This window comes from Flavobacterium quisquiliarum (assembly GCF_019308285.1).
GTDB classification, from domain to species: Bacteria; Bacteroidota; Bacteroidia; order Flavobacteriales; family Flavobacteriaceae; genus Flavobacterium; species Flavobacterium quisquiliarum.
Genome location: NZ_WWEM01000002.1, coordinates 57672 through 101521, shown reverse-complemented (window position 1 = coordinate 101521; position 43850 = coordinate 57672). Strand labels below are relative to the sequence as shown.

35 protein-coding genes are annotated in these 43850 nt (G+C 33.8%); 16 read left to right on the top strand and 19 right to left on the bottom strand.

Annotated elements, in window-relative coordinates; translation table 11 throughout:
• Window positions 1-144: 144 nt before the first annotated feature.
• A complete protein-coding gene (gene rseP / locus GSY47_RS00435) occupies window positions 145-1488 on the bottom strand; it encodes an RIP metalloprotease RseP (protein ID WP_179000752.1) in 1344 nt (447 codons plus the stop codon).
• A 200-nt stretch (window positions 1489-1688) separates the two neighbouring features.
• On the opposite strand from rseP, the gene namA reads away from it, so the two are divergent.
• The 7 genes from namA (at window position 1689) to hflX (ending at window position 10371) form a co-directional block, all read left to right on the top strand.
• Window positions 1689-2759, top strand: a complete 1071-nt coding sequence (gene namA, locus GSY47_RS00430; RefSeq protein WP_219071026.1) for an NADPH dehydrogenase NamA — start codon at window positions 1689-1691, stop codon at window positions 2757-2759.
• An 85-nt stretch (window positions 2760-2844) separates the two neighbouring features.
• A complete protein-coding gene (locus GSY47_RS00425; protein WP_179000748.1) occupies window positions 2845-3888 on the top strand; it encodes a Gfo/Idh/MocA family oxidoreductase in 1044 nt (347 codons plus the stop codon).
• 392 nt (window positions 3889-4280) lie between these two features.
• Complete coding sequence (locus GSY47_RS00420) at window positions 4281-5501, top strand: MFS transporter (RefSeq protein WP_179000746.1); 1221 nt, start codon at window positions 4281-4283, stop codon at window positions 5499-5501.
• 230 nt (window positions 5502-5731) lie between these two features.
• The gene (locus GSY47_RS00415) at window positions 5732-6895 is read left to right on the top strand and encodes an IS3 family transposase (RefSeq protein WP_179000744.1); all 1164 of its coding nucleotides are present in this window, start codon (window positions 5732-5734) and stop codon (window positions 6893-6895) included.
• 129 nt (window positions 6896-7024) lie between these two features.
• Window positions 7025-7621: a transposase gene (locus GSY47_RS00410; protein ID WP_179000742.1), complete on the top strand. Its 597-nt coding sequence runs from the start codon at window positions 7025-7027 to the stop codon at window positions 7619-7621.
• A gap of 498 nt (window positions 7622-8119) precedes the next feature.
• Window positions 8120-8977 (top strand): hypothetical protein, encoded by an 858-nt coding sequence (locus GSY47_RS00405; protein ID WP_179000740.1) that lies wholly within the window; start codon window positions 8120-8122, stop codon window positions 8975-8977.
• A gap of 164 nt (window positions 8978-9141) precedes the next feature.
• Window positions 9142-10371 (top strand): GTPase HflX, encoded by a 1230-nt coding sequence (gene hflX / locus GSY47_RS00400; RefSeq protein WP_179000738.1) that lies wholly within the window; start codon window positions 9142-9144, stop codon window positions 10369-10371.
• A 179-nt stretch (window positions 10372-10550) separates the two neighbouring features.
• Here hflX and GSY47_RS00395 read toward each other — a convergent pair whose 3' ends face one another.
• The 6 genes from GSY47_RS00395 to GSY47_RS00370 form a co-directional block, all read right to left on the bottom strand.
• A complete protein-coding gene (locus GSY47_RS00395; RefSeq protein WP_179000736.1) occupies window positions 10551-11501 on the bottom strand; it encodes a DUF3078 domain-containing protein in 951 nt (316 codons plus the stop codon).
• 77 nt (window positions 11502-11578) lie between these two features.
• Entirely contained in the window at window positions 11579-12088 is a 510-nt protein-coding gene (locus GSY47_RS00390) for a DUF2480 family protein (protein WP_179000734.1), read from the bottom strand.
• Window positions 12089-12167: 79 nt separating this feature from the next.
• Complete coding sequence (locus GSY47_RS00385) at window positions 12168-12491, bottom strand: DUF59 domain-containing protein (protein ID WP_179000732.1); 324 nt, start codon at window positions 12489-12491, stop codon at window positions 12168-12170.
• A 77-nt stretch (window positions 12492-12568) separates the two neighbouring features.
• Window positions 12569-12994 (bottom strand): SufE family protein, encoded by a 426-nt coding sequence (locus tag GSY47_RS00380; RefSeq protein ID WP_012023259.1) that lies wholly within the window; start codon window positions 12992-12994, stop codon window positions 12569-12571.
• 2 nt (window positions 12995-12996) lie between these two features.
• Window positions 12997-13422 (bottom strand): hypothetical protein, encoded by a 426-nt coding sequence (locus GSY47_RS00375; protein ID WP_179000730.1) that lies wholly within the window; start codon window positions 13420-13422, stop codon window positions 12997-12999.
• 10 nt (window positions 13423-13432) lie between these two features.
• The gene (locus GSY47_RS00370; protein ID WP_179000728.1) at window positions 13433-14647 is read right to left on the bottom strand and encodes an aminotransferase class V-fold PLP-dependent enzyme; all 1215 of its coding nucleotides are present in this window, start codon (window positions 14645-14647) and stop codon (window positions 13433-13435) included.
• A 219-nt stretch (window positions 14648-14866) separates the two neighbouring features.
• Here GSY47_RS00370 and GSY47_RS00365 point away from each other — a divergent pair, with 219 nt between their 5' ends.
• On the top strand, window positions 14867-16216 hold the full coding sequence (locus tag GSY47_RS00365) for a serine hydrolase domain-containing protein (protein ID WP_179000726.1): 1350 nt from the start codon (window positions 14867-14869) through the stop codon (window positions 16214-16216).
• A gap of 156 nt (window positions 16217-16372) precedes the next feature.
• Here the strand turns inward: GSY47_RS00365 and sufD are convergent, their stop codons facing one another.
• The 6 genes from sufD to GSY47_RS00335 all read right to left on the bottom strand — a co-directional run bounded on the left by sufD (window position 16373) and on the right by GSY47_RS00335 (window position 20907).
• On the bottom strand, window positions 16373-17689 hold the full coding sequence (sufD, locus tag GSY47_RS00360; RefSeq protein WP_179000724.1) for a Fe-S cluster assembly protein SufD: 1317 nt from the start codon (window positions 17687-17689) through the stop codon (window positions 16373-16375).
• Window positions 17690-17755: 66 nt separating this feature from the next.
• Entirely contained in the window at window positions 17756-18502 is a 747-nt protein-coding gene (gene sufC / locus GSY47_RS00355; protein WP_179000722.1) for a Fe-S cluster assembly ATPase SufC, read from the bottom strand.
• Between the two features lie 67 nt (window positions 18503-18569).
• Complete coding sequence (locus GSY47_RS00350) at window positions 18570-18842, bottom strand: Txe/YoeB family addiction module toxin (RefSeq protein WP_135221552.1); 273 nt, start codon at window positions 18840-18842, stop codon at window positions 18570-18572.
• Window positions 18833-19030, bottom strand: a complete 198-nt coding sequence (locus GSY47_RS00345) for a DUF2683 family protein (RefSeq protein ID WP_179000720.1) — start codon at window positions 19028-19030, stop codon at window positions 18833-18835. The genes GSY47_RS00350 and GSY47_RS00345 overlap by 10 nt, the downstream gene beginning before the upstream one ends.
• 16 nt (window positions 19031-19046) lie before the next feature.
• Window positions 19047-20495, bottom strand: a complete 1449-nt coding sequence (gene sufB, locus GSY47_RS00340; protein WP_179000718.1) for a Fe-S cluster assembly protein SufB — start codon at window positions 20493-20495, stop codon at window positions 19047-19049.
• 82 nt (window positions 20496-20577) lie between these two features.
• Complete coding sequence (locus GSY47_RS00335; RefSeq protein WP_012023267.1) at window positions 20578-20907, bottom strand: HesB/IscA family protein; 330 nt, start codon at window positions 20905-20907, stop codon at window positions 20578-20580.
• A gap of 333 nt (window positions 20908-21240) precedes the next feature.
• Here GSY47_RS00335 and GSY47_RS00330 point away from each other — a divergent pair, with 333 nt between their 5' ends.
• The 4 genes from GSY47_RS00330 (at window position 21241) to GSY47_RS00315 (ending at window position 26925) form a co-directional block, all read left to right on the top strand.
• Complete coding sequence (locus GSY47_RS00330) at window positions 21241-22167, top strand: hypothetical protein (protein ID WP_179000716.1); 927 nt, start codon at window positions 21241-21243, stop codon at window positions 22165-22167.
• Window positions 22168-22238: 71 nt separating this feature from the next.
• Window positions 22239-23096, top strand: a complete 858-nt coding sequence (locus GSY47_RS00325) for an MBL fold metallo-hydrolase (protein WP_179000714.1) — start codon at window positions 22239-22241, stop codon at window positions 23094-23096.
• A gap of 247 nt (window positions 23097-23343) precedes the next feature.
• Window positions 23344-24981 (top strand): S8 family peptidase, encoded by a 1638-nt coding sequence (locus GSY47_RS00320; protein ID WP_179000712.1) that lies wholly within the window; start codon window positions 23344-23346, stop codon window positions 24979-24981.
• A gap of 63 nt (window positions 24982-25044) precedes the next feature.
• Complete coding sequence (locus GSY47_RS00315; RefSeq protein WP_179000710.1) at window positions 25045-26925, top strand: M1 family metallopeptidase; 1881 nt, start codon at window positions 25045-25047, stop codon at window positions 26923-26925.
• 391 nt (window positions 26926-27316) lie between these two features.
• Here the strand turns inward: GSY47_RS00315 and GSY47_RS00310 are convergent, their stop codons facing one another.
• Entirely contained in the window at window positions 27317-28255 is a 939-nt protein-coding gene (locus GSY47_RS00310) for an L-threonine 3-dehydrogenase (protein WP_179000708.1), read from the bottom strand.
• 309 nt (window positions 28256-28564) lie between these two features.
• Between GSY47_RS00310 and GSY47_RS00305 the strand changes: the two genes are divergently transcribed.
• The 4 genes from GSY47_RS00305 to GSY47_RS00290 all read left to right on the top strand — a co-directional run bounded on the left by GSY47_RS00305 (window position 28565) and on the right by GSY47_RS00290 (window position 34160).
• Window positions 28565-29191: a hypothetical protein gene (locus GSY47_RS00305; protein ID WP_179000706.1), complete on the top strand. Its 627-nt coding sequence runs from the start codon at window positions 28565-28567 to the stop codon at window positions 29189-29191.
• Window positions 29184-32549 (top strand): transcription-repair coupling factor, encoded by a 3366-nt coding sequence (gene mfd / locus GSY47_RS00300; RefSeq protein ID WP_179000704.1) that lies wholly within the window; start codon window positions 29184-29186, stop codon window positions 32547-32549. Before GSY47_RS00305 ends, mfd begins: the two co-directional genes overlap by 8 nt.
• Before the next feature lie 16 nt (window positions 32550-32565).
• Window positions 32566-33444: a hypothetical protein gene (locus GSY47_RS00295; protein WP_179000702.1), complete on the top strand. Its 879-nt coding sequence runs from the start codon at window positions 32566-32568 to the stop codon at window positions 33442-33444.
• Window positions 33445-33605: 161 nt separating this feature from the next.
• Entirely contained in the window at window positions 33606-34160 is a 555-nt protein-coding gene (locus GSY47_RS00290) for a DUF5683 domain-containing protein (RefSeq protein ID WP_179000700.1), read from the top strand.
• Between the two features lie 65 nt (window positions 34161-34225).
• Here the strand turns inward: GSY47_RS00290 and GSY47_RS00285 are convergent, their stop codons facing one another.
• The 5 genes from GSY47_RS00285 to GSY47_RS00265 form a co-directional block, all read right to left on the bottom strand.
• A complete protein-coding gene (locus GSY47_RS00285; protein ID WP_246611231.1) occupies window positions 34226-36406 on the bottom strand; it encodes a glycoside hydrolase family 97 protein in 2181 nt (726 codons plus the stop codon).
• A 50-nt stretch (window positions 36407-36456) separates the two neighbouring features.
• Window positions 36457-37839, bottom strand: a complete 1383-nt coding sequence (locus GSY47_RS00280; RefSeq protein ID WP_179000698.1) for an alpha-amylase family glycosyl hydrolase — start codon at window positions 37837-37839, stop codon at window positions 36457-36459.
• 104 nt (window positions 37840-37943) lie between these two features.
• Window positions 37944-39026: a SusE domain-containing protein gene (locus tag GSY47_RS00275; protein ID WP_179000696.1), complete on the bottom strand. Its 1083-nt coding sequence runs from the start codon at window positions 39024-39026 to the stop codon at window positions 37944-37946.
• Window positions 39027-39040: 14 nt separating this feature from the next.
• Window positions 39041-40549: a RagB/SusD family nutrient uptake outer membrane protein gene (locus tag GSY47_RS00270; protein WP_179000694.1), complete on the bottom strand. Its 1509-nt coding sequence runs from the start codon at window positions 40547-40549 to the stop codon at window positions 39041-39043.
• Between the two features lie 8 nt (window positions 40550-40557).
• Window positions 40558-43770 carry a TonB-dependent receptor gene (locus GSY47_RS00265; protein WP_246611230.1) on the bottom strand — a complete coding sequence of 1071 codons (3213 nt, stop codon included), beginning with the start codon at window positions 43768-43770 and terminating at the stop codon, window positions 40558-40560.
• Window positions 43771-43850 lie beyond the last annotated feature (80 nt).

Below are 43850 nucleotides of genomic sequence, written 5' to 3'. Positions count from 1 at the left end.
GCTCGAACCAAGGACCCTCTGATTAACAGTCAGATGCTCTAACCAACTGAGCTAAGGAGGAAAGTATTGCTCTTTTTAGCGAGTGCAAATATAAAACTATTTTTAGTTTCTCAAAAACATTTTCACTCTTTTTTTGACTTTTTTTTACTTGCCAACAATGGCTTTGTAAATGTCGTTACCGTTAGCAAATAGTAGTAGTGAAATAAGTAAAACAAAACCAACCATTTGCGCGTTCTCTAGGAATTTATCGCTCGGTTTTTTACCGCTTACGATTTCATACAATAAAAACATCACGTGACCACCATCAAGAGCAGGAATTGGCAATAAATTCATAACTCCTAACATAATTGACAATAAAGCAGTGATGGACCAGAAAACTTCCCAGCTCCAAGAACTTGGAAAAATGTTGTAAATAGCCGCAAAACCACCTACTTGTTTGTACGCTTTAGTTTCTGGATTAAAAATCATTTTCAATTGTTTTCCGTAACCTACCAACTGATCTTTTCCTTTTTGAAGGCCAACCGGAATAGATTCGAAGAAACCATATTCTTTTTTACTGATTTTATAGTACCCCAATTTTTCTAATGATTTCATATCTAAACCGCCAGAAACAACTCCTAATTTACCATCATTGGTAACTTTTAAAGTAATTGGAGTTTCTTTTAAATCACGCAAAACAACCGCCGTAATTTGCTTTCCTTTGTTTATATCTAAAACAGCTTTAGCTTCATCAAAATATTTAATTTTTTCGCCGTTAAGAGAAAGAATCAAATCTTTTGGTTTTAAATTTTGATTTGGAGAATCTTCAGCAACCTGACTAATAGCAAAAGGTCTACGAATTCCAACAAGAAGACCTTTTTCTGTTTTAGAAAGCTGATCAATGAAATCGGTAGGCATTGTAAGAGTTTGTTGTTTCCCATTTCTTTCAATTAAAACATGTTTTGCCATAATGATATTTATGTTCATGTCTTTGTCAAAATTCTCTACATTTTTTCCATCAATCGAAATAATTTTGTCGCCTGTTTTAAAACCAGCTTTAAGCATCACTGGATTTTCAATCAGAACACCATCTTTTAAATCAGCATTAGCAATATAAGTATCGCCATAAGCGAAAGCCATTCCGATATAGATAATAAAAGCCAGAATAAAGTTTACAGTAACACCGCCAAGCATAATAATTAAACGCTGCCAAGCTGGTTTAGTACGAAATTCCCAAGGTTGTGGCTCTTGAGCCATCTGCTCTTTGTCCATACTTTCGTCAATCATTCCAGAAATCTTTACATAACCTCCTAACGGAAGCCATCCAATACCATATTCTGTTTCTCCGATTTTCTTTTTGAAAAGTGAATATTTAACATCAAAAAACAAATAAAATTTTTCGACTCTTGTTTTAAATAATTTAGCAGGGATAAAATGCCCTAATTCATGAAGAATAATAAGTAAAGATAAACTCAATAGAAATTGAGAGAGTTTGATAACTATATCCATTTTTTATTTTTAGTTCGTATTTAACGCACAAAAGTAGCGTTTTATAATTTAATTTAAGACCGCAAGATAATGTTTAAGGTTTTAAATGTTTGTTAATTAATAAACATTTAAATATCTCGTTTTAACAAGATGCCGTAACTTTACTTTTTTGAACATTACCTTATTTAATAGGTAGTATAAAACCATTAAAAGTTACAAGTATGGCTTCACAATTATTTTCTCCTTTAACTATAAAAAACATTACCCTAAAAAATAGAATTGCTATTTCGCCCATGTGTCAATATTCTGCCGAAGACGGCTTTGCAAACAATTGGCATTTGGTGCATTTAGGAAGTCGTGCCAGTGGCGGTGCAGGTTTAATTATTCAGGAAACAACAGCTGTTTCTCCTGAAGCCAGAATTTCGCCTTCTGATCTTGGAATATGGAAAGACGAGCATATCGAAAAACTAAAAGAAATCAATCAGTTTATTGTATCTCAGAATTCGATTCCCGGAATTCAATTGGCGCATGCTGGACGAAAAGCCAGTGTTTCGGCTCCTTGGCTGGGCAATAAAAAATTAGATTTCGCTCAAGGCGGATGGCAGACGGTTGCGCCAAGTGCGATTCCGTATCACGACAACGAACCGTTTCTTCCGGAAGCTTTAGATAAAAACGGAATTCAAAAAGTCATTTCAGATTTTAAATCGGCAACAAAAAGAGTAGTCGAAGCAGGCTATCAGGTTTTGGAAATTCATGCCGCGCACGGTTATTTATTACACCAATTTTTATCGCCTTTAACGAATGTAAGAACAGACGAATACGGCGGAAGTTTTGAAAACCGAATTCGTTTTACACTGGAAATTGTAGAAGCAGTTCAAACGGAATGGCCTTCAAATCTTCCATTATTGGTTAGAATCTCAGCAACAGATTGGGCAGAAGGCGGATGGAATCCAGAAGAATCGGTACAGCTTTCTAAAATATTAAAAGAAAAAGGAGTAGATTTAATCGATGTTTCGTCAGGCGGATTGGTTTCTCATCAAAAAATTACTCTTGGGCCAGGATACCAAGTTCCTTTTGCTGAAAAAGTAAAGAAAGAAGCAAATATCGCAACAGGAGCAGTTGGTTTAATTACTGAAGCCCAACAAGCCGAAGATATTTTAAATAACGGTCAGGCCGATTTGATTTTATTCGCCAGAGAATCATTAAGAAATCCGAATTTACCTTTGGATTTTGCCAAAGAACTAAACGCCGATATTCAATGGCCAAAACAATACGAAAGAGCTAAACTTTAATATTTTTTCCGCCACGAATTCACGAATTAAAGGTTTTATTAAAAAAAATAAATTCGTGAATTCGTGGCTAAAAAACCATAACAACATGCAGAAAATAAAAACAGCATTATTATCATACGGAATGTCGGGGAAAGTTTTTCACGCTCCGTTTTTAGATATTCATCAGGGATTTGAATTATTAGGTTCTTGGGAAAGAAGTAAAAAACTAATTCAGGAAGATTATCCATACGTGAAAAGTTATGCCACTCTGGACGAACTTTTGGCAGATGATGTAGATTTGGTAATTGTGAATACGCCAGTCGGAACGCATTACGAATATGCTAAAAAAGTACTTTTAGCAGGAAAACATGCGGTTGTTGAAAAAGCGTTCACTACAACTGCTGCGGAAGCAAAAGAACTCGCAAAGATTGCAAAAGATAAAGGAGTGAAATTAGCCGTTTTTCAAAACAGAAGATGGGACAGTGATTTCAAAACCGTTAAAAAAATTATAGATGACGGCGTTTTAGGAGATTTAGTCGAAGCTGAATTTCATTTTGACAGATACAATCCGTTATTGAGTCCAAAAGCGCATAAAGAAACGGCAAATGATGGTGCGGGAGTTCTGAAAGATTTAGGGCCACATATTATCGATCAGGCAGTGAGTTTATTTGGCTGTCCAAAATCAGTATTTGGAGATATCCGTGTAACGAGAGAAAACTCTGTAGTTGATGATTGGATTGATTTGACTTTGTTTTATGCTAATTTCAGAGTGAGAATAAAAGCAGGATTTTTTGTTAGAGAAGCCAATCCAGCGTATACGCTTCACGGAAAAAAAGGTTCGTTTTTAAAACCTCGCGGAGACGTACAAGAAGACGATTTAAAAGTAGGAAAAAAACCAAACTTAGATTCCTGGGGAACAGAAGATGAAAATTTACAAGGACTTTTGCATACTGAAATAGATGGTAAAATTGTGAGAGAAAAAGTACCAACGCTTCAAGGAAATTATTTCAGTTTTTTTGATGGTGTTTACGATTCTATTGCAAACCATAAACCAGAACCTGTTACCGCAGATGAAGGTGTAAAAGTAATGCAGATTATAGAAGCTGCCATTGCAAGCAATGCCCAACAAAAGGTAATCAGTATATCGTAAAGATTTTAATTATTTATAGATAACGTTATCATTCCGTAAGAATGTTTCATCGGTAGAAAAAAATAATGTCCAGTGGATTTCGTTTCATAGGGACGTTTGATATGTTGGAATGTAGAAAATGATGTCAAAATCAAATGTTTCTGCGGAACGATCAATAACATAAAAAAGAGGCTGTATCAATTTTGATGCAGCTTCTTTTTTTGTTTCAAATTAAAAAATGAAACAAATTATAATTCGACTAAACCCGAAAAATTGTAATTTTAATAAGAAGATTTCAATTAATAACCTTCGAATTTATAAACAATAACGTTGTAAATTGTGCATAACCCTAGGCTCTGTGCACTTTGCTAAGCGTTTTTAGTATTTTTGACAATATTCAATAAAAATTCAATATGCTGATAAACTTTAATCCATTAGCGCTTTTTCAAACCAAAGGGAAAATCAAGAAAGTATTTAGAGAAGCAAAAGCCTCTTATTTAAACCGAGTTCGATTTGCCGTTGGAATGTTTTATTTCGGAATGGGATTAAGTTTTGCAACTTGGGCGAGCCGAATTCCAGACATTAAAACAGCCTTGCATTTAACAGAAGGTGATTTAGGTTCTATACTTTTTGCGCTTCCAGTTGGTCAATTGGCAATTATGCCGTTTTCAGGAAAAATGGTAACAAAATTTGGAAGCCATCGTATTTTGATTTTCTCTCTTATCATGTATGTTTTCTGTCTTATTAATTTAGGATTGGCAACAACGGCATTGCAATTATCCCTTGGATTATTTCTGTTCGGTTTGTTTGGAAATCTTGCCAATATTGCCGTAAATACACAAGGCGTTTATACTGAAGTTTTATTCAAAAAAACAATCATGTCCTCATTTCACGGAATGTGGAGTTTTGCAGGATTCACAGGCGCATTGGTTGGATTGGGGATGTTGACTTTAAAATTAAATCCGTTGCATCATTTTATAATTGTTGGATTCATTGTTTTATTGATGGTGGCATTTAATTTTAAATTTTTGGTTAGAGCCAAAGAGAAGTCAAAAGCCAAAGAAGAGAAAAAAAAGCTATTTGTAAAACCAGATTCGGCTTTGCTTTGGCTGGGTGTTATCGGATTTTGCAGTATGGCGAGCGAAGGGGTTATGTTTGACTGGAGTGGTGTTTACTTTAAAGACATTGTAAAAGCGCCGGGACCGTTGGTTGTTCTAGGATATACTTCTTTTATGATTATGATGGCCAGCGGCAGATTCCTTGGCGATGGTCTAATCAATAAATTCGGTCGCGAGCGTGTTATGCAGATTAGCGGCGTTATGATTTCGGCTGGACTTTTTACGGCTGTTTTTCTTCCTTATATCGTTCCTTGCACCATTGCCTTTATGTTTGTTGGTTTGGGAGTTGCAACGATTGTTCCTACTGTTTATAGCATTGCAGGTAAAAATCCAACAGTTCCAGCAGGAGAAGCTTTAACAATTGTTTCGAGTGTGAGCTTCCTTGGCTTCTTAATGGGGCCGCCAGTAATTGGGCATATTGCGCAAAGTTTTGGACTTCAGTTTTCTTTTGCTTTTATTGGAATTTTTGGAGTGCTGATTGCTTTTATGGTTTCTAAAATTAGAACGACAGTTTAAGATTTAAAGCTTAAAAAACGACAGTTTATTATTGATTTTTTACGAAATTGATTTTATATGTAGATATTTTTTATATCGTTTCATTTGAGTAAAGGGAACTTATCGCAATCTAATTTGTAAAACTCATGATTAAAAGAATGTTTTAATCAAAAAATGATTTATAGAGAATATTAAACATTTTAAATAAAATGTATTAACTTAGTTATCAGTATTTTAATTGATTAAATCTGATGTTAAGGAAGCAAAGAATAATATATTCTCCTCTTTTTAAAGAACAAGCGGTACATTTAAGTTATAAAAGAGCCACTCTTAAAGAGCTGGCCATTGAACTTGAAATAAACCCAGCAAGATTAACTGAATGGCGTCAGATATATCAACAATTTGGTAAAGGAAGTTTTCCTGGAACGGGTAAGAAAAGGATAAATCCGGATAAAAAAGAAATTTTCGAACTTGAGCAAAAACTCAAAGAATCTGAACAAAAATTTGATATTTTGATAAATGGTTCGAAGTATCTATCAATGGGAAAATCTTTTGTTTTTTCGTTCATTAGTGAAAATGAAAAAATATATCCTATAAATAAAATGTGTCAGATTTTAGGAGTATCTGAAAGCACTTTTCGTGTATGGAAAAAGCAAGTTATTTCAGAAAGTCAAAAACGAATATTGCTACTTAGAACAAAAATCATTTCAATTTATTATGAGTTTAATAAACAATACGGATCTGTTAAAATCACCAGAGAACTTAATAACAGAGGAACCAAAATATCAATAGCACAAGTAGCATTTCACATGAAAGAAATGGGCTTGTATAGGAAGCTTAAACGTAGATTTAAAGTAACTACAGATTCAAAACACAATTTATTTACTTCTCCAAATGTATTAAACAGAAATTTTTCTGTAAATGCACCTTCAAAAGTATGGGTTTCAGATATAACCTATATACAAATAGATAAAAGATTTATGTATTTGACTATAATTATGGATTTATATGATAGAAAAATAATTGGTTGGAACTTAGGGACTAGTTTGTCTGTTAAAAGTACCGTTTTACCTGCCTGGGAAATGGCAATAAGTAATCGAGAAATTAAAGACTTTTTAATATTTCACTCTGATAGAGGGGTACAATATGCAAGTAGAGCTTTTGTACATAAATTAGATTCTTATCAATGTGTAACAAGAAGTATGAACCGTAAAGGGAATCATCTTGATAATGCCGTAGCTGAGAGCTTTTTCAATACGCTAAAAAGAGAATTAATACATAGGCAAACTAAATTCCTATCTAAAAAAGAAATGAGAGAAAAAATATTTGATTTTATAGAAAATTGGTACAATAAAAAAAGAATACATTCAGCTTTGAATTTTAAAAACATAGAAGAGTTTAACCAAGATAATTAACTTTGAGATTTAGCTTTTTTTAATTATCAATTTAAAACTTAAAAGTAGTTTGCTAATGATATGAATTTATTTATCAAAAACCATTTTCTAATTTAATATTTAAGGCACGTAAATAAAATTTTTGCAAAAATGAAAAAGAAACCAATGGTTTATAGCTTTGATTTCAAGGTAGAGGCTGTCAAATTAAGTTATGAAAGAGGCAATATTGCAGAAGTTGAAAAAGAACTTAATATAACTTCTTCATTACTTACCAGATGGAGACAGGATTATCAAAAATATGGAACTGGAAGTTTTCCGGGTACAGGTACTTTGAGATTAAGTCCAGATGATAAAAAAAAATATGAACTTAAAAAAAAAATTAAAGATTTAGATTTGAAGTTTGAAATTTTTAAGAAAGCAGGAGATTGTATGTATCAAGGAAAATTTGAAATTTTTCAATTTATACGAAATCATGAAAAAAATTACTCTATAAGAAAGATGTGCAAAGTATTAAATTTTAGTACACGTACCTATAGTAATTGGAAAAACCAGAGTCTTTCGGAAGCACAACAAAAAAGAATTTTAATAAAAGAAGAAATTACGAAAGTTTTTTTCAATTTTCAACAGCGATATGGTGCGCAAAGAATAGCAAAAATACTCCAAAAAAACGGTTATAAAATATCTAGTTCAACGACAAAAAGATATATGTGTGAATTAGGTTTATATTGTAAAATTTCTAAAAATTAAACTAAAGCAGGATAAACCTGTCTTTGTTTTTTATTATAAAAACCAAAACTAATTAAGTTTAATGTTGAAATTAAAGCAACAAATTTTCTCGTGCATTTTTTTTCGATTCTCTGAATTTTTAAGTTAATATTTTGTCATCTCTTTTAGATATTGTGTTTTTGAAATATATCACAAACTGAGAGCTGACAATTATTTACAAATAGTTTGTTTCGTTATTTACGATTTATTGCACTATTCTGATATACTTAAATCGTATACATAAACTTTTAAGAACTTTAAATTGCATTTTTAATTTTTTGTTTTTCAAATAGATAAAACAATATAAACAAAAATCAGTGTAAAACTATTTGGTGAAAAGTAGGAGATAATTTTTATTTTAATAAATAATGGGTTGGTTTTTAGGTTTTTATTGAAAAGTTTGTAGTTTTTGTATTTCAAATTCTTAAAATCTAATTGATTTTTGTATTTTGGTCATCCCAAATCAATACAAAAACAAATATGAGAACCTACTTTGCTGCCATCTTATTGATGGTGTTTCCATTCTTGATGCATAGTCAAGATGATGTTAAACTAAAGCAGATTAACATTGTAAAAACAAATTACCAAAACTCTAAAGACGGTGAAATTGTAAATAAAACAATGGTCTTTAAAGACGGGAAACTTCAGACAATCACAACTTCAGATGTCGTACAGCATTTCTATTACAATAAAAACGGATTATTAGATATGACCGTTAAAGATAAAATAGGAAGCGACTGGAAAGAAGTAATTAACTATACTTACAACGCTGATAATAATATTACCAAATTTGTAAAAAAATATCAGGAAGGGCCAAATTATATCACCAAAACAGTTTCATTTGTTTATGAAGGCGCAAGGATAAAAGTAACTACTAAAAGCAGTACTAATCATCAAAACTTATTAGATGATATTGAATACCTTGTTGAAAACGGAATCATTGTAAGACGTACTTCTCGCGATAGAAATAAAGCTATTATTGGAAAATTAGAATATGTTTATGTAAACGATAATGTCTCTAAACACAGAGGTTTAGTTGGAGATAAAATCTCTAAAACCTTTACTTATGATGATAAAAAATCGGTAGATCAATTGATTGTTCAGAATCTTTTTGGAGATAATTATAAAGTGATTGTGCCAATGATCTCCTACCATGAGGAGGAATTTCCTTTTGAAGCGATTTCATATAATAATGAAATGAATTTCAGTCCGTCATCTACAGCATTAGTTGCGGTAAGCAGAAAATATAAATACAACAAATTAAACTTTCCAATTTCTTGTTCTCAGATAGAAGAAAATGGAATTGTAAAAACCGAAAAAACGTTTATTTACGAGTAAACGTTTCATACTGAGAGACCAATTCAGATAAATGGAATTTTGTTGAGGTAAAACTTAACGAGGTTCCATTTTTTATTGTCTGCAAGCAGTATATAAATTTAAAAACGAAATTGTATAATTGATTGTAGCTTACAAATCATTAAATTTGCAGCTTATTCAAGACTATGTTAGAAAAAGAAGTTATAAATTTTGAGAGAACCGTAATTGTAGGTATCGTTACTCAAAATCAAAGTGAAGAGAAACTAAATGAATATTTAGACGAATTAGAGTTTCTGACTTTTACCGCAGGCGGTGAAGTCATTAAACGCTTTTCGCAAAAAATGGAGCGCCCAAATCCCAAAACTTTTGTGGGTACGGGAAAAATTGATGACATTAATCTTTTTGTAAAAGAGAACAAAATATCGACTGTAATTTTTGATGATGAGCTTACGCCTTCACAGCAAAAAAATATTTCTAGAATTATTGATTGTAAAATTCTGGATAGAACCAATTTGATTCTGGATATTTTTGCACAAAGAGCCGAAACTTCGTATGCAAGAACTCAGGTAGAACTGGCGCAGTGCCAATATTTACTGCCAAGACTTTCTGGTTTATGGACACACCTTGAGCGTCAAAAAGGAGGTATCGGGATGCGTGGACCTGGAGAAACAGAGATTGAAACGGATAGACGTATTGTGCGTGACCGAATTTCGTTATTGAAAGATAAAATCAAAACGATTGACAAACAGATGAGTATTCAGCGAAGCAATCGAGGTGCAATGGTTCGTGTGGCTTTGGTTGGATATACCAATGTTGGAAAATCGACTTTGATGAATGCGATTGGAAAAAGCGATGTTTTTGTTGAGAACAAATTGTTTGCGACTTTAGATACAACGGTTCGAAAAGTGGTAATCAAAAACCTGCCGTTTTTACTTTCTGATACCGTTGGTTTTATTCGAAAACTGCCAACACAATTGGTAGATTCTTTTAAAAGTACATTGGATGAGGTTCGTGAAGCCGATTTACTTTTACATGTCGTAGATATTTCGCACCCTGATTTTGAGGATCATATAGAATCTGTAAACAAGACGCTGCAGGAAATTAAAAGCAATGATAAACCAACTATTATGGTTTTTAATAAAATCGATGCTTATAAACACCTGACCATTGATGAAGATGATTTGATTACTGAAAAAACCAGAAAACATTGGACACTTGACGAATGGAAACAAACTTGGATGAGTAACGTTGGAGAAGATAATGCGTTATTTATTTCGGCTAGAAACAAAGAGAATTTTGAAGAATTCAGAGAAGTAGTATACGAAGCGGTTCGACAAATTCATATTACTCGTTTTCCTTACAATAAATTCTTGTATCCTGATTATAAAGATGCAATAGAAAAAGAAGAAGAATAAAAATAGAAACGGCTTTTGAAAATTTTCAAAAGCCGTTTTTTTATGTTTAAAAGAAACTTATTGTTTGAATTTAGCCCCGATGGAGGCGGTATCCTTGCTGGCCCGACGTCGGGCTAGTAAGATAAAGCCGAGAGCGGGAACTATGTTTATTAAAAAGCCTATTGTTTGGCTTCTAATTATTAAAATCCAAAATTAACACCTAAGCCAAATACTTGTCTAGTTTGAAGTCCTCTGAATGCATTGTCATCATATATCGCTTGAAAAGCAAAATTGGCAGACAAGAATTTGTTGATTTTCATAATGATGTTCAAAGAATAATTGATATCTACATTTTGAGGATCTTCTAGATAATTAGAATATAAATTAAGTGTGTTTTCTGCTGTTACATTCGTCATAATGGCTAGTTTGTAATAAACTGACGCATAAAAACCCAGTTCATAACGCATGGTTTTGCCTTCGTCAACACCAAAATAAGCGCCATCAACATAAGGCAAGCCTGTAAATCTATCAATTCCGCTTGTATAAGCATTGTCTACAAACGTGAATTTTGAAGTCAGAGGGGCAAAATTTATTTTCAGATTTTCATCTTTCGACCAATAAATACCAGGTCCAACAGTCAGATATCCAGGAGACATAAATTTAGTTTGTTCCGTTCTAATTTCTTTTCCGTTAGCATCCTGTCCATAAATATATCCTGTCGTAAATTGAGTTCTAAAATTTAGGAAGAATGAGTAGTACCATTCGCCAAAAGCTCTTTTTCCTACGATTGAGTTAAACTCTAAACGGTCGTCTGTTTTTTTGCTGAAATCAGTATTTTTGGTTTGCAATATCCCATACGAAGCCAAGACTTTGTTGTCCCAAGTTACATCGTCTTTTTTATAATTGAAATCATAATTGATTCCTAAAGTTCCAGAGAAACTATCTTCACCACCCGCGATCCAGTTGTTGAAGCTTGATTGATTTAATAAAAGGGATACTGTACCTTTTGCTTTCCAGCCTTCTTTTTCAATTGTATCATTGAGTTTTTTTACGGCTTTTTCGGTATTTTGGGCTAATTCTTTTTCAGTATTTTGAGCTTGAACAAAAGTAAGGTTTGCTAAAACGAAGAGTAATAAAAAAATCTTTCTCATGGTATTTAGTTTAAGTGTGTTATCAAATATACTAAAAACCAATCGAAAGATAAAGGTTGACCGGCGGTTATTGCAGGTTATTTCTTAGATTGTTTATATAAAGGTACTGCAGAACATGCTTCGCCGTACATGATGCTTCTTGCAAAAGATTGAAGATTATTAGTCGCTAAAATATAAGCGCGCATTGGAACTGGTTTTCTAGAACAGCCTTTTACGATTACAGGTTTGTCTGCATAAACAGAGTAATCTATTTTACTTAGGATTTCTTCGTAAAGGCTTGCATCAAGATCTTCTATATTTCCGTTTACCACTTTTTTAGCAAAAGGTGCTAAATGAACTCCAACTAAAATTAAAGCCCAAGCTGGAATAATCGCATCTGTACTGCAATGTACAGCAACATATTGATCTTGATATTGTGACCAATCGTGGTTTTTAAGATGCTCTCTAAAGTCTTTTTCTTTCAATAGAAATCCTTCCAAAAGCCATTGTGAAATGTCAATTTGAGTACGGATTCCTTTTGGATAATAATCCTCAAGATCAAAAACTTCTAAAGCACTATTGGCAACTTTATTGATGATTTCTTCCATAATTTTATAGTCAGCAGTGGTCAGTTTTTAGTGTTCAGTAATTTCTGAACACTAAAAACTAAATACTGAACACTTTATATTAAAGCATTCCTAATTCTAATTTTGCTTCTTCGCTCATTAAATCTTTGCTCCAAGGCGGATCGAAAGTAATTTCAACGTCAACATCTTTAATGTTTTCGATTGTTTTTACTTTCTCTTCTACTTCTCTTGGTAAGCTTTCTGCAACTGGGCAGTTTGGCGAAGTTAAAGTCATAAGAATTTTTACTTCGTAATCTGTATTTACCATTACGTCGTAAATTAATCCTAATTCATAAATATCTACAGGAATCTCAGGATCGTAAATACCTTTTAAAATTCTTACGATTGATTCTCCTAATTCGTTTGTGTCTATTTCTTGGCTCATTTTGTATTTGTTTTTTCCGCCACGAATTCACTAATTTTCAATTGGAGAAATTCGTGAATTCGTGGCGAATTTTAAATCTAATTTTTGTTTTTAGCGTCAAAAGCCAAAGCGTACATTTTGATGTTTTTGATCATCGAAACCAAACCATTGGCGCGCGTTGCTGATAAATGTTCTTTTAATCCAATTTCGTCTATAAAATCAGTATCCGCTTCTAAGATATCTTTTGCTTTTTGATTCGAGAACGCACGAATTAAAATCGCAATTATTCCTTTTGTCAAAATAGCGTCACTGTCTGCTGTAAAAACGATTTTGTCATCATTTTGTTCGCCTTGCAGCCAAACTTTTGACTGACAACCTTTGATTAAATTGTCGTCTGTTTTATATTCTTCTTTAATTAACGGAAGACTTTTTCCTAGTTCAATAATGTATTCATAACGCTGCATCCAGTCGTCGAACATCGAAAATTCGTCTATTATTTCGTCTTGTATTTCTTTTATCGTCATAATTATTCTTTAGCAAAATCAACTAATAAATTTACTAGTTTTTCGATTTCTTTTGGCGGAAAACCATTGTCGAAACCAGGTGTTTCATAGGTTTTTCCGTCTTTAGTTATTTTTAAATTTCCTATTGCGGCACCATCATAAGTTCGTTTATCTGTGGGTGCTTTTAATGCTGAAAGATTGTCTAAATTCACTTTAGAATATGCAGCAACAATCTCATTCCATTTTGCATCATCAATATTGATTTTTTCAGGCTCAGCATTACGTTGCTTAGTAACCAAAACGGTTTTGTTTTGCGCAACTATAGTTTTGTAATAACCTCTTGAGTGTGCTGAATATTCGATTTGAGTTGAAGTCATATCTGTTTTTTTCTGACTGCAACATCCAGTTGCAATACAAAGAGTTAAAAGCAATAAAGACAATATTCTCATAAGATATTTTTTAGCTTAGCATTGTTTGCGCTTTCTTAACTGCATCCACCATGGCATCAATTTCTTCTTTTGTATTGTAAAAAGAAAAAGAAGCACGGATCGTTCCCGGAATGCAGAAGAAATTCATAATCGGTTGTGCACAATGATGTCCAGTTCTAACTGCAATTCCTAATTTGTCGATAATAGAACCAATATCATAAGGATGTATTCCATCAATATTAAACGAAACTACAGACGCTTTATTTTTTCCAGTTCCGTAGATTTTTAAACCTTCAATTTCAGATAGACGTTTTGTAGCGTGTTCTAAAAGTTCGTGTTCGTATGCTTGAATATTTTCGAAACCAATACTGTTTAAGTAATCAATCGCAGTTCCTAAAACAATTCCGCCCGCAATGTTTGGCGTTCCAGCTTCAAATTTATGTGGAAGATCTGCATAAGTTGTTTTTTCGAAAGTAACTTCTTTGATCATTTCGCCCCCGCCTTGATAAGGAGGGAGTTTGTTCAGCCATTCTTCTTTTCCGTAAAGAATTCCAGTTCCTGTTGGCCCACACATTTTATGTCCTGAAAAAGCATAAAAATCGCAGTCTAATTCTTGAACGTCTGGTTTTAAATGCGGAACCGCCTGAGCACCATCAATTAAAACTGCAGCGCCTACCGCATGGGCTTTATCAATAATATATTTTATCGGATTAATGATTCCGAGTGCATTTGAAATATGATTTACCGTAACGACTTTTGTTTTTTCCGAAAGTAAAGCATCAAATTCTTCCAAAATCAATTCTCCATTATCATTGATTGGAATTACTTTTAAAGTTGCTCCAGTTTTTTCGCATAACATTTGCCAAGGCACAATATTAGAATGGTGTTCCAATGAAGAAACAATTACTTCGTCGCCTGGTTTTAAAATTGAAGCAAAACCGTTTGAAACTAAGTTAATTCCGTGTGTTGTTCCTGAAGTAAAAAGTACTTCATGAGAAAATCGGGCATTAATATGCTCTTGTACTTTTCCGCGTGAAACCTCATAAGCATCAGTTGCTAACTGGCTTAAAGTGTGAACACCACGATGGATGTTGGCATTAATTTCCTGATAATATTTTACTTCTGCATCGATCACAACTTGCGGTTTTTGCGAAGTAGCTCCGTTATCGAAATATACTAATGGCCTTCCGTTTACAGTTTGTGAAAGTATCGGGAAATCAGCTCTTATTTTTTGAATATCTAGCATGTCTTATTTAGAAAAAATCTATCTACAAAAGTACTAAAACTAAATTTGTTTATACAGGAATTCTATAATTTCCTTTTATGATACCATTGTCACGATGCGTAAATGCTGATTTGGTAAAAATCGATTCTATTTTCTGAATTATCTCAAACAGATTTGTTGTTTCGGTCCTAAAATCATGAACATAAATTATTTATATTGCAATAAAAATACTAACATATCATGAAAAAATTTCTCAAAGTACTTTTGCTTGTAGTGGTTCTTGCTCTTTTGTATTTCGGATTTACGACTTATCCAAAGCTTGATTTAATTTCTGGTTTTTCGGCCAAAAGTGTTGCGTCTGGTCATTTTATTGATAATCGTCCGTTAGATTTAATTCAGAAAACCGACAATGATATCGATATGATTGATTTGGCTAAAAATTCAATCGATGATGCCGGAAAATTTGCTGTTTCTTCTGTTTACGGATTAAAAGAAAGGAAAGCGATTTACAGAGAGGGTTTAGGTGCTTTATTGATTAATGATGATTATGATGTTTCAAAACCATATTTACTTCCAAAGAGAACAAAATTGGTTAATAATCTCCCTTTTCCATATGGAAATAACGAACCGAAAGATACCGCTTTCGCGAATGTGGATTACACAAAATTAAAAAAAGCAATTGATGATTCTTTTGATAAAGATGGCGGAAAAGCAAAACGCACACGCGCCGTTGTGGTTTTATATAAAGACAAATTAATTGGCGAAAAATACGATACAGGTTTCAATAAAGACAGTAAAATTTTAGGCTGGTCGATGACAAAAAGCATTACAAGTTCGGCTTTTGGTGTTTTGGCGAAACAAGGAAAAATTGATATTTATAAACCTGCCCCAGTTGTAGAATGGAAAAATGATGAGCGTAAAAATATTACGCTTAATGATTTGCTTCATATGAATTCTGGTCTGGAATGGGAAGAGAATTATAGCACGATCTGTGATGCTACAAAAATGCTTTTCCAGGCAGAAGATATGGGAAAAGTGCAATTGGATAAACCAGCTCAATTTAAACCTAATACACATTGGAATTATTCATCAGGAACAACTAATTTATTGTCTTTAATTTTAAGAAGACAATTCAAGACGCAGCAAGAGTATCTTGATTTTTGGTATAGCGCTGTAATCGATAAAATTGGAATGAATTCGATGATTGTCGAACAAGATATGTCTGGAACTTTTGTAGGTTCATCTTACGGATGGGCAACACCAAGAGATTGGTCTAAATTTGGATTATTATACCTTCATAAAGGAAATTGGAACGGCGAACAAATTCTAGACGAAAGCTGGGTAAAATACACTGCAACTCCAACCAATACTTCTGAAGCAAAATATGGTGCTCAATTTTGGTTAAATGCCGGAGGAAAATTCCCAGATGTTCCTAGAGATATGTTTTATTGTAGTGGATATCAAGGTCAAATGGTAGCGATTATTCCGTCTTTGGATATGGTTATTGTGAGAATGGGAGTGAGGGAAGGTGATAAAAATTTTGATTTTAATGGATTTTTGAAAGGGATAATTGAGAGTGTGAAGAAATAGATTGTTCTCTTCCTGCAAGGTTTTCAAAACCTTGTAGGTATAGAAACGTAAATATAAATACCTACAAGGTTTTGGAAACCTTGCAGGAGAAGCAAATAAAAAAACCGATAAACTTTTAAAGCTTATCGGTTTTCTAGTTTTCTAAAATAGAATTTTTTACAAATCAAATCCTAAATTCACCCCTAATTTCATGGCAATGATTTTAGTAATTCTTTGTTTTAATTCTGGTATTTTGATGCTTTCGATAACGGCATTTGAGAATGCGTACATCAATAAAGCTTTAGCTTCTTTTTGAGGAATACCACGAGATTGCATGTAGAACATTGCTGTTTCATCCAATTGTCCAACTGTACAACCGTGAGAACATTTTACATCATCAGCAAAAATCTCTAATTGCGGTTTTGCGTTGATTGTTGCTTTGTCGCTCAATAAAATATTGTTACTTTTTTGGAAAGCATTTGTTTTTTGAGCTTCTTTTTCTACCAAAACTTTTCCGTTGAAAACTCCTGTTGAGCGATCAGAAAAAATTCCTTTATAATCCTGGAAACTTTCGCAATTTGGCGTTGCGTGGTTTACCAAAGTATAGTGATCAACGTGTTGTTTGTCGTTTAAGATCGAAATTCCGTTTAATGTACTTGTCAATCTTTCTCCGAAATGGTAAAAGTTTAAGTTGTTACGAGTTAAATTTCCTCCAAATGAGAAAGTATGAACTGAAGCATGGCTTTCTTGTTGTTGAGAAACATAAGTATTATCAACTAAGTTTGCTTCGCTGTTGTCGTTTTGAATTTTGTAATAATCAACAATTGCACGTTTTTGAGCAAAAATCTCTGTAACAGAGTTTGTTAAAACCGGATTTTCGTTCAAACTTTGGTGACGCTCGATAATTTGAACATGTGAATTTTCGCCCACAATAACCAAATTTCTTGGCTGCACCATTAAAGCTGCTTCATTTCCAGTTGAGAAATACATGATCTCAATTGGTTTGTCCGCTACTTTTTTCTTTGGAATATTGATAAAAGCACCTTCCATAGCAAAAGCAGTATTCAATGAAGTTAAACTATCATCTTTACTCGCAATTTGATTAAAGTACGTATCAATAACCATTTTATATTTTGGTTTGGTCAATGCCGATGACATCAAACAAACATCGATTCCGTCATGAGTTGTAGAAGACAAATGCGAACTGAAAACCCCATCGATAAATACTAATTTGTAAGTATCAATTTCGTGTAAAAAGTATTTTTTTACCTGATTAAATTCGATTGCATTTTCCTGCTTTGGAAAAACCGTAAAGTCATTTTTTAAGATGGCATTTAGCGATGTATATTTCCAAGCTTCTTCTTTTTTGGTTGGGAAACCTTTATTTTCGAAGTTTTTTAAAGCATTTGTGCGTATGTCATGTAAATCTGAATGTACATCGACACGCTCTTCAAAAGCCATAAAAGACGATACTAATTTTTCTTTTAAATCCATTTCTTTAGTTGTAAGTTATGAGTTATAAGTTATGAGTTTCTGCAAACTGTAAACTGTAACTGTAAACTAGTTTTCTGCTTTGATCCAGTCGTATCCTTTTTCTTCCAGTTCGTAAGCCAATTCTTTTCCACCAGATTTTACAATTCTTCCGTTGTAAAGAACGTGAACGAAATCAGGAACAATATAATCTAACAAACGTTGGTAGTGCGTGATAACAATAATTGCGTTTTTGTCGCTTTTTAATTTATTCACACCATTTGCAACGATTCTTAAAGCATCGATATCAAGACCAGAATCGGTTTCGTCAAGGATAGCTAATTTTGGCTCTAACATTGCCATTTGGAAGATTTCGTTTCTTTTTTTCTCTCCTCCAGAAAAACCTTCGTTAAGAGAACGAGAAAGAAATTTACGGTCGATTTCCAATAGTTCCGATTTCTCACGAATTACTTTCAACATTTCGTTAGCCGGCATTTCTTCTTGTCCGTTTGCTTTACGAGTTTCGTTGATAGCTGTTTTCATGAAGTTAGTAACGCTAACTCCAGGAATTTCTACCGGATATTGAAAAGAAAGGAAAACTCCTTTGTGTGCTCTTTCTTCAGGAGCTAAATCGCCAAGATCTTCTCCGTCAAGAATAACTTCTCCATCTGTAACTTCGTAGTTTTCGTTTCCTGCAATAACAGCAGAAAGTGTACTTTTTCCAGAACCGTTTGGTCCCATTATCGCGTGAACTTCTCCAGCTTTAACTTCTATATTAATTCCTTTAAGGATTTCTTTATCACCAATTGAGGCGTGAAGGTTTTTTATTGATAACATCTTATTTATTTGAAAATTTAGATAATTTGAAATTCGAAAATTTCAAGATTGCTATTTTTTATTTTTTTTATTCGTAATGTCCTTTTAAAGAGAGAATCTCCAATATTTCGATAGTTCCTTCGTCAGTAACTCGGTATATTATTCTGTGTTCTCTATTTATTCTTCTAGACCACTTTCCTGAAAGTTCATATTTTAATGGTTCTGGTTTTCCTATGCCTTCAAAAGGATGAAGTAAAATATCTGCAATTAAAGCTGTAATTTTATTCATGACTGCTTTATTCCCAGATTTTTTCCAATATTCTCTGTCTTTTAGAGCTTTTTCAGAATAAATTACTTCCACAAATCTTCCAAGTCTATTTTAACTCCTTTACCATCTTTTATACTTTGCTCGGCATCTAGAATCTCTTTTACAAATTCTGGATTATATGGTTTCTCTTTCTCTTCAATAATTTCAAAACCAAGAGATTTTGCCAGTGATTTTAAAACTGGAAAATCTTTTTTCTTTACATTTTTTAAGATGATATCCATATATTCTAGTTTTTAATTATCCTACAGATCCTTCTAAAGAAATCTCTAATAATTTTTGAGCTTCCACAGCAAATTCCATTGGAAGTTTGTTCAACACATCTTTACTGAAACCATTTACAATTAAGGCAATCGCTTTTTCAGTCGGAATACCTCTTTGGTTGCAATAGAAAACCTGATCTTCTCCAATTTTACTTGTAGTTGCTTCGTGCTCGATTTTTGCTGATGGATTTTTACTTTCGATGTAAGGGAAAGTATGAGCTCCACAGTTATTGCCCATTAACAAAGAATCACACTGAGAAAAGTTTCTTGCGTTCTCCGCTCTTGGCGAGATTTGCACTAAACCACGGTAGCTATTTTGTGATTTTCCAGCCGAAATACCTTTAGAAATAATAGTCGATTTAGTGTTTTTTCCTAAATGGATCATTTTAGTTCCAGTATCTGCTTGTTGGTGATTATTGGTTACAGCGATAGAATAAAATTCTCCAACTGAATTGTCTCCTTTTAATACACAAGAAGGATATTTCCAAGTTACAGCAGAACCTGTTTCAACTTGTGTCCAAGAAATTTTAGCGTTAGTTTCGCATAAACCCCTTTTAGTTACGAAGTTGTAAACTCCACCTTTTCCTTCTTTGTTTCCTGGGAACCAGTTTTGAACGGTAGAATATTTAATTTCAGCATCATCCAAAGCGATTAATTCAACCACAGCAGCGTGTAATTGGTTTTCATCACGGCTTGGAGCTGTACAGCCTTCAAGATAAGAAACGTAACTACCTTCATCGGCAATAACTAGAGTTCTTTCGAATTGTCCCGTTCCTGCTTGATTGATTCTGAAATAAGTTGAAAGTTCCATTGGACATTTAACGCCTTTTGGAATATAACAGAAACTTCCATCAGAGAAAACCGCTGAGTTTAATGCTGCGTAGAAGTTGTCTTTTTGTGGTACAACAGTTCCTAAATATTTTTTTACTAATTCAGGATGTTCTTTGATAGCTTCAGAAATTGGACAGAAAATAATTCCTTTTTCAGCCAATGTTTTCTTGAAAGTTGTTGCTACAGAAACAGAATCGACCACAATATCCATAGCGACATTGTTCATCATTTTTTGTTCATCAACAGAAATCCCAAGTTTTTTGTACATCTCTAATAATTCCGGATCAACATCATCCAAAGTTTTATTAGGATCTACTTGTTTTGGAGCCGAATAGTAAGAGATTGCCTGAAAATCTGGTTTTTCGTAATGTACGTTTGCCCACTCTGGTTCGATCATTTCTTTCCAAGCACGGAAAGCTTCGATACGCCATTCGGTCATCCATTCAGGTTCTTCTTTTTTAAGCGAAATAGCTCTCACGATGTCTTCGTTTAAGCCAATAGGGAAAGTTTCAGATTCTATATTGGTATAAAATCCGTACTCATATTCTTTAGTTTCCAGTTCGATTTTTAAATCGTCTTCTGTGTATTTGCTCATTGTTGATTTTAAAGATTCAAAGATTTAATCTGAGAAATTTCAAAGATTAAATCTTTATTAGTCTTGGTATTCTCTTTGTATTTTATAGTGAAAATGATTCACCGCAGCCACAAGTTCTGCTTGCATTTGGATTATTGAAAACAAATCCTTTTCCGTTTAATCCGCCAGAAAATTCTAAAATAGTTCCAGCTAAATATAAAAATGATTTTTTTTCAACAGCAATTTGTATGTCGTTATCAACGAATATTTTATCGTCTTCTCCTTTGGTTTTGTCAAATTTTAAATCATAAGACAAACCAGAGCATCCACCGCTTTTTACGCCTACTCTTACATAGTCGCTTGCGGCGTCAAAACCATCATCAGTCATCAAGTCGATGATTTTCTTTTTGGCAGTATCAGAAACTTTTATCATTGTTCTTAGATGTTTGTTTTTTAATAAGCCTTTTTCTTCTGTAGAGAATTTAGTACAGATTTAAAACGCTAGTTTTCAATGTTAAATAGAAATTGTCTGCAAAGATACGACTTAAAAACCTTTTTCCATAACGGTTCACATTATTATAACAAATGTTAAAATAGATATTACTTATTTTGATAAAATCCAGCCTCTAAAAAACGCCTAAAATCAGAATCTGGTAATTTTTTTCTTTTAAGCTGCAAATATCGTTTGTAAATGTTAAAAAACAAGTATTTATACTCATTACAAGGAAAATTTAATTGGTACTTTTGCAAAAAATTGTGAATAATTATGAAAAAACAAAATAAAATTGCTTGGTACAAACCCTTATTCATATTAATTTTTGTTTTGGGATTAGGAGCATGCGTATTGGTTTTTAGTAATGAGTCTGAGTATAATGAAAATCTACCTAGAGAAACTGGTGTACTAGAAGAATTCTTATATGAAAATAAAGAAACAAAGGAGCAAAAAAATATTTTAGATTCGTTAATTACATTAAAAGCGGCTTATGATATTGCAATCCAAGAAAAAACGGCTTTATCTGAGCGATTAGAATTGGAACGAAGAAATGTGGAGAATTTAATGGAGATTATTAAAACGTCTCAAAATCCTTCATCAGCACAACTTAAAGTATTCCGATCACAGCTTTCTGAATCGAAAGTATCATTAGAAAATAAGATAGCAGAGATTAAAAAACTGAAATCTCAGAATAAAAATTTATTGACAGAAATTGAAAGCCAAAATGTTGTAATGTACAAACAAAAGGCTGAAAATGATACTTTGATTTTAAAACAAAAGAAACTGGAATCGACATTGAAAGATGCATCGAAACTTTCGTTAAGTAATTTTAAAGTTATTGCACTTCGTGAAAAAAATTCTGGTGCAGAATTGGAAACAAACAAAGCTAAAAACACGAAAAAACTAAAAGCAACTTTCACTGTTAATGGAAATGCAGTTGCCAAAACGGGTAAAAAAGTCTTTTATATTCAAGTTTTAGACCAAAAAAATACGGTTCTAGGAGATAATAAATTGATTGAGTTTGGAAATGATAAGGCTTTGGTTTATAGTTTTATTGTTAGTACAGATTTTCAAGGTAAATCGGTTAATGTTTATGGCATTTTAAATGCAAACGAAAATCCGTTTAAAAAAGGGACTTATTTTGTTAATTTCTTCGATAAACAAGAAATTATGGGAAGTGCTTCCATCACACTAGAATAACAGTTTTAAGAGTAATTTTTAGTAAAAGGGGTTTGTATTTCCTAGCTTTGTTCTTTTAGAAAATCTTACTCATGAAACTTTACCCAATCGAATCTGGAAATTTTAAATTAGATGGAGGCGCTATGTTTGGTGTGGTTCCGAAAACAATTTGGAACAAAACAAACCCTGCCGATGCTAATAATTTAATTGATATTGCCGCACGTTGTTTATTAATTGAAGATGGAAATCGTTTAATTTTAATTGATACCGGAATGGGCGATAAACAATCTGAAAAATTCTTTGGATATTACTCGCTTTGGGGATCACATTCCTTAGATAAATCGTTGGCAAAATATGGTTTTCATCGCGATGATATTACAGATGTTTTTATGACACATCTTCATTTTGATCATTGTGGCGGAAGTGTGCAATGGAATTCAGATAAAACGGGTTATGAACCTGCTTTTAAAAACGCAAAATTTTGGACCAATGAAAATCATTGGGAATGGGCGACAAAACCTAATGCCCGTGAAAAAGCTTCTTTTTTGTCTGAAAATATTCTGCCAATGCAGGAAAGCGGACAGCTAAATTTTATTGCAAGACCAGAATCCGATTTTGGTTTTTCGGCAGCATTAGGTTTTGAAATTTATTACGTTGACGGGCATACCGAAAAACAAATGATTCCTTATATCAAATACCAAGACAAAACAATTGTTTTTTGTGCCGATTTATTAGCTACAGCTGGACATATTCCGCTTCCTTATGTTATGGGTTACGATACAAGACCCCTTTTGACAATGCCGGAAAAATCAAAATTTTTGAATTTGGCTGCAGATCAAAATCATTATTTATTTTTAGAACATGATGCACATAATCAAATCATAACAGTTGAACATACAGAAAGAGGAGTTCGTTTAAAAGAGGTTTTTAGCTGTGAAGAGATTTTTTAAAGTATTATAATAGATGTTTATAATTTTATTAATTACAATTTGAAGAAGAGACTGTCAATATGGACAGTCTTTTTTTTTAAATTCATCAAAAAAGATTTAGCTTTAGCTAAAGAAAAAACTTATTGTTATTAAACAATCGATTAGAAAAATAATCAAAATTTCATAACACATTGTTAATGGTTAGTTTTTTGTAACAAAAAAGTATAATTTAGACCCATCTTTTAACTTTACAATTATTTATAGATACATGAGTCATATAAAACCTCTTAAATTATCTGCTTTTGCATTACTTGTATTAGCAGGTTGCAGTGCAAGTTTGCAAGCACAAAAAGCAGCACCAAAACAGCCAATTGTTGCTCCTTTGGCAGTGGTTAAAAAAGCACCAGTTAGTGAAAATGAATTAAAAAGATGGAGTCATTTAGATTTAGTAAAAGATTCTATTCCAGGAATGAGTGTAGACAGAGCTTGGGCTGAATTACTGCAAGGTAAAAAAGGGCAGAAAGTGATTGTAGGTATTGTAGATTCTGGTGTAGATATCGAGCATGAAGACCTTCAGGGAATGATCTGGACTAATACTAAAGAAATTCCAGGAAACGGAATCGATGATGATAAAAATGGTTTTATCGATGATATTCATGGATGGAACTTTCTTGGAAATGCGGTTAATGAAAACCTTGAAATGACGCGTATCGTTAAAAAAGGTGATGACGGTTCTGAACAATATAAAGCTGCCTTAGCGCAATATACTGAAAAGTACGAAGAAGCTCTTAAAGATAAAGAACAAGTAGATATGTTACTTGATATTCACAATACAATCAAAAAAGAGCTTAATAAAACTACATACAAAATTGAGGATTTAAGCGCGGTAACATCAACTGATCCTAAAGTTCAAAGAGCTAAAGCTATAATGACTCAGATTTTCACAAATGCTGGGCCAACTTTTGATCCAGAAGCTGATTTTGGAGAATATAAAGAACAAGTTTACGATCAATTAAATTATAACTTAAACAAAGAGTTTGATGGAAGAAAAATCGTAGGCGATAATCCAGAAGATATTAAAGATGCTCATTATGGTAATAATGTAGTTTTTGGTCCAGACAAAGAAAAAGCACTTCACGGAACTCACGTTGCTGGAATTATTGCGCAAATTCGTGGGAATAATTTAGGTGGAGACGGAGTAGCTTCGCCAAATGTTGAGATCTTAACTGTAAGAGCGGTGCCAGATGGTGATGAGTACGATAAAGATATTGCTTTAGCAATTCGTTATGCTGTAGATAATGGCGCGAAAGTAATCAACGGAAGTTTCGGAAAAAGCTTTTCTCCACACAAACAATGGGTTTATGATGCTATTAAATATGCAGCTAAAAAAGACGTTTTAATTGTTCATGCTGCAGGAAACGATGGTTATAATATTGATGAAGCAAAAAACATCAATTATCCAAACGACTCTGAAGACAACGTAAAAGAATTTGCAGACAATTTAATTACAATTGGTGCAATCAATAAAGAATACGGCGAAAATGTGGTTGCAGGATTTTCAAACTTCGGAAAAATCAATGTAGACGTATTTGCTCCAGGAGAAGAAATCTATGCAACAGTTCCAAATAATAAATACAAATATTTACAAGGAACTTCAATGGCATCTCCAAATGCAGCAGGTGTTGCAGCATTGATTCGTTCTTACTATCCAAAATTAAAAGCTTCTCAAGTTAAAAAGATTTTAATGGATTCTGGAGTTGCACTTCCTTCTAAAGTGGTTTTAGGAAAAGGTGAAAATCCAGGAGAAAAACCAGCAGCTGTTTCTTCTGTAGAATCATCAAAAACAGCAAAGATGGTAAACGCTTACAATGCTTTATTAATGGCAGAGAAAATGTCTAAAAAATAAACATAAATACACTATTAATCTAATGGAAGAGTTCGCGCTCTTCCATTTTCTATAAATATCAATATGCGAAAAATTATTTTACTTTCTTTCCTAAGCTTTGGTTTAAACTCAGCTTTTGCTCAAAGCACTTCCTATTGGCAGCAACATGCCGATTATAAAATGGAGGTTTCTATGGATGTAAAAAACTATCAGTATAAAGGAAAACAAGAATTGGTTTATACTAACAATTCTCCTGATACATTGAAAAAAGTATTCTATCATTTATATCCAAATGCTTTTCAGCCAGGAAGCGAAATGGATGCACGTCTTCATTTCATTAAAGATCCAGACGGAAGAATGGTAAATAAAACAAAAGATGCCAGCGGAAAGGATATAAAACAAAGCAGAATTGAGACTTTAAAACCAAATGAAGTTGGATATTTAAAAATCACAAACTTCAAGCAAGATGGTGCTGTTGCTCAAACAAGAGTTTCTGGAACTATTTTAGAAGTGACTTTAGCAAAACCAATTCTGCCTAATTCTAAAACGACATTTACATTAGATTTTGATGGACAAGTACCAGTTCAGATTCGTCGTTCAGGAAGAAATAATTCTGAAGGAATTGAACTTTCAATGTCACAATGGTATCCAAAATTAGCCGAATTTGATTTCGAAGGATGGCACGCAGATCCATACATTGCGAGAGAATTTCATGGAGTTTGGGGGAATTTTGACGTAAAAATTACAATCGATAAGGAATACACAATTGGTGGCTCAGGATATTTACAAGATAAAAATTCAATCGGACATGGTTATGAAGATGCTGGTGTAACGGTGGTTTATCCTAAAAAAGCAAAAACATTAACATGGCATTTTATTGCGCCAAATGTTCACGATTTTACTTGGGCAGCAGACAAAGATTATGCACATGATATTGTAAAAGGACCAAACGATGTCGATTTGCATTTCTTTTACAAAAACACACCAAAGGTGGCAGAAAACTGGAAACAGTTGGAGCCTTTAATGGTAAAAGTTATGGATTATTATAACAACAGAGTGGGACAATATCCATACAAACAATACTCCTTTATTCAAGGCGGAGATGGCGGAATGGAGTATGCAATGTGTACTTTGATGTTAGGAAACGGAACGCTTGAAGGAATTCTGGGAACTGCAACACACGAGTTAGGACATTCTTGGTTCCAGCATATTTTAGCTTCAAACGAATCAAAACACCCTTGGATGGATGAAGGTTTTACAACTTACATCGAAGACAGTGCTTTGAATGAATTAAAAGGAGATAAAAAAGAAGTAAATCCGTTTAAAGGAAATTATAATGCTTATTACAATCTGGTAAATTCTGGTAAAGAACAGCCTCAAACAACGCACGGAGATCGTTATGACGAAAATCGTCCATACAGTATTTCATCTTATATTAAAGGAAGTATTTTCCTTTCACAGCTAGAATATGTTATTGGAAAAGAGAATGTTGACGCGACTTTGAAAAGATATTTCAATGATTTCAAATTCAAGCACCCAACTCCAAATGATATCAAAAGAACAGCTGAAAGAGTTTCTGGAGCTGAGTTAGACTGGTATTTAACAGATTGGGCACAGACAACCAATACAATTGATTACGGTATCAAAGATGTTGCTGACAACGCAGGAAAAACAACCATTTCCTTAGAAAGAATTGGAAGAATGCCAATGCCAATCGATTTGAAAGTGGATTATACAGACGGAACTTCTGAAAATTTCTATATTCCGTTAAGAATGATGAATTTCATTAAACCAAATCCAAACCCAAATCAAAAAAGAACGGTTTTAGAAGATTGGGCTTGGGCACAGCAAAACTATAGTTTTACAATTGACAAAAACAAAACAGCAATCAAAAAAATCACTATCGATCCAAGCGGATTAATGGCTGATGTAAAACAAACAAATAATGTTTTTGAAGTGAAGTAATTCTTCAAACAAGAATAAAAAAGTCCCGTTTATTAATTTAAACGGGATTTTTTTAGTTTCAGGAGCATCACAAAAGGCATTTTAATATACATGGTTCCCGCTCTCGGCTATATCTCGCTGTTGCCCGACGTCGAGCCAGCAAGGATACCGCCTCCATCGGGGCTAGATACAAACAATTGGCTTTTTTTAAAGATTTATTATAAAAACGTTTACTTTTTTAGTAGAAGATTAATTGCCTCCAGCTTTAGCTGGAGGAAGAAGATTTGAAAGGCAAAGGGCTTTAGCCAAACCACGACAGTTTTGGCTAAAGCCCTTTGCTTGAATTCATTTTACATCCAGCTAAAGCTGGACGCTATTCAATCTTTTTATAAAATTAAATGGTTTTATTGATTTAACTCAAATGCTCAATCATATCTTTGGTCATCGATTCCAAATCAAATTTATGATTCCAATTCCAGTCTTCCCTTGCTGAAGAATCATCAATACTAGCCGGCCAGCTGTCCGCAATTTTCTGGCGGAAATCCGGATTGTAAGTGATTTCAAATTCTGGAATATGTTTTTTGATTTCGGCAGCAATTTCAGTTGGGGTAAAACTCATCGCAGCTAAATTGTATGAAGAATGTATTTTGATCTCTTCAACCGGTGCTTTCATGATATTGATTGTTGCATCAATGGCATCATCCATATACATCATTGGCATTTTGGTTTCAGATGATAAAAAGCATTCGTATTTTTTATCGGCAATAGCCTTATAAAAAATATCAACAGCATAATCTGTTGTTCCACCGCCCGGAGGAGTAGACCAGCTGATTAAACCAGGATAACGAATACTGCGAACATCTACACCATATATATTATGATAGTATTCGCACCATCTTTCTCCTGCTTGTTTACTAATTCCGTAAACAGTCGAAGGTTCCATTACAGTATATTGAGGTGTGTTTTCTTTTGGAGTTGTCGGTCCAAAAACTGCGATACTGGATGGCCAGAAAATCTTCTGAATCTTTTTAGCTTTTGCTAAATTTAAAACATGAAAAAGAGAATTCATATTTAAATCCCAGGCAAAAGCAGGATTTTTTTCGGCTGTTGCCGATAAAAGAGCTGCCATCAAATAAACATCGGTAATTTGATGTACTTCTACCAAATGTTCAATCTGGTTAAAATCTAAAGCATTGACAACTTCAAAAGGCCCTGAATTAACAACATCAGTATTTAATTTTCGAATATCAGAAGCGATAACATTTTCGGTTCCGTATAATTTACGCAGTTTTTGCGTCAGTTCTGTTCCAATCTGACCGCAGGCACCAATGATCAATATTTTAGGATTCATTTTCGATGATTTTTAGAGAGACAAATATAACGTTTTCGCAATTACTAGCGCTTTTTAGAATCATAAATTATAGATTCAATAATTAAAAACTTTTTTCGTTAGATTATTCTCTTTTACAGGTGTTTGTTTTTGTGCCTTTTTAAAATGGTTTTTAAAAGTTGCTTTTGGGATATAAAAGTGAAAGAAGTTCTTTTTTTTAACCGTTTAATCTAAGATAAAAAATAACCTTGATTTATAGATTCTTTAGCAAAAAACAGAATTCGTAATTGTAAATTTACTTTGTAACTTTGCACCCTAACATTTTATGAAATGAAATATAGAATAGCGCTGTTTTTACTTTTGATTTTTGTACTGCAATCTTGTCAAAATGAGAATGAAAAGCGTCTTGCTGAAAATGCAAAAGAAGCTAAGAAAAAAGAAAAAATCTTTAATAATATTAATAAGGGCTGGACTTTTATAGATGAACCCATCAATGAGGTTTCAGAAGAGAATATAAAAAACTGGGCAGAATGGCGTGATTTCTTAAAAGAAATAGGAGATAAACCTAGAAAAACGATTGGCGCATTTCAGAAAAAATCGGCAGCTATTTCTAAAAAGGCAATGGCTTTGAACAATAATATTCCAACTCAGTTCAATCAGCCTCAAATTAAAAGCCGTATTTCGATTTTAATTACTAAAATAAAAATGCTGGATTTGTTTATTCATTTAAACACTATTCCAGATGATAAAGTTGTTTTTCTGATTCAGGAAATCAATAAAGAACTGATTTCATTGGAAAGACAAATGGATAAAATTGTCGAAAAAGCCAAAATACCAAAAGAACAAGGAGAAGAAGATTTCTTGAGAATGTTAGATACAACGCGCGCGATACCGAATTCGAGTGCTCCACAGGTTCCTATACAACCAACAGATCAAAACGCATTAAAAGTTGAGTAAAAACGCCTTATATACAATTTATGACAATCTGCCGAAAGCGGAGCAGATTGCTAAAAGTTTACTGGAAGGAAATCAGGTCAAAATGAACCTTAACGGTTTGCTTGGATCTTCTGTTTCCTTTATAATCCGTTCCGTTTTTAAGAAAACAGAACTTCCTTTTTTAATTGTTTTAGACAACAAGGAAGAAGCGGCCTATTACCTAAACGATTTAGAGCAAATGATCGGAGAGCAGGATGTTTTGTTTTATCCCGCATCTTTTCGTCGTCCGTATCAGGTTGATGAAACTGATAATGCGAACGTTTTGCTTCGTGCCGAGGTTTTAAACAGAATCAATTCCCGAAAAAAACCAGCTGTAATTGTTACCTATCCAGAAGCACTTTTTGAGAAAGTAGTAACACGCCAGCAACTAGATAAAAATACTTTAAAAGTCGCTTTAAACGACAAAATTTCGATTGATTTTATCAACGAAGTTTTATTTGAATACGAATTTAAAAGAGTCGATTTTATTACAGAACCGGGCGAATTTTCAGTTCGTGGTGGAATTGTCGATGTCTTTTCTTTTTCAAATGATCATCCATATAGAATTGAGTTTTTTGGAAACGAAGTAGATAGTATCAGAAGTTTTGATGTAGAAACACAGCTGTCTGTCGAAACACACAAGAAAATTACAATTATTCCAAATGTTGAGAACAAGGTATTTCAGGAAAATCGTGAAAGCTTTCTAGATTATATTGCTGAAAAAACAGTTCTTTTTATCCAAAATACCGACGGACTTTTTAGTCAGTTAGATAAACAATTTGCCAGGGCAGAAGAAGCTTTTGAGAAATTATCAAAAGAAATAAAACACGCAACCCCGGAACAATTATTCCTGAATCAGGCGGCGTTTATCAAGAGAGCTTTAGATTTTTCTATTATAGAATTGGCTTCAAAACCAATTTTTAAGACAACAAAAAAATACGAATTTCATATTCAGCCTCAGCCATCATTCAATAAACAATTTGATTTATTGCTAAACAATCTGAGCGATAATCACTTTAACGGTTACAAAAATTATTTGTTCTGTTCGAATGAAACACAGGCCAAACGTTTTCACGATATTTTTGAGTCTTTGGACGAAGCCAATTCAGAAAATATCCGAAAACAATATCATACCATTGTATTGCCTTTATACCAAGGTTTTATTGATGAAGAAAATCAGATTACGGCTTATACCGATCATCAGATTTTTGAGCGTTATCATAAATTTAATATCAAAAACGGTTATTCTAAAAAACAGAATATTACCCTTAAAGAATTAACTGCACTTTCTGTTGGTGATTATGTAACGCATATCGATCACGGAATTGGGAAATTCGGCGGATTGCAGAAAATTCAGGTGGAAGGAAAAACACAAGAAGCCATAAAATTGGTTTATGCCGATAATGATATTGTGTATGTGAGTATTCACTCGCTTCATAAGATTTCGAAATACAACGGAAAAGACGGAACTCCTCCAAAAATCTACAAATTAGGATCCAACGCTTGGAAAGTTTTAAAACAAAAAACCAAAGCGCGTGTTAAACATATTGCCTTCAATTTGATTCAATTGTATGCCAAACGTCGTTTAGAAAAAGGCTTTCAGTTTGCGCCAGACAGTTATTTGCAAAACGAATTAGAAAGTTCGTTTATTTATGAAGATACGCCAGATCAAACCAAATCAACAGCAGAAGTAAAAGCTGATATGGAAAGCGATCGCCCAATGGATCGTTTGGTTTGCGGGGATGTTGGTTTCGGAAAAACAGAGGTTGCCATTCGAGCGGCTTTCAAAGCAGTTGATAACAGTAAACAAGTAGCTGTTTTGGTTCCTACTACGATTTTGGCGTATCAGCATTACAGAACTTTCTCAGAGCGTTTAAAAGATATGCCCGTTTCTATTGGCTATTTAAACCGATTTAGAACTGCAAAACAAAAAACACAGACTTTAAAAGACTTAGCAGAGGGAAAACTGGATATTGTTATTGGAACACATCAATTAGTAAATAAAAATGTAGTTTTTAAAGACTTAGGTTTATTAATTGTGGATGAAGAACAAAAGTTCGGAGTTAACGTAAAAGATAAATTAAAAACAATTGCAGCCAATGTTGATACCTTGACATTGACGGCAACACCAATTCCGAGAACGCTTCAATTCTCCTTAATGGCAGCACGAGATTTATCTGTAATTACAACACCTCCACCAAATCGTTATCCAATTGAAACGAATGTGGTTGGTTTTAATGAAGAAATTATTCGTGACGCGATTTCGTATGAAATTCAGCGAAACGGACAGGTTTTCTTTATCAATAACCGAATTGAAAATATCAAGGAAATTGCTGGAATGATTCAGCGTTTGGTTCCAAATGCCAGAGTTGGAATTGGCCACGGACAAATGGACGGCGCCAAACTCGAAGAATTGATGTTAGGTTTTATGAATGGAGATTTTGATGTTTTGGTAGCCACAACAATCATCGAAAGCGGATTGGACGTTCCAAATGCCAATACGATTTTCATCAATAATGCCAATAATTTTGGACTGTCCGATCTGCATCAAATGCGTGGACGTGTTGGGCGAAGCAATAAAAAAGCGTTCTGTTATTTCATCTGTCCTCCTTATTCATCAATGACCGAAGATGCGAGAAAACGTATTCAGGCATTGGAACAATTTAGCGAATTGGGAAGTGGTTTCAACATTGCGATGAAAGATCTTGAAATTCGTGGTGCTGGAGATTTATTAGGCGGAGAACAAAGTGGTTTCATTAATGAAATTGGTTTTGATACGTACCAAAAAATCATGAACGAAGCGATTGAAGAATTAAAGGAAAACGAATTCAAAGATTTATATCCGGAAGAAAATGATATTGATACCAAAGAATACGTAAAAGACATTCAAATCGATGCCGATTTTGAATTGTTATTTCCTGACGAATATATCAATAACGTTTCGGAACGTTTGGTTTTATACAACGAATTAGGCGCGATAAAAGACGAAGCTGGTTTAAAGGAGTACGAAAGAAAATTGATTGACCGTTTTGGGCCACTGCCAAAACAAGCGACTGCATTGTTAAACAGCATCAGAATAAAATGGATTGCAACGAAAGTCGGAATCGAGAAATTGGTCTTGAAACAAGGCAAAATGATTGGTTATTTCGTTTCAGATCAGCAATCCGATTATTACCAGTCGGTGAAGTTTAGGAATGTTTTGAATTTTGTTCAGAAGCATAGTAATCTTTGTAAAATGAAAGAAAAACAAACCGTAAACGGCTTACGTTTATTATTGACTTTTGAAAATGTGAAGTCTATAAAACGTGCTTTGGAATTGATGGAGTTGTTTGAGGAGTAAAATTTCAATTATTTATATGAAAGTAAAAAATATATTAATTTATATACTAATAATAAGTGCGGTTCTAAGCTGCAGTTCTGATAATTCTAATGATTCGGATGGTCAGGATTTTAATAAGAATTTATTAAAGTCTGTTACAGTTGAAAAAGGAGGTTATGAAGAGCTTTACAAATTTGAAAATGGATTTTTAACAGAAATAACGTATCGATCGGCAGATGGTGAAAATCAAAATTACAAATATGAGTATGATGCAGAAGGAAAAGTAATAAAGCAAAAATACAAATCAACAACGTATTCTCAATCTAATTCCTATGAATATGATAGTCAAAAACGGCTGATTAAGACTACTGTTGAAGGATCTGATGATTATATGACATTGGAATATACCAAGAATAAGGTAATAGTGACACACCATCGAGTACTGTTCCTTGATAAGCCACATACTTATGTTACTGAACTTAACACAGATGATACAGGAAGAATTTTAAAAACGATTGCTGTTAAGGGTTTTACAGACGAGAATGGTGAAGAAAACTATTCTACGACTGAATTTGTTTATGATACAAGAGGGAATATAATAAAAAGAATATCAAGTAATAGAACTAGTTATATTGATATTGAGGAAAATGAATATGATGATAAAAATAATCCATATTATTACAGCTTTAAAAAACTAAATCAAAGTTTGTATTATGTAATTTATAACACCCTTAGTTCACCTGCACTTTATTATTCTCCAAATAATAGAACAGCAATAAAATATGACGGAAAAATTTATGTAAAAGATAAAATGCTTTATAATTCAGAAAATTTTCCTGTAAAAAAGACCCATTATATTTATGAGGACGGAGTAAATCTTAACTCAGAAGATGAAATAATTTTGAATTATTACTAGTAAGATATTTTCTAATTAATGATCAAGGATTGCAACAAATTATTTTTAAATAATTCGTGAATTCGTGGCTAAAAAAATTTAAGTTTTCTTTATCTTTTATTTAAGAAAAATCTTAGAACTAAAAAGTTTTCTTTGATCCAAATTTTCAAAGACCACTTTATATGCAGAATCAACTTATTCTCCTATTTTTATTTTTAGGATTGACTACGATCTTCGCTCAGGAAAAAACTAAAACTATTTCAAATAATTCTATAAAATCAGAAAGTATTGATCCACTTCGTCCTGCAGAAGCAGCATTTTATTCAGCCGTTTTACCAGGTTTGGGACAAATTTACAATAAGAAATATTGGAAGCTTCCTTTAGTGTACGGAGCAATTGGTACAAGTGCCTATTTGTATGTTGATAATAAGAAGAAGTATAATTTGTATCGAGACGAATATAAAAGCAGACTGGAAGGAACGAAAAGTAATTCCGAATCTTTGTCTGGTTTAACAGAAAGTCAATTGATTACTATCCAAAAAGGGTATCAGAGAAACCGGGATTTATCTGCTTTATTTATGGTTGGATTTTATATCCTCAATATTATAGATGCTAATGTTGATGCCGCTTTATCGCAATTTAATGTAGACGAAAATCTAGCCTTTAAACCTGCTGTAATCAAAAATGAGATTACACTAAAGAGTGATTTTGGACTTGCTCTGAATTATTCTTTTTAAAAAGATAGCCACAAATTCACGAATTTTAATTTAGCTTAATTCGTGAATTCGTGGCAAAAAACATTTTATAATTTCTTCAATCCCTTTATTTCTGAAGTATTTCCTTCTTTAATACTGATGGCAACACCGCCGCCTGGAGCTAAATATTGCTTCAATTTAGTTTTTGAGTTTACAATAGCTTTAGTAACCGTATATTTCTGTGGATTTTGATTCCAATTGGCATCTTTAGCGTCAGCATAAATTGTTGCGATGAAATTTTTTCCAGCTGGTAAATACTCAAATGAAATGTTGGCTGTTCTAGAATTTTCATCTGTAATTCCGCCAATAAACCATTCGTTTTTGCCTTTTGCCTTACGGGCAATTGTAATGTAATCTCCAGGTTCGGCTTCCAGAATGTAACTGTTATCCCAATCTACAGCAACATCTTTGATGAACTGAAATGCATCTGGAAAGCGCTCATAATTCCCTGGAATATCAGCAGCCATTTGCAACGGACTGTACATGGTAACATAATAAGCCAGTTGTTTTACTAAAGTCGTATTAACTCGTTGCGTACTTCCTGTTCCATAATACGATAAATCAGTTTGGAAAATTCCAGGCGTATAATCCATTGGACCTCCCATTAATCTTGTAAAAGGCAAAATTGTAGTATGATCTGGAGCTAATCCTCCCATAGATTCAAACTCTGTTCCACGAGCAGATTCCTGAGCAATCCAGTTTGGATAAGTACGGTTTAAACCCGTCGGACGAACCGCTTCGTGACTGTTAATCATAATTTTATAATCGGCTGCACGTTTGGCAACATTGATATAATGATTTACCATCCATTGTCCGTCATGATGTTCGCCACGTGGAATAATTTTTCCAACATAACCAGTTTTTACGGCATCGTAACCATTATCATTCATAAATTGAAAAGCACGATCTAAACGACGTTCATAGTTTGTAGCCGATCCTGAAGTTTCATGGTGCATGATAATTTTTACACCTTTTGAAGCTGCATAAGAATGAACCGCTTTTACGTCAAAATCAGGATAAGCGGTTACAAAATCAAAAACCTCTTCTTTCCAGTTTCCAATCCAGTCTTCCCAGCCAATATTCCATCCTTCAATAAGAATCGCATCAAAACCGTTTTTAGCAGCAAAATCAATATATTCTTTGGCACGTTCTGTAGTAGCTCCGTGTTTTCCGTTTGGAGTAAGTTTGGTAAAATCGTCTGTTATTTTTACATTGTTTTCTTTTCCAAAAGCCCACGTACTTCTTCCTGCAACAAAATATTCCCACCAAATTCCGATGTATTTCACTGGTTTAATCCACGAAACATCTTTATAACTGGTTGGTTCATTAAGGTTTAAAATCAATTTAGAAGCTAAAATATCAGTAGCTTTATCGCTTACAACAATCGTTCTCCAAGGTGTTTGTGCATCAGTTTGCATATAGCCTTTTGCGCCAAGGACATCTGGTGCCAAATGACTGATCATTTTATTGTTCACAGGATCAACTTCAAGATACATGGCTGGATAATTGATTAATCCGGCTTCGTGAATGTTGATGTATAAACCATCGTTTGATTTCATCATGGATGGAGTTTGTACAGACAATGCTGCGATTGGCTGCTGTGCATTGATTTCGATTGTTGCTTTTTTCATCAACGAAGGAATCTCCGAAATTTTTGATGTGGTATAAGCATATTCGTTGGTATCATAATCTCCCGGAATCCAGAAAATTTTATGATTGCCAGCCAGATTAAATTCAGAACGTTCTTCTTTAATTACAAAATAACTTAACTCGTTTTGTTTTGGAAATTCATATCTAAATCCCAATCCGTCATTGAATAAACGGAAACGAATGCGGATATATCGGTTATTGTTTTTCGCTTGCGTTAAGGTGACAACCAATTCATTGTAATGATTACGAATTGTTTTTTCTTCTCCTAAAACCGGATTCCAGTTTTCATCAACAGAAGATTGAGCAGTATTTGTAATAGAAAAACCATCCATAAACGAAGTTCCGTTTTGAATTTCCAAACCTAACGAACTTGGTTTTATAACAGGTTTTTGTTTATATGATAATTGATAGGAAGGAATACCACCTTCTTTTAATTCAAATTTTAAAGAAAGATTTTTGTCTGGCGAAGTTATTTCCTGTGCCCTCAGTGAAAATACACTCAGAAATACAAAAAAAAAGACCGCAGTTTTTCTGACCAAACGAATTTGGAACAGGATTTTTTTGGATTGAAAATTCATGTGTTTATTTAGTTTTGTGCAAATTTAGGTTTTAAAGTTGCATTTGAATATTAATTTTTCAATACTAAATATTGAAAAGGCTGAAGCGTTACATCTGAACCAAGAGTTACAGAAGCTCCTGTAAAGGCATCTTTCCAGTTTCCTTTTAATGTATTTGGAATAAGATGTTTTACTGCAGAACTGGTTAAATTAGAAAGGACAAAAACTTTTTCGGTATCTTTTTCCATAGTAAAAGCACTTACGGCATCACTGCTGTAACCTGTGTATTCTCCAGACTTAATTGCTTTACTGGTATTTCTAAAAGCAATTATTTTTTTGTATTCGGCAAGCATTTCAGTGTCGGCGGTTGACCAGTCAATTGGTGTTCTGGCGAAATAGTTTAATCTTTTATCGTATCCAATTTCTTGCCCGTTATAAATCATTGGAACTGATTTTAAATATGCTGCGACTACAAAAGTTGCAATAGAGCCTTTTTTACCTCCAAAAAGCTCCAGTGGTGTTCCGTCAGAAAGGTTTACGTCGTGATTGCTTGTGTATCGAACGACTCTGTTTGCTGAATCATAAACATTAGCATATTCTGTAGCATTGGAATTCTGAATCGTTGTTGCCGATTTATTTTCTTTGAATAATTGTTCGATAGTATAAAAGAAATTGAAACCAAAAGTATAATCAAAACCAGAAGCAAAATGATTGTATTTTGAACCCTCAGCGAGCATTAAAATAGTTTGGTTTTTTTTAATTTTTCGAAGTTTTGTTATGGCATCTGCCCAGAAATTGTTCGGAACAAAATCGGCATAATCGCATCTGAAACCATCAATATTCGCATTGTAAACCCAGTAGGACATAGCATCTATCATGGCCTCTTTCATTTCTGTATTGTTGAAGTTTAACTGTGCCACATCATTATAATTGGTTCCAGGCGGAATAATGATATTACCGCTCGCATCCTGCTGATACCAATCTTTGTGTTGTGTAATCCAAGCATTGTCCCATGCAGTATGATTCGCGACCCAGTCTAAAACAACAGCCATATTTTTCTTGTGTGCTTCTTCTACTAAAGTCTGCAGATCTTGCAAAGTTCCAAAATCAGGATTAACGGCTTTATAATCTTTAACAGCATAAGGAGAACCCAATTCACCAGTTGCTTTTTCTTTTCCAACAGGATAAATAGGCATTAAGTAAATCACATTTGCCCCCAATTCCTGAATCTGGGTTAATCTGTCCTGAACGCCTTTTAAGTTTCCAGCCTGACTAAAAGCACGAATATTTACCTGATAAATTATAGCATCTTCTTTTTTGGGCATTTTATCAAAAGGAGTACCGTATTGTGTATAAGGAGATTCGGGAGTTTTGTTACCGTCATCAGAAGAACTGCAGGAAATAAAGGCTAAGGCTAGCAGAAATGTATAAACTATTTTTATGTTTGATTTCATGTTTCTTTGAATTTTGTTGTAATAGTCAAGAGTTTAAGATAGCCTGCCTTTCGCTCAAAAAAGGCAGGTATCACTCAAACTAATCTAGCTTATTACATGTTAGATTATTTTTTAACTATCGTACAAGTTGCGGTTTTTGGGTAACCATTGCTTACGGGATCTGCTTCATCAATTTTAAAAGTTACTTCATAAACTCCTGCTTCAGGGATATCATAAGCACCTCCATTATCTAAATTGATTGTGTTTGTTGAAGGGTCTGCTGGCCCATAATTGATAGTCCAACTATTGTTTAGTCTAAATTTTAACGCTCCTGTTACTAAATTAGCGGTAATTTTCCATGTTTTTGTTTGATAATCGTAGCTCATAGGAGTGCTATTATCCCATCCTCCAGCTTGAGAGGTTCCAACAATTCCCCAAGAATAAGGCGTTGCAGACCATTTTAAAGTATTCAAATTTACTTTGACTTGGAAAGAACCTTCGCCAGGAAGTGCAAAATCTTTAGTGCTCATATTTATCATATCTGAGTTTGTGGCGCCGGCTCCATAAAATTGTGCCCAGTTTCTTTCCGTGTTTAATTTAAATACTGGTCCGTAACCCGGTAATACCGTAATGTAACCTTGATAAACCCCTTTTGCGATAGCAGGTAAAGAATTGGCAATATCTACATTCCATTCTCCTTGATATGCACCCGGCATATAAATTTCGCCAAAAACGACACTCTTCTCATACGGAGTTACTGTCAAAGTAATTGGATTGGAAAAAACTTTGCGATCCATAGCCGCTTCCACACGTACGACTAGTTTGCCTTCAACATCTATTGGAAGTCCTAAATCGACTGCAATTTTATTTAATTCCTGACCAATTAGAGTTTTGCTTAAAACATCTGTACCAACTTCAATTCGTTTCGCTTTCAGCCAAGCGTTGGCGCCACTGGTATCTCCAACTAAGTCAAACTGTAAAGCATAAGTCACGGGAGCATCAATTGGAAAAGTAACTTCGGGCCATGAAACGAGTAAAACTTGATCATCTGCAGTGTCTTCTGTTAAAACAATTTTTGTAGACGAAACAGTTATTTCCGATGGAAAACTAACAGATTTCAATGTTGTTAATTCGGCGTCGTTTTCGCAGGAAGAACCCAAAAAAAGCAAATTGCCAAGTATGAATAATTTATTAATATATTTTTTCATGATTGTTTTTGTTTTTAGTAACCAGGGTTTTGTTTTAATCCACGATTAGCATCTAAAGCTGAAGTAGGAATTGGGAACAACTTTCTGAAAGCAGGAGATGCAGGTCTAAATTCATTTGCTAATAAAAATTTGTCAAAGCGAATCATATCTTGTCTTCTGTGCCCTTCCCAGTTTAGTTCAAACCCTCTTTCGTTATAAATATCTTCAAGAGTTGGGTTATGATCTAATGCATCTAATCCTGCACGTACTCTAATTTGATCAATAAAAGGTTTTGCAACTGCAGCATTTCCTAATCGAGCATTACATTCGGCCATCATTAAAATAACATCGGCATATCTAAAAATCGGAAAATCATTAGAAGCACCTCCGCTTGTTCTTGGTGCGACAGGATAAAATTTTACATTGCGAACTCCTGCTTGTGGATCTGCTCCTGGATTGTCTAATGAAGCAACATCTAATGTATAATTGAAGCCACCTGGTTGTTCTCCAAACAAAAACTGTTTTCTGCGAATATCATTTGCATCATATTTTAGGAAAAAAGCTTTAGGAACAATTGTACCATTCCAACCGCTGAAACCAAATAAAGCTTGAGCATGAGCACCGTACAAACTGCGAACAGCATAAACGTTACGAGATACAATATCTAAAGTTGCATAGATTGGAAGAATAGTTTCGTCCTCAGGAAGTACGTCTCCAAACAATTCATAATACTTGCTTCCCAAAGGATTTGAAGCATCTGCAGCCCCTGAATGAAGTGTAAAGCCTCCGTCAGCGACTTTATTACAAGCTGCTAAAGCTTCATTCCATTTTGGAGTCCCAGTATACACTTCTGCATTTAGATAGACTTTTGCCAGCAAAGTATATCCTGCCCATTTATTGAATCTTCCATAATAATTTCCTCCTCTTGTACCTGACAATAATTCAACGTTTTCCGTTAATTCTTTTACTATAAAATCATAAACTTCCTTACGGTTTGACTGTGGAATTTTATCAACAGTAATATTATTATCAGTGAAGAAAGGGACATTGCCATAATCATCAATTAATAAATAATAAAAGAAAGCTCTTAATGTTTTAGCCTCAGCAATTTTTGAAGCCTCAGCATTTGATTTTTCTAATAGACTGACCGCAAGATTAGCACTGAAAATTGATTTGTAAAGCCAGTTCCAAGTATTGTTGATAATGAAGTCTGTAGGCAGCCATTCGTGTTTATGCAGACGAGCAAAATCCATCTGCCAGTCACCAGTATTTCTATGCGGAATAACCTGTTCATCAGAAGACATACAGTTCATGTCGTACCATCCGTTATCTGCGCCAGCATAACCCACACCAGAAGCGTTGTCTCTTACAAATTCGCCAGGAACTTGAGCATATACACTTGCCAGTGCAATATCAGCTCCTTCTGGAGTTCCGTAAAAATCTTCTGCAGGATATTTATCATACACATTTTCGTCTATATCTGTACAGCTAAAAAGAGTCAGGAAACACAAGCTTCCTGTTATCAATATATTTTTAAGTTTCATGTTTTTTACTATTTAAATTTTACAGTCAAACCAAACGCCACGCTTCTTGTACGAGGATAAATTCCTCTGTCGCCTCCAAAGTTATCTTCAGGTCTGCCACTTCCGCTTACGTTCAATTCTGGATCAATACCTGAATAATCCGTGATTAGGAATAAGTTGTTTCCTGTAAGTGAAAGTCTAATAGTATCAATGTATTTATCTGTGAAACGGAAAGTATATCCCGCTGTAAGATTTTCTAAACGAATGAAAGAACCGTCTTCTAACCATAAATCGGAACCGTAAGGAGAAGTGTAAATTCCTTGATCAACAGCACTTGCCAAAACATTCGATTTACCTATGTTTTCCAATCGGCTTAAGTTTGAGCGTAATCCGTTGTAGATTTTATTTCCTCCTGAACCTCTTAATAGTAAAGACGCATCAAAGTTTTTATATCTGTATGATGGATTAAAAGCAAAAGTATAAGTTGGTAAAGCAGAACCAGCATAGTAACGATCTGGACTTTTTACACCTTGATCAATTACACCATTCCCGTCACGATCCAAAACAGTTTCAACATTATTTTCATTTTTTCCGGTATGTTCCAAAATGTAAAAAGCACCAATTGGTTTTCCTTTCACTAAATAAGAGTTTGCAGCTCCCCAAGGAACATAATCAGTATTTAAAGGAACGCCGTTAATACTGCCATTTAGATTAAGAACTTCATTTTTCATAAAGGAAACATTTCCTCCTAAAGTAAGGGTGCTGTTGTCTGATTTAATTACATCATAAGCAAGTGATACCTCAATACCTTTATTCGAAATACTTCCAACATTTGCTTTAATAGTTGGATAAGGATACGGAGGTTGGGGTACTGTGTAATCAAACAAAAGGTTTTCTGTTTTAGAAGTGTACACATCAACAGTTCCTCTTAATCTATTGTTTAATAAAGCGAAATCAATACCTAAATTGGTTTGTTTTTTAGTTTCCCATTTTAGATCGGCATTTGCATTTTGTGTAATTACATAGTTTGTAATTGGATTTCCTCCAAAATAAGTAGTACCGCTGCTGCCAACTAAAGACAATGAGTTTTGAGGGTAAAGTCCTTGCTGATTACCTGTTTCTCCATAACCGGCGCGAAGTTTTAACTCATCAAACAAGTTTTGGTTTTGCATGAAAGGCTCTTTGTGGATTTGCCATGCCACAGATGCAGAAGGAAAGTTTCCCCATTTGTTGTTTACTCCAAATACCGAAGAACCATCACGACGAATACTCGCTGTAACTAAATAACGGTCTAGCAAAGAATAATTTAATCTTCCTAAAAACGAAACTAAAGTTCTGTCATTTTTATAAGATTCAATATCTCCGGGACGAATCTTGGTTAAATCACCTAATTGAAGTGCATTGTAAGTAGCATCATCATTAATAAAACCTCTTACCTGTGCAAAATTTCCTTGGTACATTTGATTTTGCCATTCGTATAAACCTAACACGTTTATATTGTGTATGCCAAAAGTTCTTTTATAATTAAGGCTAAAGTTGGTTAATTTCTCATTTTGTCTTCTGTTTCGAACATTTCCGTAACCATTTTGATCAATTGCATAAGCACTTGTTGAAACTACAGGAAGATAATACCCTTCCGTTGTATTTGTTTTTCTCCAGCTTCCAAACCAGTTTGCAGTTAAACCTTTAGCTAAATCTAAATCAGCTTTCAAGCTTCCGAATATGTTATCATTTTCTGCATTATTGGAAACACTTTGTGCAGCAGCATACGGATTTAAATATTGGAACACATTCGAATCTGTAAAATAAGTGCCGTCAGTATTGAAAACAGGATCTGTCGGTCTAACTAAATAGGCATTTGTAATCAGATTTGATGTATAAGCTGCTGTTCCAATACTTTGAATAATACTGGTTGTATTGTTAATACCAGTATTTAAATTGAAAGTCAATTTTAATTTATCATTCAAAGCCAATTGAGTAGCCTGAATACGTCCGATGTATTTTTGATTGCTTGAATTAATTACAACTCCGTCTTGCAAAATAGCTGTTAACGAAGCTCTGTAATTAAATTTATCAGTTCCTCCACCAAAAGATAAAGTATGTGTTTGTGTAAGTCCTGTTTGAGTCAAAAGACCGTACCAATCTGTATTGGAACCGTGATTTGCAGATGCTGGAACGCCCACGCTTTGAGCTGCTGCCCACCATTCGTCAGCATTCAACATATCTAATTTTTTCGGAATAAAATCTAAGGAAGTAGAACCTGTATATTCCATTGTAGTTCTTCCTGCTTTATTCTTTTTAGTTGTCACAATGATTACACCAGGCGCGCCTCGAGAACCATAAATTGCAGTAGCAGAAGCATCTTTTAGAATATCATAACTTTCAATTTCGCTTGGCGGAACCTGATTCAGTAAGTCCATATTTCCCTGAATTCCATCTACCACTACCAAAGGATCACTTCCGCCAATCAAAGATGAAATTCCACGAATACGAACGCTTGGCCCTTGACCAGGCTCGCTCCCCAATTGAGTAATATTAACACCTGCCGCTTTTCCAGCAATTAACTGCAACGGATTTACAATAGCACCTTGATTCATATCTTTAGCCGCAATAGAAGAAACAGCTCCAGTAACATCTCTTTTTGATGCTGTACCGTAACCTACAACCACAATTTCCTGTAAATCGGTTGCATCTGGAAGAAGCTGAATATTGATTACACTTTGATTGGCCACTACTTTTTTCTCTTTGTATCCAACAAAAGAAACGACAATTACAGACTGACTGCTTTCGACAGTAAGCTTGTATTTTCCATCAAAATCGGTTACGATTCCGTTTTTAGTTCCTTCTTCAATAACCGATGCTCCAGGAAGAGGCAGGCCGTTTTCATCTGTAATTATTCCAGAAACAGTCTGCTTTTGAAATTCAATTCTTTCTGTTTTGAGTTCGGGTTTTTTAAGGATAATCTGGGTATCGCGAATTTTAAATTCGGTTGGAGTTCCTTTAAAAAGTTTATCTAAAACCACATATATAGACTGATCCTTTACAGAAATTGAAACGGTGCGATCCAAGTCGATATCATTCAATTTGTAAATAAATCTGAAGTCGGTTTTTTGTTCAATGGTCTCAATAACCTTTTCGATTGTTGAATTGTTTAATTCAAGGGTAACTTTTGTTTTTTGGGCATAAGTACTTGCTTTGATATTAAACATGGCGACCAAAATAAGTAGAGTAGTTAGTTTCAATTTTAGGTCATTTTGGAACAATGAGTATAGAAACCCATTATTCTTAGATTTTTTTTTCATAATTTTGTTAATTGATTGTA

Coding starts and splice junctions, on each gene's coding strand:
- GSY47_RS00270 (WP_179000694.1), bottom strand. CDS start 40,549: ATGAAACTTAAAAATATATTGATAACAGGAAGCTTGTGTTTCCTGACT.
- GSY47_RS00375 (WP_179000730.1), bottom strand. CDS start 13,422: ATGAGAATATTGTCTTTATTGCTTTTAACTCTTTGTATTGCAACTGGA.
- GSY47_RS00280 (WP_179000698.1), bottom strand. CDS start 37,839: ATGAAATCAAACATAAAAATAGTTTATACATTTCTGCTAGCCTTAGCC.
- hflX (WP_179000738.1), top strand. CDS start 9,142: ATGTTAGAAAAAGAAGTTATAAATTTTGAGAGAACCGTAATTGTAGGT.
- GSY47_RS00385 (WP_179000732.1), bottom strand. CDS start 12,491: ATGAGCCAAGAAATAGACACAAACGAATTAGGAGAATCAATCGTAAGA.
- sufC (WP_179000722.1), bottom strand. CDS start 18,502: ATGTTATCAATAAAAAACCTTCACGCCTCAATTGGTGATAAAGAAATC.
- GSY47_RS00335 (WP_012023267.1), bottom strand. CDS start 20,907: ATGATAAAAGTTTCTGATACTGCCAAAAAGAAAATCATCGACTTGATG.
- sufB (WP_179000718.1), bottom strand. CDS start 20,495: ATGAGCAAATACACAGAAGACGATTTAAAAATCGAACTGGAAACTAAA.
- namA (WP_219071026.1), top strand. CDS start 1,689: ATGGCTTCACAATTATTTTCTCCTTTAACTATAAAAAACATTACCCTA.
- GSY47_RS00405 (WP_179000740.1), top strand. CDS start 8,120: ATGAGAACCTACTTTGCTGCCATCTTATTGATGGTGTTTCCATTCTTG.
- GSY47_RS00380 (WP_012023259.1), bottom strand. CDS start 12,994: ATGACGATAAAAGAAATACAAGACGAAATAATAGACGAATTTTCGATG.
- GSY47_RS00395 (WP_179000736.1), bottom strand. CDS start 11,501: ATGAGAAAGATTTTTTTATTACTCTTCGTTTTAGCAAACCTTACTTTT.
- rseP (WP_179000752.1), bottom strand. CDS start 1,488: ATGGATATAGTTATCAAACTCTCTCAATTTCTATTGAGTTTATCTTTA.
- GSY47_RS00365 (WP_179000726.1), top strand. CDS start 14,867: ATGAAAAAATTTCTCAAAGTACTTTTGCTTGTAGTGGTTCTTGCTCTT.
- GSY47_RS00285 (WP_246611231.1), bottom strand. CDS start 36,406: ATGAATTTTCAATCCAAAAAAATCCTGTTCCAAATTCGTTTGGTCAGA.
- sufD (WP_179000724.1), bottom strand. CDS start 17,689: ATGGATTTAAAAGAAAAATTAGTATCGTCTTTTATGGCTTTTGAAGAG.
- GSY47_RS00420 (WP_179000746.1), top strand. CDS start 4,281: ATGCTGATAAACTTTAATCCATTAGCGCTTTTTCAAACCAAAGGGAAA.
- GSY47_RS00390 (WP_179000734.1), bottom strand. CDS start 12,088: ATGGAAGAAATCATCAATAAAGTTGCCAATAGTGCTTTAGAAGTTTTT.
- GSY47_RS00310 (WP_179000708.1), bottom strand. CDS start 28,255: ATGAATCCTAAAATATTGATCATTGGTGCCTGCGGTCAGATTGGAACA.
- GSY47_RS00345 (WP_179000720.1), bottom strand. CDS start 19,030: ATGGATATCATCTTAAAAAATGTAAAGAAAAAAGATTTTCCAGTTTTA.
- GSY47_RS00295 (WP_179000702.1), top strand. CDS start 32,566: ATGAAAGTAAAAAATATATTAATTTATATACTAATAATAAGTGCGGTT.
- GSY47_RS00275 (WP_179000696.1), bottom strand. CDS start 39,026: ATGAAAAAATATATTAATAAATTATTCATACTTGGCAATTTGCTTTTT.
- GSY47_RS00305 (WP_179000706.1), top strand. CDS start 28,565: ATGAAATATAGAATAGCGCTGTTTTTACTTTTGATTTTTGTACTGCAA.
- GSY47_RS00425 (WP_179000748.1), top strand. CDS start 2,845: ATGCAGAAAATAAAAACAGCATTATTATCATACGGAATGTCGGGGAAA.
- GSY47_RS00325 (WP_179000714.1), top strand. CDS start 22,239: ATGAAACTTTACCCAATCGAATCTGGAAATTTTAAATTAGATGGAGGC.
- GSY47_RS00410 (WP_179000742.1), top strand. CDS start 7,025: ATGAAAAAGAAACCAATGGTTTATAGCTTTGATTTCAAGGTAGAGGCT.
- GSY47_RS00290 (WP_179000700.1), top strand. CDS start 33,606: ATGCAGAATCAACTTATTCTCCTATTTTTATTTTTAGGATTGACTACG.
- GSY47_RS00415 (WP_179000744.1), top strand. CDS start 5,732: ATGTTAAGGAAGCAAAGAATAATATATTCTCCTCTTTTTAAAGAACAA.
- GSY47_RS00330 (WP_179000716.1), top strand. CDS start 21,241: ATGAAAAAACAAAATAAAATTGCTTGGTACAAACCCTTATTCATATTA.
- GSY47_RS00315 (WP_179000710.1), top strand. CDS start 25,045: ATGCGAAAAATTATTTTACTTTCTTTCCTAAGCTTTGGTTTAAACTCA.
- GSY47_RS00370 (WP_179000728.1), bottom strand. CDS start 14,647: ATGCTAGATATTCAAAAAATAAGAGCTGATTTCCCGATACTTTCACAA.
- GSY47_RS00320 (WP_179000712.1), top strand. CDS start 23,344: ATGAGTCATATAAAACCTCTTAAATTATCTGCTTTTGCATTACTTGTA.